General features: G+C 34.1%; 33 protein-coding genes and 1 pseudogene. 5 read left to right on the plus strand and 29 right to left on the minus strand.

Going from position 1 to position 41,344, the window contains the following annotated elements; genetic code table 11:
* Window positions 1-157: 157 nt before the first annotated feature.
* The 5 genes from NK213_RS09765 to NK213_RS09785 all read right to left on the minus strand — a co-directional run bounded on the left by NK213_RS09765 (window position 158) and on the right by NK213_RS09785 (window position 5,761).
* Complete coding sequence (locus NK213_RS09765) at window positions 158-2,560, minus strand: ATP-binding protein (protein ID WP_253348769.1); 2,403 nt, start codon at window positions 2,558-2,560, stop codon at window positions 158-160.
* A gap of 218 nt (window positions 2,561-2,778) precedes the next feature.
* The gene (locus tag NK213_RS09770) at window positions 2,779-3,798 is read right to left on the minus strand and encodes a Gfo/Idh/MocA family protein (RefSeq protein WP_253348770.1); all 1,020 of its coding nucleotides are present in this window, start codon (window positions 3,796-3,798) and stop codon (window positions 2,779-2,781) included.
* A 34-nt stretch (window positions 3,799-3,832) separates the two neighbouring features.
* Complete coding sequence (locus NK213_RS09775) at window positions 3,833-4,816, minus strand: PTS glucitol/sorbitol transporter subunit IIB (RefSeq protein WP_253348771.1); 984 nt, start codon at window positions 4,814-4,816, stop codon at window positions 3,833-3,835.
* A gap of 18 nt (window positions 4,817-4,834) precedes the next feature.
* A complete protein-coding gene (locus tag NK213_RS09780; RefSeq protein WP_253348772.1) occupies window positions 4,835-5,206 on the minus strand; it encodes a PTS glucitol/sorbitol transporter subunit IIA in 372 nt (123 codons plus the stop codon).
* An 18-nt stretch (window positions 5,207-5,224) separates the two neighbouring features.
* Window positions 5,225-5,761 (minus strand): PTS glucitol/sorbitol transporter subunit IIC, encoded by a 537-nt coding sequence (locus tag NK213_RS09785; protein WP_253348773.1) that lies wholly within the window; start codon window positions 5,759-5,761, stop codon window positions 5,225-5,227.
* Between the two features lie 269 nt (window positions 5,762-6,030).
* Between NK213_RS09785 and NK213_RS09790 the strand changes: the two genes are divergently transcribed.
* Window positions 6,031-7,140: a replication initiation protein gene (locus tag NK213_RS09790; protein ID WP_253348774.1), complete on the plus strand. Its 1,110-nt coding sequence runs from the start codon at window positions 6,031-6,033 to the stop codon at window positions 7,138-7,140.
* Between the two features lie 92 nt (window positions 7,141-7,232).
* On the opposite strand, the gene NK213_RS09795 is transcribed toward NK213_RS09790, so the two are convergent.
* From NK213_RS09795 to NK213_RS09880, 18 genes are all read right to left on the minus strand, one after another.
* Window positions 7,233-7,916: an endonuclease V gene (locus tag NK213_RS09795; protein WP_253348775.1), complete on the minus strand. Its 684-nt coding sequence runs from the start codon at window positions 7,914-7,916 to the stop codon at window positions 7,233-7,235.
* An 89-nt stretch (window positions 7,917-8,005) separates the two neighbouring features.
* The gene (locus NK213_RS09800) at window positions 8,006-9,034 is read right to left on the minus strand and encodes a prolyl oligopeptidase family serine peptidase (RefSeq protein ID WP_253348776.1); all 1,029 of its coding nucleotides are present in this window, start codon (window positions 9,032-9,034) and stop codon (window positions 8,006-8,008) included.
* A 34-nt stretch (window positions 9,035-9,068) separates the two neighbouring features.
* The gene (locus NK213_RS09805; protein WP_253348777.1) at window positions 9,069-9,404 is read right to left on the minus strand and encodes a hypothetical protein; all 336 of its coding nucleotides are present in this window, start codon (window positions 9,402-9,404) and stop codon (window positions 9,069-9,071) included.
* Between the two features lie 108 nt (window positions 9,405-9,512).
* Window positions 9,513-9,956: a Fic family protein gene (locus NK213_RS09810; RefSeq protein ID WP_253348778.1), complete on the minus strand. Its 444-nt coding sequence runs from the start codon at window positions 9,954-9,956 to the stop codon at window positions 9,513-9,515.
* Window positions 9,956-10,093 carry a hypothetical protein gene (locus NK213_RS09815; protein ID WP_253348779.1) on the minus strand — a complete coding sequence of 46 codons (138 nt, stop codon included), beginning with the start codon at window positions 10,091-10,093 and terminating at the stop codon, window positions 9,956-9,958. The genes NK213_RS09810 and NK213_RS09815 overlap by 1 nt, the downstream gene beginning before the upstream one ends.
* Window positions 10,094-10,344: 251 nt before the next feature.
* Window positions 10,345-10,752 (minus strand): type II toxin-antitoxin system HicB family antitoxin, encoded by a 408-nt coding sequence (locus tag NK213_RS09820; protein WP_253348780.1) that lies wholly within the window; start codon window positions 10,750-10,752, stop codon window positions 10,345-10,347.
* A 33-nt stretch (window positions 10,753-10,785) separates the two neighbouring features.
* On the minus strand, window positions 10,786-10,968 hold the full coding sequence (locus NK213_RS09825) for a type II toxin-antitoxin system HicA family toxin (RefSeq protein ID WP_253348781.1): 183 nt from the start codon (window positions 10,966-10,968) through the stop codon (window positions 10,786-10,788).
* A 417-nt stretch (window positions 10,969-11,385) separates the two neighbouring features.
* Window positions 11,386-12,141 (minus strand): DUF1266 domain-containing protein, encoded by a 756-nt coding sequence (locus NK213_RS09830; protein ID WP_253348782.1) that lies wholly within the window; start codon window positions 12,139-12,141, stop codon window positions 11,386-11,388.
* A 157-nt stretch (window positions 12,142-12,298) separates the two neighbouring features.
* Window positions 12,299-13,573 carry a haloacid dehalogenase-like hydrolase gene (locus NK213_RS09835; RefSeq protein ID WP_253348783.1) on the minus strand — a complete coding sequence of 425 codons (1,275 nt, stop codon included), beginning with the start codon at window positions 13,571-13,573 and terminating at the stop codon, window positions 12,299-12,301.
* Between the two features lie 235 nt (window positions 13,574-13,808).
* On the minus strand, window positions 13,809-14,348 hold the full coding sequence (locus tag NK213_RS09840; RefSeq protein WP_253348784.1) for a hypothetical protein: 540 nt from the start codon (window positions 14,346-14,348) through the stop codon (window positions 13,809-13,811).
* A gap of 45 nt (window positions 14,349-14,393) precedes the next feature.
* The gene (locus NK213_RS09845) at window positions 14,394-14,930 is read right to left on the minus strand and encodes a hypothetical protein (protein ID WP_253348785.1); all 537 of its coding nucleotides are present in this window, start codon (window positions 14,928-14,930) and stop codon (window positions 14,394-14,396) included.
* A gap of 119 nt (window positions 14,931-15,049) precedes the next feature.
* On the minus strand, window positions 15,050-15,799 hold the full coding sequence (locus NK213_RS09850) for a carbohydrate deacetylase (protein ID WP_253348786.1): 750 nt from the start codon (window positions 15,797-15,799) through the stop codon (window positions 15,050-15,052).
* 112 nt (window positions 15,800-15,911) lie between these two features.
* Entirely contained in the window at window positions 15,912-16,562 is a 651-nt protein-coding gene (locus tag NK213_RS09855) for a histidine phosphatase family protein (RefSeq protein WP_253348787.1), read from the minus strand.
* Window positions 16,563-16,661: 99 nt separating this feature from the next.
* Window positions 16,662-18,098, minus strand: coding sequence for a glycoside hydrolase family 1 protein (locus NK213_RS09860; protein ID WP_253348788.1), 1,437 nt, complete (start codon window positions 18,096-18,098; stop codon window positions 16,662-16,664).
* 90 nt (window positions 18,099-18,188) lie between these two features.
* Window positions 18,189-19,514 (minus strand): 6-phospho-beta-glucosidase, encoded by a 1,326-nt coding sequence (locus NK213_RS09865; protein ID WP_253348789.1) that lies wholly within the window; start codon window positions 19,512-19,514, stop codon window positions 18,189-18,191.
* A gap of 63 nt (window positions 19,515-19,577) precedes the next feature.
* Window positions 19,578-20,897 carry a PTS cellobiose transporter subunit IIC gene (gene celB, locus NK213_RS09870; RefSeq protein ID WP_253348790.1) on the minus strand — a complete coding sequence of 440 codons (1,320 nt, stop codon included), beginning with the start codon at window positions 20,895-20,897 and terminating at the stop codon, window positions 19,578-19,580.
* A gap of 201 nt (window positions 20,898-21,098) precedes the next feature.
* A complete protein-coding gene (locus tag NK213_RS09875; RefSeq protein ID WP_253348802.1) occupies window positions 21,099-21,422 on the minus strand; it encodes a PTS lactose/cellobiose transporter subunit IIA in 324 nt (107 codons plus the stop codon).
* A gap of 54 nt (window positions 21,423-21,476) precedes the next feature.
* Window positions 21,477-21,782 (minus strand): PTS sugar transporter subunit IIB, encoded by a 306-nt coding sequence (locus tag NK213_RS09880; RefSeq protein ID WP_253348791.1) that lies wholly within the window; start codon window positions 21,780-21,782, stop codon window positions 21,477-21,479.
* Window positions 21,783-22,202: 420 nt separating this feature from the next.
* Here NK213_RS09880 and NK213_RS09885 point away from each other — a divergent pair, with 420 nt between their 5' ends.
* Both NK213_RS09885 and NK213_RS09890 read left to right on the plus strand, forming a co-directional pair.
* Complete coding sequence (locus NK213_RS09885) at window positions 22,203-23,399, plus strand: replication initiation protein (protein WP_253348792.1); 1,197 nt, start codon at window positions 22,203-22,205, stop codon at window positions 23,397-23,399.
* 34 nt (window positions 23,400-23,433) lie between these two features.
* Window positions 23,434-24,105: an MmcQ/YjbR family DNA-binding protein gene (locus NK213_RS09890; RefSeq protein WP_253348793.1), complete on the plus strand. Its 672-nt coding sequence runs from the start codon at window positions 23,434-23,436 to the stop codon at window positions 24,103-24,105.
* Window positions 24,106-24,247: 142 nt separating this feature from the next.
* Here NK213_RS09890 and NK213_RS09895 read toward each other — a convergent pair whose 3' ends face one another.
* The 4 genes from NK213_RS09895 to NK213_RS09910 form a co-directional block, all read right to left on the minus strand.
* Window positions 24,248-24,670, minus strand: a complete 423-nt coding sequence (locus NK213_RS09895) for a hypothetical protein (RefSeq protein ID WP_253348794.1) — start codon at window positions 24,668-24,670, stop codon at window positions 24,248-24,250.
* Between the two features lie 89 nt (window positions 24,671-24,759).
* Window positions 24,760-25,392, minus strand: coding sequence for a penicillin-binding transpeptidase domain-containing protein (locus NK213_RS09900; RefSeq protein ID WP_253348795.1), 633 nt, complete (start codon window positions 25,390-25,392; stop codon window positions 24,760-24,762).
* Complete coding sequence (locus tag NK213_RS09905) at window positions 25,352-26,545, minus strand: BlaR1 family beta-lactam sensor/signal transducer (protein ID WP_253348796.1); 1,194 nt, start codon at window positions 26,543-26,545, stop codon at window positions 25,352-25,354. Before NK213_RS09905 ends, NK213_RS09900 begins: the two co-directional genes overlap by 41 nt.
* A gap of 1 nt (window position 26,546) precedes the next feature.
* Window positions 26,547-26,933, minus strand: coding sequence for a BlaI/MecI/CopY family transcriptional regulator (locus tag NK213_RS09910; protein WP_253348797.1), 387 nt, complete (start codon window positions 26,931-26,933; stop codon window positions 26,547-26,549).
* A 207-nt stretch (window positions 26,934-27,140) separates the two neighbouring features.
* Here NK213_RS09910 and blaOXA point away from each other — a divergent pair, with 207 nt between their 5' ends.
* Together blaOXA and NK213_RS09920 are read left to right on the plus strand one after the other, a co-directional pair.
* Window positions 27,141-27,977 (plus strand): class D beta-lactamase, encoded by an 837-nt coding sequence (blaOXA, locus tag NK213_RS09915; protein ID WP_253348798.1) that lies wholly within the window; start codon window positions 27,141-27,143, stop codon window positions 27,975-27,977.
* Window positions 27,978-28,187: 210 nt separating this feature from the next.
* Window positions 28,188-28,754 (plus strand): hypothetical protein, encoded by a 567-nt coding sequence (locus tag NK213_RS09920; protein WP_253348799.1) that lies wholly within the window; start codon window positions 28,188-28,190, stop codon window positions 28,752-28,754.
* Between the two features lie 135 nt (window positions 28,755-28,889).
* Here NK213_RS09920 and NK213_RS09925 read toward each other — a convergent pair whose 3' ends face one another.
* Both NK213_RS09925 and NK213_RS20645 read right to left on the minus strand, forming a co-directional pair.
* Window positions 28,890-35,546, minus strand: coding sequence for an autotransporter domain-containing protein (locus NK213_RS09925; protein ID WP_253348800.1), 6,657 nt, complete (start codon window positions 35,544-35,546; stop codon window positions 28,890-28,892).
* Between the two features lie 523 nt (window positions 35,547-36,069).
* Window positions 36,070-36,954: pseudogene (locus NK213_RS20645) on the minus strand (autotransporter outer membrane beta-barrel domain-containing protein); the annotation flags it as partial.
* Window positions 36,955-41,344 lie beyond the last annotated feature (4,390 nt).

Genomic DNA, 41,344 nt, shown 5'->3' on the forward strand with positions numbered 1-41,344 from the left:
TTTGCTGTCTATTTTGTGATACTCATTTTTTTATTTAAAAATTCTTCTTTTTTTCCTTGACATTTTATAACTGGTCTTGCTTAAAATTTTTAAATTATGTATAAAACAACAGAATGTACCTAAAAAATAATACCGGTTTTTATCAAACCAAAAGATATTACAGAAGTCTTGTCTGTTCTCCGTTTTCGTTTACAGAATAAGGAACCCATGCAATAAAAAATTTCTGTACGGTAATATCAGTTTTTCTCGGAGGAAGTGAAACTGTTTCCACTGAGAAGTTATCTACATTAAAACTATTTTGTATGTTGTCAATATCTTTCTGAAATTCTGCTTCCATCTCTTTGAGCTTATCATTTTGTATCCCGTATTCTTCCTGTGCTCTTTCCACATCTGCCTTTGCACCGCCGGTTCTGCCGAGACCTCTTAATGCTGTAGCAGCACGTCCTGTACTCACAGTTTTCTTTTTCCCTAGAAAAGCTCCAAAAAGTGTAGTTCCTATATCCACTATATTGGTCATCTTTTTTTGATTATACTGTTCTTTTTCTTTATCTATATTCTGACCCAGTTTTCTTATTTTTTCTTTCTGAGTATCCATCTTTGCCGAGTATTTTTCTCTTATTTTCTCTACTTCTGCATCTTTCTTTTCACGTACCAGATGAGATAATCTTCCTCTGAAAGTCCCTTCATCTTCTTCCGGTGCGGAATATGTCTTAAAATCCTTACTGTAAAACAAGTTCACAGGATTAGACTCGTAAAGGAACTGTTTAAATCCCTTTTCCAGCTGTGAAAATGCATTTTTCCCCGATATTGACGCCGGAATACTCTCAAATGAAAAATTACTGTCAGCTTCTGATATATAATTAGCTGTTTTCAGTTTTTCACTCTCGTTAAACACAGCCGTCTCGTCATCCATAGGAATCAGAAAACTTCCTGTGTCCCATACATCTATATCTGAAGCCTTCACATAATGAGCTTTTCCTTCTCCGTATATAAACGGCTTATATATTAGTTTTCCTCCGCTGTTATTATATTTTTGCGGCTGAAAGAATACTTCCTTTACATCCTGTGGAAGAACAGGTTTATTCCCTTGTACCGCTGACGAAACATTTTTATTTTCTGCTGTTACAGCAGCTGATATTTCTGAATGTTCCGCTTTTTTATCTTTCATCAAAATTTCTATCTGAGGCTTTGTAATCGGCCCTCTCAGATAGTTTAACGCCCATCTTGTCTGAAATATTTCTGCATTGCTGCCGTTTGCATTGCTTGCCAGAAATGTCCTGCTTTCAAGTCCTGATATTATATCTTCAAGACCTCCCTTGTCCATCTCCGAATTAATGCTTCGCAAGCCTTCTATCATACGGCTTTTATCTCTTTCAGTCTGAAGCCTTCCTATAAACCATGTTCCTATATTGGAAAGTCCTTTATAATCTATATCCACAGGATTCTGCGTAGCAAGCATAACACCAAGTCCGAATGCTCTTGCCTGTTTTAACAGTGTAAGCATAGGCTGTTTTGACGGTGGATTTGATACAGGAGGAAAGTATCCGAATATTTCATCCATATAAAAAAGCGCTCTAAGGCTGGAAGTTCCCTGCTGTGTTCTCATCCAAGCCACTAACTCGTTCAAAAGCATTGTTACAAAAAACATTCTTTCTTTATCTGATAAATGAGCTATTGAAAATATAGAAATTTTTGGTTTTCCTTCTTTGGTATAAAGAAACTTTCCTATATCAAGGCTTTCACCCTCAAGCCATACAGAAAACGAAGGTGAAGCAAGTATAGAATTTATCTTTACTGAAAGTCCCATTCTGTCCTTTTGCGGAAAAAAACTTTCCAGATCAAAAACACCTATACTGCTAAACTGCGGCTGCTGTATAAGACGTATAAGGTCTGCAAGTGTGAGTGACTTCCCCTCTGCCCAGGCATGTGACAAAATATTGGAGATAAGTATATGCTCTCTGCTTTGAAGCGGGTCTGCTTCTATTCCAATAAGGGATAATATTCCTGATACTGTTGTTTGTATTTTTTCATTTAAAGCTTCTGTATTCTCCATAACTGCCTGTGCCGGAACATCAAAAGACTTCAGCGCTGTAACAGGAATTCCTGATTTACTTCCCGGTGTGTAAATGACCACGTCTGAACTATCTTTATAAAGCTTTATTCTCTCCCCATCTTCATCCCAGCTTTGAAGTCCGTTTTTCCATAATTCGGCAGTAGATTTGGCATAATCTTCAAGTGTCATTCCCTTTTTATCTGCTTCTTCCTGACTAACCCACGGAAGAAAATCTTCCGGTTTCAAATCAGGGAAACTCAGCATAAGATTACCCAGATCACCTTTGGGATCTATTGCTATAACAGGTATACCGTCTATAGCCGCCTCTTCTATTAAAGAAAGACAAAGCTCGGTTTTCCCGCTTCCTGTCATACCCACACAAAGTCCGTGCGTGGTAAGGTCTTTAGAATCGTATAAATAATATTCATTAGTAAGTTCCTTCTTCCCGAAATTATATTTTTTCCCGAGATAAAACGAACCCAGTTTTTCATAATCCAGTTTACTCATATGCCCTCCCTTATATTTGCTCTATTTAATATATTATAAAGCTTTTTGCTTATTAAGTCTATTATTTTGCATAAAATTTTCAAAAAACAAATTTATTCTTTTTTTAATTTTTATTTGACCAAATATAAAAACCTGAGGTATCAGATTCAGAATTTTTTTGAAATGATATCTCAGGTTTATTTTTTATTTCCTACAATATATTCAGCTGTGCAAAGATTTTATCTCTCCAGTTTCACAGGTTTTCCTGTAACTATGCTTTCATGCACTGCATCTGCTATCTTCGTGGCTTCCAGCCCGTCTACAGCATTAGTCAGAAATTTTCCCCCGTTAATAATACTGTCCGCAAAATCATTTATAGGATCTATCCCGAAACCAAAGGCTTTATTATTTCTATAAGTAATAAAATAAGAGTTTGGAGTCTGTGTTTTTGTATCGCTGAAGAATTCTACCCCTCTGTTCTGCGAGTCACTTCTGAGATATTTTTTCTCAGTGACTATAAACATTCTTCCATCATTTGACTTTGGAAATTTATCCGGTAATATCCATGAATTTTCCACTGTCCATGTGCTTCCTTTGCTGAATTTCAATATCGCCTGCACATTATCATAAGTATCTATTCCCATTCCTGACAATACACCTTTCGATCCTACAGCATACACCTCAGTTACTTCATCTTCTATAAGATATCTTATCAAATCGTAACAATGTACCCCTAGAAAATATGCAGGCGAGCTGTTTCCCGACCAAGGCAGCCAGTTTACAGGAACATCTATAATATCATCCATGCTTACATAACCTCTTACTATTTTCCCTGTATCTTCTTTTTCCAGTTCCAACTTCAGATTTATAGAAGCAGGATCCCATCTTTTATGAAAATCCACACCCACCTTTACATTATGAATCTCTGCAAGCTTTATAAGTTCCTCGCACTCTTTTCTGTTTGTAGCCAGCGGTTTTTCCACTAACACATCTATATTATTTTCTATTGCAGTTTTAGCCGGCCCGAAGTGATACGGATCAGGTGTTGCAATAGAAATTATATCGGGCTTTTCTCTCTTTATCAGTTCCTCAAGGTCAGTATAAGTATTTATATTATATTCTTTCTCCACTTTAGCCAGTTTTGCCTCATCCAGATCGCACACTCCCACAAGTTCTGTTTTTTCATTATTTAAATATGCATTTATGTGGTGTGAACCGTATATCCCTGCCCCTACCACTGCTGCTTTTATTCTTTTCATTATTACCATCTTCCTTTCTCAAAAGTGTATTTTTTTAAAATAATCCCAAACCAATTAAATACGCTATAATAACTGCAAGCGGCCCTGTCAGCTGACGTGAAAGAAGAACTGCCGGGGTTCCTATTTCTATAGTTTCAGGTTTAGCTTCCTGCATAGACATTCCCACAGGGAGAAAATCCGCTCCTACCTGAACATTTATTGCGAACAGTGCCGGAAGTGCAAATACAGGACTTATTTCTCCCGCACCTATTTTCGCCCCTATAAGAACTCCTACTACTTGTGCAATTGCAGCTCCCGGCCCTAATATCGGTGACAAAAACGGTATACCGCATATAACTGCCAATACTACAAGCCCTATTATGGAACCTGAAAGCGGAGTAAGAAGTTTTGCTATTGTTGTCCCTATTGCCGTAGAATTTATTATTGCTATAAACACACTGATAAATGCCATAAAAGGAACAACAGTTTTTATCATTATATCTACAGCTTCTTTACCAGACTGAAAAAACAACGTGACTACATTTCCTATATTTAATCCGATTTTTTCAATAAGCCTCAAAAATGAAAACTTTTCTGTTTTTTCCATTCTTTCTATCTTTCTTTCCACGACTTCTTCCAGACTTTCTTTTTTCGGAGCATTGCTTTCTTTTGCTTTGGAAACCAGTTCCAGATTACCCTCACGCACATCAGAAACATATATATCCTCAAGTATAAATTCCGCCAAAGGGCCGGATTTCCCCACAGGTGTTACATTAATAGTAGGAACTCTTTTTTTAGGATATATTCCGCATCTCAGCGTTCCGCCGCAATTTATTATCACGCAGAGTATCTCACTGTCCTGAGGTGTATGCTTAAATCCGTTAATAACTTCCAGTCCCAGCATTTCCCCTATCTTTTCAGCTACAGGATCTATAAAATTTCCAGTCATTGATACTATTTTTTTTCCGGGTTCATTTTTCAGATAAAGCGGCCCGCCCCATCCGTTGGAACCTTTGGACACCTTAAGTATTTTTTCCATTTTTCCTCCTTGCTTCTTTTAGAAACTATCTTCTATTTTGAATTTTTTCAAATCTTTTACATTAATAAATTTATCAATTTTAGTTACCGCTATATCTCCGGGATTTTCAGCTTCATTGCTTCCTGAAAACTTAATAGTTACATGCCCCAGTTCCTTTAGATTTTCCAGAGCTTTACTGCCTACAGCTGTTATAGCAGCGGCTTCATTATCAAAGTAAATCACATTTCCTTTTTTTATATTTTCCGCATTGCTGCTTTTCACTTCAAGACACAGGCAGTAATCCTTAAAATCTTCCGGCCCGGTATTTATAAAAGTAATCAAATAACCTTCTTCATAGCTCTCCGCTGTGAATTTTCCCACACTTGTTATATCTGCTTCATATAAAATCATATTACACCTCTTTCGGATTTATGCAGTTTTTGTCTGTAAATTTCTTCTCTTGGATAAAAAGACGAAAATTATTTCTGTAATAAATCCTCTCATTAATCCTACAATTACTCCTGCAATAATATATCTTATTGCAAGTCCTGAAACGGGCAGTCCTACTTTCTTTATCCCTTCTGCCACACCAAGCCAGATAAACAACTCAGACGGAACTACATGGGGAAACAAGGCAGTAAGAGGATGGGCAGTGGCACCCAAAGCATCCTGATATCCCGGCTTACATTTTTCAGGAAGAAATCTCCCTACTGTAAGAGCACCGGGACTGCTGAAAAAGAACCACGCAAAACTTGGAAGTATTCCATATGTGAGTATTTTTGACTTTCCAAAAATTCTTGCCACATTATTAATTTTATCCTCACCAATGATTTTGATGATAAAATTAATTGTGGTAAGAAGGACTATAAGCATCGGGACAGAGCCTTTTACCATTCCCACGAGAGTAAGTCCTGCTTCCTGAAATAATGCTATAAAACTCTGTGCAAAATTAGTAACAAATTCCATAAAATAAACCTCCTGTTTTTATTTATAAATTTATTGAAAAATTTATTTTAAAGTTCTATAATTTAGTAATAGCACTCTAAAGTTTTTCCATACCCAATGTATACCCTGGTCTCAACCTATTGTCAAATAAGGATTCTTTACACTTTATTACATCTTTTTTTCGTCTTTCTTAAATGTTTCCATTTGATTATATGCAGTTCAGGGAAAAATTAAACAGCATTTTTTCGTCTTTACTATAAACAAAATTTTTTTTAGAAAAGGAAAAAAATATGGATAAAGATTTTTCGTTATTACCTGAAAGGCCCTGTTATATGGACATTACTCCGAGAATTACCACAAGGGAAAAGAAACTTTTACTTTTTATTTTTGAAACATATAAAAAATACAGGAAGAATCCTGTAAGACTTTCTGCTGAAAAAATTCTTCCAGTATTGGAAATAGAAAAAAAAGACCTGAACATATCTCTGGAAAAGCTCTCAAAGAAAAGAATATCCTATTGCCTTGCAGATTTACACGGATTTTCATCTTTATTTCCCAGTATCATTAATACCTCAGGAAATTATTCTTTTTATCTCTCACATGAAATTACAGAATCTTTTAATTTTGGAACAAAATTTTATAACTGTGATTTCAAATCCTTTTTTCTTTTTAATGAAAAGAGTTCACCCCTCTTTTTTCTTGAAATTTTAAAGAGAAAAAAAGATAATAAAAATGAAATTACCATATCTGTTACAGATTTAAAAAACATACTAATGATAGAAAATGCTTATGACAGATTTTATGATTTTGAGAGATATATATTGAAAAAACTTTTTTATGATATAAATTTATTTTCAAGGTTTAGTTTTTCTTATGAGAAGATAAAAAAAGAAGGGCGTATTTCCAGCTTAAAAATTTCATTTGATGACTTTGATGCTATTCAGGAAAATCCTGATATCAATCATCTTATTTCACTTGCCAAAGATCATACAGAAAATTATAAAAAGCTTCTGGAACTTATCAGTGCTGCGCTAAAAGTGAAAGATACAGAAACTGTGAAAAAAGAAGTTATTTTTTCTATAGAGAGCTATACACAGAATTTTGATAGATTTCTTGAAAAAGTTTTCAGCGGAAAGATTGATATTTACGAAGATTTGAATATTGTAAATTATTTTGAAAAAGAATATTATAATTTTTACACTTTTCAGTCTGATGTGATAAAAGAACTGAAAAACCACACAGAAAATAATTCTTTATTTGAATACCTCAGTCTGTCCTATGAATTATACGGATTTTTCTATGGAAAACATTCCTCTTATACAAAGCTTATTCATAATATTATCTTGAAAATTCTTAAGATTGATTCTGTTTTTATTGTGAAGTTTATTTACAAGATATAACATTTAATAAATTTCTGCTGTTCAAAATAAAAAATGCATTCTGCACCAATATACAGATGTATTTTTTATTTATTTTAAAATTCATGACTATTTCATATTATACTTAATTTCTCTCTCATCACGTGAGTTTCAAGATCAGCCAGCCTCACAGGAACAGGAAGTCTGCTTTCTCCGTTAATAAAACCCATTGCTATATTTGTGGCAGTATCAAGGTCTATCCAGTTTCCGCATGATACAAATACAGGCTTTACATCCTTGCGTGTTTTCAAAACCCTGCCGTATATCTCACCATTTATCACAATGTCTGTATACGACCCCGCTGTATTTTCCGGCATAATAAACTCTGTATTTTTTATTTTCAAATAACTTTTCGCTATTCCAATTGTGGGCTTCCCCAGATGAAAAGATGCATGTGTCGCTATTCCCATATGCGTATAATGAAGATATCCGTTCCCGTCAAACATATAAATATCAGGCTCATTTATCAATTTATCCTTTGCCTCTATTATCAGGGGAAGTTCCCTGAAAGCCAAAAAGCCGGGAATATAAGGAACTGTTATTTCCCCGCTGCTCCAGACCTTCTCTTTTACTTCCCTGCTGTGAAAATCCACCACTACTATACAGCAGACAGCATAATGCTTTCCGCCGTGATCCCAATAAGCAAGATCTACTCCGGCGACAAGCCTTATATCCTCTATCTCAAAACTATTTCTCAGCTCTATTTTCCCCGCAAGACTTTTTTGTATATCCATAAATTTCTTTTTTATATTATGCATAATTGATTTTATCCTCTTCCCCGGAATTTATTTCTCTCTGTATTTAAAAAAATACTATCTGCAAAACAGACAGTATTCCTCTTATACCACTATTTCAAACTGTTTTCTATTTTTGCTATATCCTCTTTTGTGAATGTAATATTAGCCTTTTCACCTGTATCATTCAGTATTTTTTCCGCTATTATCTTTGTTACCGGAGTAATTATGTTAAAATGATCTCCGCCTTTTATATCATAAATGTACAAAGGAATATTATTTTCCTTGGCTATTTTTTTCATCTCGTCAAATTCAAACCAGTAATCCTCTTCCCCTTCAAAGTAAAACGTAGGAGACTGAAGCGATTTCATATAAGTTCTCGGCGATCTTACTTTTAGTTCCTCAGGATTCTTTGTATTAAAAGGAATTGCCACACGCATTGATCCTTTTAGCCGTAATTCCAAATCAGGTATCCCGCCCAAAGAAAATGCGGCCCTGAATCCTCTTGAATATTCATTCCCCAGTAAAGCTCTTGTTCCTCCTGTACTGTGTCCTACTACATAAATTCTTTCAGGATCAACATAAGATATTTTCGAAAGATATTCTCTTGCTGATTCCAAATCCTCTATTTCACCATAAAACATATCATAAATTCCCGGATTGGCATTTTCTCCCCTGAAACTCGGTACCATCATTACTATTCCTGCATCTCTGAATGCTCTTCCTGTCTGATCATTTTCTGCAGGCTGATCTGCCCAGAAATAATCATCATTTCCGATTCCGCCATATCCACCTATAAGCCATATTACTGCGGGATGTTTCTTACCGTCTTTTGGGTCAGGTGTCAGAAATGCATCCATCTTACCATCTTTGGCTTCATAATTTACAAGCAAAAATTTATTTTTGGGAGGAGTCATTGGTTTTCCGTCTCCCTGAAAACTGTTATCCACTATTTCTGTCTGGAACTTTGAATGTGCTGTTGCCAGATCCTCATCACTCAACTCAAAGCTGTATTTTGTCTTATCTTTTTTTTCTGTTTTTGTCTCTGTTCCCTGCTTTGCTTTCTCTCCCTTTGAACCGCATGATAAAATAAGAGTTCCCAGAATAATCAACACAAATACCAGATATTTTTTATTTTTCACTTTATGCTCCTTTCGGTTTATCAAAATTGTATAATTATTTATTCTTTTTTCTTTCATAAATTTCATTTAATTCTTCCAGACGTCCTGTCAGCAAAGGCAGTCCTTTTTTCAGCCAGAAGCTGCTGTTTATTACTCCGCCGGACATTCCGCCCTTATCATATCCTGAAATATAAAATTCTTCTCCTTCTTTTATTTCATAACCAGAAGTCAGTTTATAAAAAATATGAAAGCTTTCAGTAAACTTTTCTACAGAATAAGGAAGAGGTATATTAGAAAAAAATTCCTTTAAATCCTCCCATAAATGCGGATCACCCCTTAATCCCCAGCCCTCCGGATGTATTTCAAAAATCTCCGCTACAGTACCCTTCATAATTCCTCCCAAAATAATAAGATTATTTTACCGGTTGACCTTACATAGTTACTATACCTAATATTATTAAAAACTTCCTCATATTAGCTGTTTCTTAACTTTAATTTTTTACAAAAGAATGAGTTCCTTTTTCGCCCATTCAAGAACTGTTTCAAAAGTAGATTCTTTTTCAAGCATGTATACCAGAAATGATGCAAGTCTTCCTCTGAAAAAATCATCTACAAGTTCTTCTTCGAATAAATCCTGGTTCATTTCTATGAAAAACATCACAATTGATTCTATGGTTCTTTTATTTCCGTCTATGAAAACGTGACCTTTATTAAGACTGAAAATCAAAAAAGCTATTTTTTCCTGTATTCCATTGTAATATTCTTCATCTGTGAACGGCTTATTGGAAAAAACAGTATCACATGTGTAGATCAGGGAGTTTTCATTCCTTAATTCATACTTGGGAAATGATTCCAGATCAGGATGTTCCATAATTCCTTTATTTATGGAACATATTAATTTATAAATCCCTTCTGATTCCTTGCTGAAAAATTTTTTCTCCATTATTTATCACTCAAATACTTCAAAGCCTTGAAGTTATCTCTGATTATTTTTTCTGTTGTTTTCTTTGTTATTTCTTCATTTTGAGTATATTTATCAAAGCTTATATTTATTTTTTTCTTTTGATTATTTTCTTTCATTTCATCACCTTTTTTATAACATCTTAAGAAAAATTATACCCTGATTAGACATATATGTCAATTTTATTGTTGTTCTAATTTTTTGATTTTATGGTTATTTTTTATATGATAATATAAAAAGGAACTCTCTATATTCAGTAGTTTATAGAATTTAGAAACTTCCTATTTTTTAATCTGATTTTTTAGTTTTGATTGTTATTTTTCCAGTTACACTGTATTTTTACTGCTATACCTGTGATTCTTCACAGCTTTTATCCTCTGTAACCCAATTTTTCCTTAATAGCACTTTCCAAAAGAGCCGAACAATTAAGTTTATGCTTTTTAGCCAGATCATTCACCCATTTTGATATAGTAACATTTCTTCTTACATGCCTTTTTTCCTGTTCATCTCTTACAGGCGGCATATAGGCTTCTATCAGCTGAACAAACTGACTGCTTTTTGTCTTTATCTTATTTGGCTTACTGGGTTCCGGTATATGGATCTTCCTGTCTTCCAATGAATAAAGATATATTCCCAAAGCTTCTTTAGCCATGAATAATGCTTCTTCCAAACTATTCCCATATGTAAAAGCCCCCTCCAAATCTGGAAAATATACATTATATCCTCCGCTTTCCTCTTCAAATACTGATGGATAAATATATAAATCTTTCTTTGTCATAATCAGTCTCCTAAATTCTCTGTAAGGCAGGAGTTACTTCAAGCCTGTCTGTTTTAGAACAGCATTATAAAGCCCTGTTTTCAAATCTTTTCTTGGATGAGGAATAACAATTGTCCTCTCTCCCTTTATGAATACATGATGACTTCCCCTAACCCTGTCCAATACCCAGCTCTCTTTTTTTAAAAGCTGAATGAGGTTTTTTGAATCATGTGCCATTCTTTCTCCCTTCACAGTATTAATGTGAACAAATTACCATTTTCGGAGATTTGCCATATAAGATTAATCCTAACCTCAAAAATATTATACACATTTTAAGTGTGTATGTCAAGAATTTATAATAAAATAGAGACGGCTTATTTAGCCATTTCCCCTTTATTAAATTCATTAATAGAGTCAATTTGCTCTTATATCTAAAAGAGCATCTAAAAAGATTGTAAATGTCTCACTATTTTTATATACTCTTAATTGCATTTTTGTGATATTCATTCACTAAAATAAACAATATAAAGATACTTTTTATTTATAAAATAAAAGATCGGACTAATCCAGCTCTCCAAAACACAAGATACAGTAAATACAATATCTTTATTTAGAGCCTTTATTAATCCAATCTTCTTTATATGATCATGATTTTTATTTAAACGGGTGTGTTTTATAAGCACTGTTACTATCTTTAAGTAAGATATCCGCCTGTGCCTTACTATCCGCAAACGGCTGTCCGTAAGCAAGTGTTCTTCCTAACATCACTCCTGCGAAATATTCTTCCCAGCTGTTATAATCATTTTTAGCCTGAGTAACTGCTTTATTAATGTAATCCCACATCTCCTGCTCAGTTATATAACCAGCACTGTAAGAAAATCTTGCTACGTTTACAAGTCTGTCATAATCCCATGCACTTATAGTTTTTATTCCATCTATCTGCTCTGCTGTGTAACCATAGTTATCTACCAGATTTTTCTTTACATCTTCATAAGCCTGAAATTCTGCCGAGTTCGCAGTAGCAGCTTCCGGAGTTCTTAATTCTGCTAATGCCGGATCTACCTCTGCTTTATGCCCTTCTGCCAGAAGATATTCCAATGTTTCTTTTGCAGTTGCTGTATCAGTTACATCCCATGCACTGCTCAGTACCTGAATACTTGCATCTTTATATTCTGCAGCCTGCAGATCGTCAAAAGGCATTTTATTTCTCGTAGTTAATACAGCTCCGAATACTAATGCATTTTCCTGTTCTTTTGTAAGTTTTCCTTTTGCTTCTTCCTTAGCCGGTGCTGAAGCTGTCTCAGTTTTAGCCGCTGTATCTCCTAAATTTGCTTTTTCTTCTTTTCCTTTACACGAAATTATTGTAAGTACAACAACTAAACCTATTAGTAACTTTGTTTTGTTTTTCATAAATCTCTCCTTTTTTTAGAATACTAACGATAATTGTATCATAATTTTTATATGTTTTCAAATCAAAGCTAGGAATTTACTTATTATTACATAAATATATCTTAAAATAAAAAAGACCATCACTCCGTTGTAATAGTCTCCATACCAACCCGTTTTTTTATTTAGTTAATTTTTCCTCTTTACTTCCTAAAAGTATTGTTTTTTCTGTAGGAATGAATAATCCAGTATTCTCATTACGTCCTTGTAAATAATATACTGCATTGCTTTTCCCCAGACTTTCTGCTGCCTTTTTAGAAAGTTCGCCTATAGGCCCGCCTTTAACACGGTTAATTATTAAACCAACCTGCATATCCTTATAATCAGACAGCATGTTATAATCTCCGTCACTATCTCCGGCTACAAGTATCGGCCCTTTTCCGCCATGGTTTGGTCTGATAAACTTATCAATAGTTTTTGATTTTCCTGCTCCCTGAGTCTGAAAGTAATTATTATAATCATACTGATTAATATATCTTCCTTTATCGTCAGTCTTGAGCTGCATAGCAAACACATTGCTTCTCTTTACATTTAATCCGTATTTAGGATTAGTTGCTGCTACCACTATTACATCAATAAATGAAGCAGAGCATACATACACTTCTATACCGTTATCCATAAGTGTGTTATACAGATTTATCATTTCCGGCATTACACGAAGTCCTGTTTTATATGTTACAGTTACTATCCCGGCTTTACCTGCTCTCTCCTTAGGACTTGTCCATGTTACTTTCTTGTAATCATTTCTTTTCAGCCAGTAATCTGTAGAATCCTCTGCAAGTTTCTGTACTTCTTCAGAAGTCATTCCGCTGAACAGATAAGTAACCCACGGATAACTGATATCAGCACTGAATGTTCCACCTATTGCATCATAAAGATAACGAACCTTAGTTATAAAATCCATATACTCAGGAGACTTTTTTATCTCCGCCAGAGATTTTTTCCCGTTCCCGCCAAGTTCCTTATAATTATTGTACAGCCATGTGTAGCTTTCTACACAGTCCTCTGTAACTATGTCGATATTCAGCTTTTCACCTTTTGAATTCTTAAATTCATCTGTAAAGTTTCCTTTTGGAACCTCTGTTTTCAAAGCTGCTTCGAGCTGCTGCGGTGTCATTTTGAATCTCAGATTTTCCAACTGATAGATCAAAAGTGCTTCCTGAATGTCATTCATAGCTGTGGTATTATCGAAGTCAAACACTGCATAAGGCTTACTTCTGATGTTATAATCCTGATTGTTAATACTGTTTTTCTCAATCATTCTGTTTAGAGCCTCATAAGTATTAGGTGCCCAGTTCAAAGCCTTCAATTTTGTTTCTTTTACCGGCAGTGCATAAGCAAAAACTGACATAAATACCATGAAAATCACTGCTAATGCTCTTTTTCCATTTTTCATATTCTTTCCTCCTAAAAAAATTTTTTATGTAATATATTTAAATTCCCCAAAAGAAAGGGGAGAATTACATACTGACTTTTCACCGGAAGAAAAATACTTCTTATTACAAAAAACCTCCTTAAAAAATTTCACTATTAAAAGTTTACCCTGAAAATAGAGCAGTGTCAATTTTCTATTAAAAAATAAAAATAAACAACAGTTTTGTTTCTTTATTTTTATTCATAAAAAATGTGTTCTAAGGATAACTATCCCAGTAACGACCTAGTCCTTGTGTATTTAACTCTAAAGTATGTTCATTTAATAGTTTTATTATTTTTTCCACATGAATATAGATTTTTTCCCTGTATTTCCCTATGAATTCTTTTCCTGTTTCAGCAATACACCAGTATTCATCACCTATATTATCTCCGTAATACAATATTACCCCATACTCATAACCTAATTCTCTAAAAACTTCATTTCCATTTGCCGCTAATTCGTATGCTTCCGCCAAGGCTGACTCTAATATCTCATCATCATGCATTGCTTCAGCAAACAGCTTTCTTAATCTGTAATTCTCAAATTCTATCCTGTTGATATTTCTGAATAATAACTTAGCAAATGTGTAATATTTGGCTTTTTTTCTATAATCAAAACACATAATATCCAGATAATCATCAAGCGGAAGTTCTTTTTCCAGCTCATCACAAAATAAATAAGTCCACTGTTCGAACTCTTCCCCGCTTATCTCTCTGTTCAAAAATCTAAATAACCCTGCCTTTATCTCACCTTTCAAAATTTCACCCGCCTTAATTTCTCATATCACTGAATTCCCAATAAACTACTTTTCCATATTCCACTCATAATCATAACTTATACATAATTCATCAGAATCAAATAATTCTTTTATCCGTAATATTTCTTTATGTATAGCTGCTTTCTCAACATCTGTAAAAATTCTCTTTTTAAGACTGCTCCCCCATGGCGGAGGATATCCCTGTTCACTCTCATATGCAATCAGATCTAGCCCATATCCCATACCCAATTTGGTAAACTCTTTATTACCATAGCAATACAGATCATAAGACCACACCAGCAGACACTCTAATGCCTCCTCATTTTTCAATGCATTATTCAGCAGCTTTGAAAACTTATAATCATCAAATTCCTTCGAATCAACGATTGTAAAAAACAGATCTGCCACATGAAGCTTTATTTTCGTATCATGCTTATATTTAAAACTCAAAAGATCTGTATACTCATATACTGAAAGTTCATTTTCCAGGCTTTCATCCTGATACAGCCAGTTCTCGAAATACTCTGCTGATATTTCTTTGTTCAAAAACTTAAAAAATACCTCTTTAGTCTCTTTTCTCATAAATTCACCCCGTCTTTTTAATCTCATATAAATTATCACTATTTTAGCACATAAAAAAATAAACCTGTAGAAAATTCTACAGATTTACATTAATTATTTAGGATTTATACTTAATAAAATTACAGAGCAGAATAATCAACTATTTCTATTCCTTTACTCTTAATGAATTCTTTTACCTCATCACTGGTAATAACATCCAGTTCTGTGAGTCTCGGATAACTATACGAGCTTTTCAGAGTATCTGTACACAGGAAAGCTGGATGACACATTAATTCCACTACATCGTAGATCATTGCATCCCCGACAAATCCTCTAAAGTCCTCCACTCCTACTTTATCCGCATAATATCTGTCCTCGAATAAATCTATTGTTCTGATCCAGTCAGGAACAATAATTTCTTCTCCCGCTCTGGTAGTTTTCCCGGTTCTCCCTACCCTTACAGGAAGGTTATATTCCTTAGCAACGGCAAAAACTGCTTCTGCCATCTTCAGACTGTAAAGATGGACATGATGATGCCCGTCAAGATGAGTAGGATTTATCCCCATACTTATCAGCTTATCTATCTGTGTTCTCATTTCTGCTTTTATCTCTTCAATATCAGCCTCTTCCATTAATTCGGGATATTTTTTAAACACACCGTTTTCATCAACAAGTGTTTTCCCTAAAGATAGTGATTTTTCTATAAAGGTAAGATGAACCCCTATAGAAGTAATCCCCTCTTTTTTGGCAAGATTCACTGCATGTTCCGCATAAGGCATATTCATCATAATTGTAGTAGATGAAAGCACCCCGTTTTTCATGGCTTCTACTATACCGTAATTAATTCCCCTTGTTCTTGCAAAATCATCTGCATTAATAATCAGTTTCAATTCTACACCTCCGGAAAACTTTCAGTCTTTGACAGTACCGGAATCTTTCATTTCCGTATCTGCCAAAAACCTCTCCTTATCTAAACGCCCTACCGCGGATTACAATACGGTCTCAGGCTCTGTTGCTTTCTTCCATTATTTTTCTGCCTTTTTCTATATATTTCGTTATTCCGAAATCTTCCACAGTGAATTTCCCGTCTTCCCATGTTACTATATTTGCGCTGCAGTTTGGAAGCTGTTCATTTATCTGAATATCCGGTTTCACAGTTCTCAAAAAGTTCAGTATAGATGTTCCGTGTGAAACAACAAGAATATTCCCTCCTGTTTCCCTGTTATCCTCGATTATTTCAGTGTAAGCTCTCATTTGTCTTTCCACAAGGTCATCTATATTTTCCCCGTTTGGAAATCTGAAATCTTTTCTGCTTGCATGAAGTTTCTCAATTAGTCCCGGATATTCTTTTTTCACTGTTGCTGATTTTTCACCTTCAAGGTCTCCGAAAAACATCTCTTTTAAGTCTTTCAACATTGTAAGATCCAGCTCTCTCTCCTGTAATAAAATCAAAGCTGTATCTGCTGCTCTTTCACTTGTACTTGAATATGCAGCTGAGAATTCTATGTCCTTCATACCTTCCGCAGCATATTCCGCCACTTCTATTCCTTCAGGAGTCAGCGGGGCATCACAGTAGCCCTGCATTCTCAGAAATTTGTTAAATAATGTCTGTCCGTGTCTTACTATATAAAGTACTATCTTCTTATCATTCATTTTTGAACCTGCCTTTTGCTTTTTTTGATATTTATATTATAGCACTTATATATTATTTTTTCATTTTTTACTTTAATTTTTCAAATTTCTCTCAAATGCCTATATATCCTTACCATTTGATTTTATTACATCTTTATACCAGTAGAAACTTTTTTTCTTATATCTCGCCATATCTTTTTCATCCTGCTCTTCTCTGTTTACGTATACAAAACCGTAACGTTTCTGATAGCCGTTCAGCCAGCTCAAAAGATCTGTAAAGCTCCATGTGCAGTAACCTATGAGGTCTACACCGTCTGTAATCGCTTCCTTGCAGGCTCTGAGATGTTCTTTTATATAATCAATTCTGTAGTCATCATTAATTATATTTCCTTCTTCAAGCTTATCGAATTCTCCAAGACCGTTTTCCGAAATAAGTATCGGCAGCTTATATCTGCTTGTAATTCTTCTCATTCCTATTCTAAGACCTGTCGGATCTATTTCCCAGTCCCAGTTTGTAGTTTTCAGATATTCATTTTTCTTTGTTTTATATGCTCCGGGTATTCCTTCTTCCTGTGTAGTACCTTTTTTCCCTGTTGTATTAAATACTCCCACTCCTACACCATCAAGAGGATTTGTTTCAAATGTTACTGTTTTATAATAATTTACTCCCATAAAATCAGGTTTCCCAGCTTTTAGAAGCTCTGTATCTCCTTCAAGAACTGTGGGCGCCCATCCTTTTTCTTTAAGGAATTTCATCCCTGCTACAGGATATTCACCCCATGCATAAATATCCATCCACCAGTCTGCGTTTAATTCTTCTTCATCTTGAAATGCCAGAACATCTTCCGGATTACACGTGGCAGGATATCCCGGATTCAAAGCAAAACTCGGTCCTATTTTCCCGTTCGGCACTATTTTTCTAAATGAACTTATTGCCTTTGCATTGGCAAGACTGGCTATATGATTAGCCTCATACATTCTTTTATAATCTTTTACACCCGGCGGATGTATCGCTCTGAGATAACCCAGTCCTATAAAGATATTCTGTTCATTCAGGCTTACCCAGTATTTTACCCTGTCACCGAAATTTTCAAACAAAGTAACACAGTAATCATTGAAATCTTCTATTATCTGTCTGTTTTCCCAGCCTCCGTATAAATCCTGAAGAGCCTGCGGCAAATCCCAGTGATACAATGTAACTATAGGTTCTATATTATGCTCTATTAATTCATTTATCAGATTATTATAGAAATCCAGCCCTTCCTGACATGCCTTTCCAGTTCCTTCCGGGAAAATTCTTGCCCATGCTATGGAAAATCTGTATGCTTTCAGTCCCATTTCAGCCATGAGGGCTACGTCTTCCTTATACCTGTTATAATGATCTACAGCTACATCGCCAGTTGTTTCCATGAAAGTTTTTCCGGGAATTCTTACAAAATTATCCCAGATCGACTTTCCTTTTCCGTCAGTATCCCATGCTCCTTCTACCTGATAAGCAGCTGAAGCTGATCCCCATAAAAACCCTTCAGGAAAATCATCAAGTTTTTTATGTATCATTAAATACACCTCCTGATAAAATATTTTATTTAAAATCTTTCCGTTTATTCCTGTTCATTAGAAAATCAGCCGTAACGGCTGATTTTTAATCTATTGTTTGTCAAAAAAATCTTTAAACTGAGGAAGATATTTTTTGTGAGCAATTAACAATTCATCTAACACTTTTTTACCAATAGTGCTTCCCGGTATCAAAGGATTAGTAATAAATGCTTCCAATGCTATTTTATAATCTCCTGTTACAGCCGCTTCTATTGTAAGTTCTTCCATCGCTTTCATTATCTGTATATACCCTCTTTGTGCAGTAGGGAATTTTCCGAAATTAAGCGGTTTTGGACCAGATGCAGTGATATATGCAGTAGTTTCTATTGCACAGTCATAAGGAAGATCATCTATAGTTCCGTTATTACGTGTATTTACTACCATCAATATCTTTTTGTCGTTATGTATAGAATTTATCAATTCACATGCAGCATCTGAATAATATGCCCCTCCTCTTTTTTCAAGCTGTGCCGGTTTATCTTTCAGATCTGGATTTTTATAAAGCTCAAATAATTCCTCTTCTACTCTTTTTACTACTTCACCACGTGTACCTTCATTTTTATAGCTTTCAAGTCCTTTTTGCAGCATATCGTCCTGAAGATAGTAGTATCTGTGGTAATAGCACGGTATCATACCTAAGTGGTCAAGCTGATCCTGAAGAAAATGCATTACTTCTATATTAGCCACTCCTGCTTCCTCTTCACTTATTACTTTAGTCGCTACCTCACCTGTGATATCTTTTCCTTTGTTATCATATACTTTATGCCATACAAAGTGATTCAGTCCTGCGAAGTGGAAAAATAATTCACTGGCATCTTTACCAAGAAGCTTTGCTTCGCTCATCATATGGTTTACAGGAACATTGCACAGTCCTACCACTTTTTCATACTTTCCATACTTTAATACAGCTTCTGTAACCATTCCTGCCGGATTTGTAAAGTTTACAAGCCATGCATCAGGACAAAGTCTTTTCATGTCCTCAACTATAGAAAGAATTACCGGAATTGTACGAAATGCTTTCAGCATTCCGCCGGGACCGTTTGTTTCCTGACCAAGCAGACCATTTTCAAAAGGTATTCTTTCATCTTTTATACGGGCATCAAGGAAACCAACCCTGAATTGTGTAGTTACGAAATCAGCACCTTTTAGAGCTTCTTCTCTGTCCAGAGTCAAATGTATCTGCCAGTCCAGACCGGCTTTTTCCACCATACGCTTTGCCAGACTTCCAACTATTTCAAGCTTTTCTTTCCCCTCTTCTATGTCAACAAGCCAAATTTCCCTTATTGGAAGCTCCGCACTTCTTTTAATAAATCCCTCAATCAGTTCCGGTGTATAGCTGGAACCTCCGCCAATAGTTACAATTTTAATTTTTGACATGTTACCATCATCTCCTTATATAAAAAATTTGTTAGTTAAATACCTGTCTATATTATAGCACTTTTATGCCACTGCTGCAGCCTCTTCTTTTAATTTTTGCGCATCCATTATTTTGAAGAATGGATAATATATAAAGAATGTTATTACCATACTTACTACCTGTACTACTCCTCCTGATACACTGGCTGTGGATAAGGCCCCTCCGAGAATAGGCGGTGTCGTCCATGGTATTGCTATACCTGCCAGTCTTGCTACGAATCCTAATTTCATTGACCAGTAAGTTATTGTAATTACTACTACCGGAGACAATACAAACGGAATAAGCATCAACGGGTTCATTACTATAGGAAGCCCGAAAAGTATCGGCTCGTTAATATTGAAGAATGCCGGTCCTATAGCCAATTTACCTATTTCTTTCAGCTGTTTGCTCTTTGAGAATATCAATAATATCACTGCCAGCGAGAATGTCGATCCTGATCCTCCCATTGACTGAAAGATATCAAAGAATTGTGTTGTTACTACGTTAGGTAAGTCCGCTCCTCTTGCTCCTGCCATATAAGCAGCGTTATTTTCAGCCATAAGCTTATATGTTACCGGAGATATAATTCCCATTATCAGGGCAGCTCCGTGAATACCTGTCATCCATAGTAAATGAATAAGCAGTGTTACTACAAGTGCTCCCCAGTATGTTCCTCCTATTTTTGTCAGAGGTCCTACTAATAATACTCTTACTATATTATGCATATCTTCAAACGGTGTGTACATTAATCCAAGTCTGATCAGCCATACTACTGTCAGTATTATCATACCCGGAATCAAAGCCGCGAATGATTTTGCCACTGCCGGCGGTACACCGTCAGGCATTTTTATGATAATATCTTTTTGTATAATTATTCTATATATTTCTACAGTAAATATTGCCATTAACAAACCTACGAATAATCCTCCGCTGTCAAGAAAGTTAAATGCTATTCCCCCTACAGTTCCTACCTCTTTACCATCCTGTAAAAATGGTATACTGTAAGGTGTCACAAGTACAAAGGAACACAGAGCCAAAACTGCTCCTGTAAGTGCATCTACACCATATCTTTCAGAAAGTCTGTATGCTATACCAATACAAGCTATTACTCCCATCAATCCAAATGATGCTGTTACCGGGTAGCTTAATTTTTCAGCAATTCCTGTGTCTGCCAGCCATTTTGTATACGCCGGTATTGGGAAATTCCCTATAATCAAAAATACAGATCCTATTATTGTAAGCGGCATTGTTACTATAATTCCGTCTCTTATTGCCTGAACATGTTTTTGGTTTCCTACCTTTCCTGCTATAGGCATCAAATGTTTCTCAAGAAATCCTATAACCCCATCCATAGCTCCTGCCATAATATTCCTCCTCAAATTTCTATATAGTTTATATACTAAAGTCTATTAACATCTTCATCAAAAAACAATGATAATTATGCGTAAAATTAATGTTTCAGAGAATAAAATTCCAAACTTATGGACCGGTACCCACGAATGATTACCGCCCAAGTTCTTGGAATTTACCTTATCTGCAATACTGGGTATAAGCAGAATAAGATACTAGCTTTCCAGTGCATCTATCCTTTTATATAAATCTATCATTTCTATTACCATATCTTTGAACAGAATTGATCCCATAAGGTGATCCTGTGCATGAACCATAATAAGACCAAGGTCTACTCTTTCACCGCCGGCTTCCTTAGTAATGAGATCTGTCTGTATCTCATGGGCTTTTAGCATTTCTTCATTTGCTTTCTTTATATAGTTGTCAGCTTCCTCAAAGTTACCGACTTTTGCTTCTCTCAAAGCCTGAAAAGAATAGCTTTTGCTTTCTCCCGCATGACCAATTAGGCTCATTGCTATCATTTCAATATCCATTTCCATATCCATATGTCATCTCCTAAATAATAAATTTATATTGTATGTTGTTTCTCCAAACTAACCGATTAATTTTAAAGCTTGATCCAAAACTTTCGGTCCGTTCATCATTCCATAGTCCATCATATTTATTACATCTATAGGGATACCCTTTTCATCAGCTACTTTTTTCAGATCGCTCAATGCATATTTTACCTGCGGACCTAATAAAAGTACATCAGCATTCCCCACATGATCTCTTACTTTTTCCAGTGGTTCTGCCCACACTTCTGCTTCTATTCCCTGCTCATCTGCAGCCTTTTTGATTTTTGTAACAAGCAGACTTGTAGACATTCCTGCTGCACAACATAGTAAAATTCTTTTCATAGTGAATTTCCTCCTCTAAAATGTTAATTGAATAATTTAATTGTTAATTGCATAAATTCATCTTACTTATATAATAACCTATTTTTCCTATATGTCAAATTTACTAAAAAAACTGTAGTTTTTCGTCTGATTTTTCAATAAAAAAAATTTATTTTTCCTGTTTTTAGGCACTTCATTCCATAATATCAGAAAAAAAGATCATTTTTTCGTCTATTTTGGATAAAAAAAAGTTATTATATTTTAGTTTTTTTGAAAAATTTTTCAAGATTTTTACATTTTCTATGTTCGTTTTCATATAATAGCTTTTTTTTTATATTTTTGTTATAATTCATTCAGAACACTCTGTATGCCTAAATTTCAAATGACAAACACAATATCAGAAAGCAGCAGAATGTGAAAAATTCAAATAAAGGAGTTGTAATGTTAAATATATATAATTCCCAACAGTTTAATTTTCTCAAAAAACATAATTTTTCAGTACTGACAAATAAGGCTTTGAATAAAAAGGAAAAAAAATTTTTAAAAATTCTTTACTTAAGTTGTGGTATTCTTGATAAAAATAACTCAGAAATATCCTATAAAATTGAAGAGATTTTAAATGTTTTAAACTACGACTCTATTACCCGTCTGGAGAAATTTCTTAATAACATTATCAGCAAAAGAGTTTTCTACAGAGTGGAAGAAGATAACAAACTGCTGCAAAACGGAAGCTTTGGTATTATAAACTCATATTCAGTTTATAAAGGGCGTATCTATTTTCTTCTTTCCGAAGAGATACTTTTGTCATTTATAGAAAAAACTCTCTTTTCTTATCTAAAAATAGATAAGTTTATTTTCATGGAAGAAAATTTTTCCTATAATCTTTATTTATACCTTATCCCTCTGTTTTATAACCAGAAAGAAGTAGTTATTGATCTTGATAAATTAAAAAATATACTGAATGCAGAAACCAGTTACGAAAGGTTTTATGATTTTGAAAAATATATTCTGAAAAAAGCAATTGAAGATATAGTGACCTTTAGTAAATATAATCTTTCATATTATAAGATGAAAACCGGAAAAAATGTAAATAATAAAGTTACAGCAATAAAATTTATACTTAACAATGAAAAACCTGGCAATTATTTTGATGTTAAACATGCTGCCAATGAGCTTCTGAATGTAGTCAAGACTAAAGTAGTCAATATAAATGAGATGTATGAGCTTATACTCCTTTATATCATAAAAAGAAGCTATGATTATGTACTTACCAACATAAAATATACACTTGCCAATTATACCGACAATATAGAAAAACATCTGAAAAAAGCACTGCTTTATGATCTCGGGAATACTGAAAAAATTGATAAATATGCACTTTATGTTGAAGATATAGCATACTTCAAAACACCGTTTATATTACAGATGAATCTCTGGCGGCACCTGAATAAGGTAAGTGCAGAAATTCCTGATTATGATGATGTAAACAGACTGTATTATTCGGACTTTTTCAAAAAAATTATCAAGCTCAGAGACAAGGAAGAATTTGATTTTTCCAATGATACAGTAAGAATATATATAAAATATAATGAAAAAGAAGACAGTATTATAAGAATATATATACATAAGGAAGGATAAAAATTTTTATTGTTTTCCAAAGGAGGAGAATTTTATGATAAATACAGAGTCCTTATTTAAAAATAAAAAACTAAATCCGAAACAGATTATTGCCTACGGCTTTACCAAAAGAAAAGATGACTACATTTATTCCTCAGAATTAATAAATGGTCAGCTTAAAATGACGGTTATTATCACCAAGACCGGAAAAGTATCAGCAGAAATAAAGGATATACTATCAGGGGAAGCCTATATTATTCATCAGGTTTCTGCCCTTCACGGCGGATTTGTGGGAAAAGTCAGGGAAGAATATGACAGAATTCTTAATGATATTGCCAAGAAGTGCTTTGAAAGTGATATATTTAAAAGTGAATATTCAAAACAGGTTATTCAGTATATCAGAGAAAAATACCATAATGAACCTGAGTTTCTATGGACTAAATTCCCCAATAATGCGATTTTCCGCCGTCAGGACAGTGCAAAATGGTATGCGGCATTATTAATTCTGCAAAAGCAAAAACTGGGACTGAAAGAGGACGGCATAATTGAGATAATTGATTTACGGATCAAACCCGAAAATATGGACAGTTTTATTGATAATAAAAAATATTTTCCGGGATATCATATGAATAAAAAACATTGGTTTACCATTTGCCTTGACGGCTCAGTTCCCGCAGAAGAAATTTTCAGATATATTGATATCAGCTATACACTAGCTGTGAAATAGCAATTCAGTGATAAAACATCAGTATATAAAAAGAATCCGATTACTCGGATCCTTAATATATTTATTCAGTTAATTTATATTTTCTCTATCGCTCCTGAACTAATTCACATTTATATGTGAACAGAATAATCAGGGGCTTTTTTTATCTGTCTGCTCTTTCCACCAGGCCTGCATTAGATGTCTTTGAAGGAATAAGTCCGATTCCTTTTCCATTATGTGATACTAAAAGACCTATATTTGTCTCATCCAGCTTCACTACATCATTATTTTTCAAACCATAGGTTATCAAATCCTGTTCTGAGAAAACTTCTTCTGCCAAAATTATTTCATTTTGTGCCAGTTGTTTATAATAATCATATACAGCTTCAGCTTGATTCTCATTACTTTTGGAAGATGCTGCCGATGCATTTGATGATGTTTCTGATACCTGAGCTGACGCTACTACTGGTATAATTAATCCATACCAAATTGACGCATCAGAGGAATTTTTGGGTCTGAGATCTATGTCAGCATACACTGCTCCGCACACGTAAATTACAAGTGCTGAAATAAATATTTTTTTCATCTTAATCTCCTTTTATCTTTATATTTTACAGCTAATTTATTATACGAATGATTCCGTCATAATTTTTTACCCAGTTTATAAATATGATACTAATATATATTCTTATCCCTCAAAACAGCCAGTGCTGTCTCTGCTGCGGCTTTCCCTCCTGCATTGTCCTTAGCCTGAACATTTACCGCGAATATAAACACATTATCTTCTTTCTCCACAAAGCCTACAAACCATCCGTTTACATTCTTTCCGTCCAAAGTACCTGTTCCTGTTTTCCCGAAAAGTATCTTCCCGTTATTTTCTGACAGCTTTAGTGCGTTTTTTACAGCTTTTATATTTTTATCATTAAATACCAGATTATCTGTATAAAAATCCTTCAGCAGCAAAACCTGTTCCACAGGTGATATCCGCAGAGAAGATTCCATCCAGTAATCTGATATATCACCGCTGAGATTATAATTCCCATATGAAATTTTTTTATAATATGAATAAAGCTGTTTTTTCCCGGCCTTTTTATCTATTTCCTGAAAATACCAGTTTACTGAGTCTTTCAGTGCGCTTTCCAATGTCTGATCCTGATCCCACACACTGTACGAATTAGCTTTGCCGTTCCACTTCATAGAAGTATCACCGCTCTTTATTATTCCCAGTTCCAGACCTATAAGCGCATCATATATTTTATATGTAGAATCAGGAGCTGGTGATACTCTTATCTTTATTATAAATAACATACTGATCAGTTTTCATATTATACAATACAAAACTTCCGTCATACCCTTTAAAATAAGTGCCAAGATCTTCATAAACTACATTTTTCCCCTGAAAATTATACTTTTCAGTATATGCCATCTGCGTCACCACAGATATCTGACTTAGTAAAAAAAAGCTCAATCCTGTGAAAATCAAAAAACTTTTTATTTTCATGCGTGTTGTTTCTCTTGTATAAACTGCTATTTTTTTTATACGGCTGCGAAGTTCCTTCTTAGTCCCGCCCAGACTTGCTGTCATAAATATATGAGAAGTATCAGATAACTTTGTTATAAAATTAATGATTGTATACCCGTAATCAGAAAAAAACTCTTCATCAAGCAGTTTTAGTACTGAAGCATCACATGCTATCTCCCTGTCTGTACGCATTTGCTTAAAAATCATCCATACCAGCGGATTAAACCAGTAAACGACCTGAAAACCCGTCATTATCCAGTTAATCAGTACATCTTTACTTTTATAATGATTTAATTCATGTAAAAATATATATTTTATTTCTTTCGTGCTGAATTGTTTTAATGTTGCACTCGGCAGTAAAATGTACGGTCTGAAAACTCCCGTTGTTACCGGCACACTGATAAAATCAGAAATCCCTGCCGCGGGTTTCTTCTTTATTTTCAGCATATTGCAGCATTCATCAAATAACCCTTTTATTTCATTGTCTTCCAGCAATACAACTGATTTTCTGATTCTACCGAGTCTGAAACCGCCAGCTGTTATAAAAAAAGTCAAAATGAAAATGCCTGCGATCCATAGTCCTATTAAAACTAAAATCAGATAACCGGGCATAATATGATTAGCAGACACTCCGAAATCCTGAATCCAGTCTGCTGCATGAACTAAGGCTCCGTTTCCGGCATTTTCTGCTATTCCCGCTTCTGCAACCTGTTTTGTATTTATCCTGTTAAATGTAAAATTATCCAAAGTTCTGTAATCAAAAATTCTGCTTGGTACGAAAGGTACTGCAAGGATTATTAGAAACAAAAAACCTGTATTGTTCTGCCATTTTGAAGTAATATGTTTTCCAAAAACTTTTTTTATTCCCAGAATAATAAAAATAAAAAAAGATATTGTAAAAGAATTCATCAAAAAACAGATAAAATTCGTTCTGACCATACTATTTCCCTTTCTTGGCTATCCCTTCATCCAGAATCTTTTTTAGTTCATCTATATCATTCTCTGTAAGCTTATCCTGTTCCAAAAAATTAACTACCATAGAATTCAGGGCACCATCATAAAATTTATTCAAAAAACTGCTGCTTTCCTGCTCCACATAATCTTCTTCTTTTATAAGCGGAGTATACACAAATACTCTCCCCTCTTTTTCATAACCAATAACGCCTTTTTTCACCAGCCTTGAAAGCAGTGTCTGTATCGTCTTTGGTTTCCAACGGCTTTCTTTTATGAGTATCTCGGTAACTTCTTTTGTACTCACAGGAGCCTTTGCCCAAATTAGCTTCATGACCTGATACTCTGCTTCTGAAATGGGGAATGAATTTTTCATAATTACCTCCAATTCTTACATTTGTAATAAATTTATTATAGCACAATTTTCGGGCAATTATAATATTTTTTTTTTATAAAAATTTTTCTTGACAAAAAAGTCTTACAAGTGTAAGATATAAAAAATTACATATGTAAGATTTAATTTCAAAAAGTATTTTTACAATACTTGCTTTTAACAAAAAAAAAATAATAAGGAGAACACTCTATGAAAAGAATTTTATTAGTTATTATGCTGGCTTTTTCTGCAATTATTTGTAAAGCCCAGCCGAAATCCGTGGCTATTGTCACTAAAAATGCCCCGTCAAAGTATACTCAGGAGTACTTTCAAAAATATTTTGATGATTTGAATATAGAAGGAAGTATTACTATCTATGATTACAAAAATAAAAAGTGGTTTTACAGTGATAAAAAAGATTCAGAAAAGCGTACACTTCCTGCATCTACTTTCAAAATTCCAAATTCACTGATCAGCATAGAAGAATATGCTGTAAAAGATGAAAATGAAGTTTTGAAATGGGACGGAGTGATAAGAGAAATTCCATCACACAATGCCGATACCGATTTGAAAACTGCATATAAAAATTCCACTGTATGGTTTCACCGGGAAATGTCAAGAAGAGTCGGAATAAATAAATATAAAAAATATCTGAAAGAATTTAGTTACGGCAACCAAAATTTGTCAGGGAAAGCTGACTATTTCTGGCTGGACAATACCCTTGTCATTTCGCCTGCAGAACAAATAAATTTTCTAAAAGGTCTTTATGAAGAAAAATACTCTTTTTCAAAAAGAACTTATGATATTGTAAAAAATGTCATGATTGAAAGAGAAACTGATACATATATCCTAAGAGCTAAAACAGGATATGGAATAGTAGGGACACTGGATATAGGCTGGTATGTTGGATATGTGCAAACTAAAGATAATGTTTATTTTTTTGCCACAAGATTATCACAGGATGTTCCGAATAAAAATAATGACTTTATTAACCTGAGAAAAACCGTTACTTTTAATATTTTACAGGATATGGGAATTATACAGTAATTCCTAATATAAAAGGGCTGTGTTGCTTTTTATAAACCACAGTCCTTTTTACTTTCTGAATAATCTTTAAATAATCCTGTATAGGTGAAAATTATATTTACGAAGCTTTTCCCTATTCTTCTTTCAGTAAGATTTCATTGACATTATTTAGTATATGAATTATAATTTATTAATTATTAAGTTATAAATTTTATTAAAAGGAGAGAAGATATGAAAAAAATAATTTTACTTTTTATGGTTTTTTCGCTTAGCATTTTTTCAAAGAGTTTTGATTCAATGGCTTCAAAAAAAGCATTGGATAAATTTATAGAAATAGAACGTTCCGGAGATTTAAAAAAATATGCTGGTGATAAACAGGCCGAAGCTATGTTCGGCATAAGCAAAATGTCTGAAGAAGAAATCAGTGATATGAATAAAGGAAAAAAAATAATTGGTGATAATTATAAATATAAAATAACTAATGTGAAAGAAACCGGCAATAAGAGCGAGATAACTATGAATGTTGAATATGAAGCTGTAAATTATGACAGTCCGCAGATGAAAGCAATTATTTTGGAGCTGGAATCAAAATATGGTAAACAGTGGTTTGAAAATAGTTCAAATGAAGAAATAACAGATAAGTTTATGGAAAAATATACAGATTTTTCTATTGTCAAAAAAACAATAAAAGTAAACATGGAAAAACAAAACGGATATTGGGATATTGACCTGAATGAAAATAACGACTTTATGATAAGCTTATATTCACACGGCGAGCTTTATTTCTGGCATGAATAACTGAAATTTAAATGCATACTTTGTTACTAAAAACTAAAATTAAAAAACTGGGCTTTTATACCCAGTTTTTATTTTTGATAATATATAAATGATATTCTAAATATCTGACTTATAGAATTTTTTTAATACACTTTCCTAAAATGCAGCCTTAAAAGAAACTCCTACCTTATAGTCTTCTTTATTGTCATTTCCTGCTCCGTATTCTCCTGTAAGGAATATCCCGTATCTGTCTTTTAACTCCACTCCTATTGTTCCTCCGGTTTTTATCTTACCCTTATCTTCGGCAGTTTGTGCCAGCTTGTGATACCCCTCTTCTATTACAGATAAACTTGCTTTTTCCTGTCTGTTCATATTTCCAAGTTCATATTCATAAGCTGCACCTATATTTCCTTTTATTTTCCAGTCTGAATTTGATCCAAGACTTTTTTCTGCCTCAAGTCTCAGCCCTATACTTGGCTTAATGCTGTAGCCGTCATTGCTTTCCACATTCAGACTTTCAGCCCCGCCTGTTTCCTCGAAGCTTTCATGCGCCATATATCCGAGTTCAAGCCCTGTAAACGGCACTAACTTTACATTACGTCCTATTTCAATATCTTTTCCTATTTCATTTAATGAACTTATGCCGTATACATTATAATCCGATTTCATATCTGATTTTGTCCCGTCATACCATTGTATACTTCTGTCATTATTATGAAAACTTACTCTACCTAACAGATCATTTCTAAAGTTCCATCCATTTACACTGTACTTATTATGTAATCCAAGCTGTACAGTATCTGCCTGATCTTCATTATTTGTATCTTTCATCTGAAAATCAGTTCTTGTATACCCCAGTGAGTAGCCGAATGTGTGTCTGTATGTTCTTTCTACTTCTCTAAGTGCCAATACCCCCACTGTGTTATAATCATACGATTCTACACCGCTGGTATTCTCCTTAGTGCTTCCTTTTCCTGCTATTACATTTATTTTCACATTTTCTTTTGTGTTATTTTCTGAGTTCTGCAATGTAAACAATGCATTGTTAAGTACCCCGTAAATATCCTGTTCCCTCTGATTTATATTAGCGTACACACTTCCTGAAAGCTGTTCAAAACTGTCTCTCAAAGTATTTTCATCTGTTATAAGGTCTAACTTATCATAAATTTTCAGTGCATCACCCTGGGCATTAAGATATTTATCCTCGATATTTTTAGCAAATCCGTCATACCATGCACCTTTGGTAAAGTTATCATAGTCAATTTTTTCCATCCATATATCTATTTTACCCTGATCATTAGTTACAGGTATTGCATCAAATGTAAGCGAGCTGCTTTTCACTGATACTTCTCCGGTATTTTGCCCTCCTTCTGGAGTTGTCGGATCAAATACATTTTCAAATTTATACACTCTTGCATTTGTTCCCTGTGTGAATAACGGATCTATTTTTACGTCATTATCTCCGAAATTAAAGCCTGGCGCCACTATACTTACACTGTTGCTCAAAAGAAAGCCTCCGTTTATATCATCAGGCGAATAGCCATTCAAAGAAATTTCTTCCATTGTTGGTACCCTAAAACTCGATGAATCTGGTTTTATAATAAGATTAAAACCATCCAGTTCAAATTTTTCATCAACTTTTATAATACCGGCATTTATTATACTAGGCGGCGTATAAGCTGCATCGCCGGTTACTACCTGCTCTGAACCTATTGTTCCCGAGGCGATTTCTATTAATCCGTAATTTTCAAGGATTGAACTTCCGGAAAGCTGTATTCCCGTGCTGTTATTTCCATTTATATATATTTTCCCTGTGTTTTCATTTATTACTTTTGAATTGGCATTAGCATAAATTCCCATACTGTTATTTCCATTCATTGTTATAGTACCGGCATTTGTAATCTCGGTATTTCGTGTTCCCGCTATACCTATACTTCCGTCACCTGACAGTGTGATATTACCTTCGTTTCTCACAGCTCCTTGTTCTATATATATTCCCACTGCTTTTTCCGATGCAGAAGTTATGTTGCCGGTATTCAGAGACTCATTTATATTACTTACAGAATAAAATCCTACTCCGTTTGAGCCAACTGTTATATTACCGCTGTTTTTCATATTTTGTACATTTTCTCCGTAAAGCCCCACTGAATACTTATTTGCAAATGGGTTTTCAGGATCAATTATAACAGAATCTCCGATTTTTATATCACCGCTGTTATCTATACTTCCTGCTTTATTGTATATCCCTATATTTGCAGTTCCGTTATCTCCTGTTATTACCGCTTTATTTGTTATATCCCCGCCGTTTATCAAATAAAAACCTATAGAATCAGAGCCAGCCATATTCAGATCAGCACCTGCTTCATTATTTACAGTTGTTTTTCCGTCAGAATATACCAAAACACTTTTATCTTCCAGATTGGATATATTTCTTCCCGTATAAACAGAATCTTTACTTAGAACTACACCATAACTGTCACTGCTTACACTTATTCCGGCATTATTATCAATCACAGCCCCGTTAGTCCCATATATACCTACAGTTTTTTCACCTGTTAATGTCAGGTTCCCGCCAGTAATATTCAGATTACCGGAGTTCATATAAATACCGGTACCTGACAACCCGACTTTTACATCTCCTGCTGTGTGGTTTACCTCTCCGCCCTTGCTGTAAATACCAATAGAATTTACTCCTGATATTATATCCGCAGAATTATTAACCGTTCCCTGAGTATTATTATTAAATATTCCTATAGCTGGATCAGACATACTTACTGAATTTCCTATTTCTACAGAATTTCTGTTATTAAAAGTCTTTGCACCATCTGATGTGATATAGACACCTACTGATTTATCACCTGTTAATGTTATTACACCATTATTTTCACCTGTAATATTATTGCTTCCGTCAAGATAAATACACACACTTCTTTCACCGGTACTATTTATTGTCCCGTAATTAGAAACATTGTCTCCGTCTTTTATGTAAAGCCCTGATGATCCTGCACCAATTTCTATATGTCCTGTATTTTCAATGCTTGTACCTGAACCGCTTCCGTATAATCCCACAGAAGAACCGCCCAGATAAATAGTTCCTTCATTTTTAGCACTGGCTCCATTAGTCGCATAAATTGCTGTTGATTTATCTCCGCTAAAGTTTATTACTCCCTTATTTGTGGCTTCCTGATATACGGTTTCCCCGTTTATAGTTACCGGAATGCCTCCGGAATACCCGCCTGTAAGAGCTATACCCACCATATTATTTCCTGCTGCACTGATATATGAATTATTTCCGAGCAACACTGCTGAATTAATCCCTGATATAAATGTTCCTCCGTCTCCCAATGAAGCACTTGAATCATAATACAAAGTTCTGTCTTTTATATTTTGTACTATATATTGTGAATCTGATGTAGAATTAACAGAAAAATTCTGGTTAAAAGTTCCTGAACCTGCCACATTGAAGATTACTATTCCTTTACCGTCTACATTAACCGTTCCGGAACTCATAAATGATGCAGTTCCGTCAGTATACACACCTACAGAATTATCCCCTAATAAATTCAATTCCAGATTATCCGAATATACGGAATTATCTTTGATATAAATTCCTGTTCCATTTTCTCCCACTGTTATCTTAATAGGTCCTGAACTCATAATATAAGATTTATTTGAATATATACCTACACCGCCTTTAGAAGCACTTACATCAATGTCTGTACCGCCTTCTAAAGCCAGAGTTCCGCTGCCGTAAGTTCCCCCGCTTGAATTCTCATTTACATAGATACCTATGGCTTTTTCACCAGAAGCTGCAGTTATTTTTCCTGAGTTATATACAGTAAAAGAAGAATAAGAAGTACTTCCGTCATCTGGAACCGGATAAGATTCTGCGTATATTCCCACACCATTATTTCCGATGTTTATCTCTCCGTCATTTCTCGCAGTTCCTCCGGTAGTATACATACCAATGCCGGTTTCACCATTCAGATTTAAAATACCTGTATTAGTCTGCCCTGCTCTTTTAGTATAAATACCTATTGAATTACTTCCTTCCAGATCTATTGTACCATTATTTTCACTGCTTATTCTGTTATACTCATTAGCATTATAACTCTGCCCTATACCAACCAGATTATCCTCGGTTCCTTTTATTGTGACTCCCTGACTTACAGATACTCCGGATTTCCCTATTTCAGTATTTCTGTATGTTTTATCACCTGTATTATTGTTTTTATCTATATTAGAATCTATATCTATTACTAATAATGATGAAGTTACCTTTGATCTTCCTAAACCGTTAAATTCTATTGAAGAACTTTCTGTAATATCTCTCAAATCACTTAAATTCACCTTTGTATTTTTAACAGCTATGTTAAAACTGTCTGAATCTGCATTTATAGTAAGTTTTCCGTTTGAAGTATCTGTTATACTGTTTATATATTCAGGAAGGTCAGCTTCGCTTGCTATTCCGCTGCCTTCATAATAATATCCTATTGCCCCGTTCTTCAGATTGACATTTACATCTCCGTTTATTACAGTTTTCCCAGTCAGACTGCTTCCGTTATTAGTGAATTTTTGGAAAAAGAATGCAAAACTGTCTTTACCGTTTACTGTCATTTCCATTGCCTGTCCTGAAGTCTTAGACTGCAAAGAGACATTTCCTCCCTTTGAAAATATTGCAGCTCCTCCGTCACCGTTTATTTCAAGCCGGTCTGTTGTTATATCGGTTTCTGATGAAGTATTTACATAACCGCCATTAACATATAAAGAACCCGCTCCGCTGTAAACTGCTGTCGGCTGTTTTCCGTTCACTTCTATAAAACTGTTTTCAGATGTCATATTTAACCCGTTATTATAAATAGCTGTTGCATAATCTCCGTTCATAGTAATATTACCTTTATTTAAGCCATGCTCACCTGCTACCATTCCGGTGATAACCAGACCCAGACCTCCGTAGTTATATCCCCATTCATTGGCATATGACGAAGAATTATTTATAATATCACCATAATTTTCAAAAGTTCCGTTAGTTACTATTACGCTCATTGCCTTAGCTCCGGAATTTATTGTTACAGGCATATAGTTTTTTATTACTGTGGCATATGAACCTGCTGCAATGGAATTTTGAAATCCTGCATTTATGGGTTCTATGGAGTTAACAAGACTGCTGTCTAATATTACATTACCATAACTAACTTTTACCAAAGAACTCTGCTTGGAATTCTCCCCGAATTCTACTTTCTGTATTATTGTGTCATTTAATATCATATCCATTGTTTTTAGAGTAGCAGACTGTGTTTCTCTTGATACTGCCGGTGTATTTGTTCCGTTTATTAATATATCCATATTTCTTACACTATCCAAAATATTGGTTCCAGTGGTACTCAAACCTCTTTGGACATATAATCCCACATTTTTGTCACCTTCAAGAATAATTTTCCCATTTGAACCGTCTATTTCTATTGATGAATTTACATAATCATAGCTGCCGTACACTGATGCTCCGATTTCTACTGCTCTGTTACCGTTTCCTGTGATACTTATATTACCGGACTTTATTAATATTGGTTTTGTATATGGATCAACTGCTACAAATACCCCGACTCCTCCAGTTGATCCCGATACATTTTTAGAAGTAGATTCTATTATTATATTTCCTGAATTAATTAACTCCCCTTCTTTAGAAGATGTCGCTGTTCCTCTGTCCAGCTGCATAGCGATTCCGCTCTGCCCCTGCTGTGTTCCGTCTTTTAGCGTTATAGTACCTGTATTTTCCAAAGTAGCTTTAGTTCCGAGATTTGCTGTTGAAGTTCCCAGATTCAAGCTCAATCCTACAAGAGCAGTAGAAGAAAAAGTATTTGTAGTATTATTTGCCTGTAAAGTAAGATTTCCTGAAAATACTACCTTACTGTCTGTAGTGGCATAATATGGTCTGTAGCTTAAAAATCCCCAGTTATCATAACTTTTCCCGTCAGTTATCGACATATCCCAGTTACCTTTTACTTCAAAATTTCCGCTGTTTGATATATTATGTGCCGAAAAACCCGTAGTATATCCGGTATGGGTATAAGAAGAAGCAGTTGTTCCCGTATATGATCCGTTATTGTAGGCTGCCTCACCTGTTACAGTGATGTTATTAGTTGCCCCGTTAAGCTCCAGTGATGTTCCGGCTGTTGACTCTACATTCAAATTTTCATAAATTTTATTTCCTGAAGTATTATATCGTACTAAAGTAGTTATTCCTCCTATACTTTTCCCCTGAAATGAATTCTGTACTCCGAAATACGGAATTGCCACATTTGGAACTGTAGGAAAACTAAGGTCTCCCACTGTAAAAATCGGTGCTGTTATCTGCGGTGCTGCTGCAGGCGTCATATTGACATTTACTACAGGTGCATCCACAGGACTAATATTCAGCTCCACATCTTCTCTCATAATTCCCTTTACAGGAATATACATTCCCAGATCTACTGATTTTGCTGTACCTTTTTCTATACTTACTGCTGTTTCTTTTGAACCGCCCCTGTGGTTATTATTATAAAACCCGCTAAAATATATCTGCCATTCAAGATACTCAGGTTTCACAATATAATCACTTTGCATATACAAATCTTTTAACTCTTTATTTCTTTTATTTAGTATTTTTTCTAAAAGTTTGTAATTTTCATCTGACGATTTATTCCCTATATTTTTGGTCATATTGTTGTAAATTCTGTCATACTTACCTTTAGAGATACTATTGTTATTTTCTGCATAAATATTCGCTATGGAACCCAAAGCTAAAAACATGCATACTTTCTTATTTCTTAACATTTTTCTCTCCTTCTAATATTTTGCCGCTTTAGATATTATTAGTTATTAAAAATCTTGATATTGTCTTTCGGAAAAATTTTTTTTATTTACCAATGAATTATTAACCTTTTGTTATTTAATTCAAAACGTTCTTTATTCCGAATTTTTTTTACTATGTGTACTTACTTTCATATACTATCCTTACTTGTAAAAAAAGTTTTTACTTGAGTATTCATTCTACCATTGTTCAATTTATTTGTCAACAACATTACATTTCTCTACACCAATCATAAGTATTTTTAAAGATTTTTTCTGCCATTAAACATTCATATAATTTTTATATCAAAATCAAATTATAAATATATTTTATTAATTTTTTCTTTCAAAATTACTTTAAAAAACTCATAACTAAAAGAGGTTGTATCAAAATAGAATTTTTTCTTAATATTTGAATACAGCATATTGATTTTACTTTTAAATTATTACAATATTTTGTTTTCAAATTTCTCAAAAATCTATTTTAATACAACCCTGTGTATGATTCCTAAAAAACTGCTTTTAGAGTCACACCTGCTCTATACTCATTCTCGTTGTTATTACCTGTTTTATATTCCCCTGTCAGGAATATTCCGTATCTGTCCTCTACTTCTACACCGATTGCTGCTTTGGTGCTTAATACTCCTTTTTCTTTCTCCGGCTTTGATAATTTATGATAATCTGTTTCCACATTTACCAGTTTCGCATACTCTCTTTCGTTCAAATCTCCCAGTTCATAACCATACGCTACATCCAAGGCACCTTTCAGTTTCCACTGGTTCTTTTCTCCCAGCGCCATTTCTCCTTTTAGTTCCACTCCTGCTTTTGGTTTTACGCTCCACGCATCATTTCCCTGTACTTCCAAAGCTTCTAACCCGTCTTCACTGAATGTCGGTCTTGTCATATATGTTACATCAAGACCGCTGTATGGTGTGATACTTGCATTCTTTCCTAATGATAATTCTTTACCAAGCTTATTGTTGCTTGATATGCTGTATGTTTCATATGTCCCGTTCAGCTCTGATCTTCCTGCATTTGTCCAGTCTATATTTCTGTCTGTATTATGAAAGCTTACTCTTCCAAGAACGTCATTTCTTAATACCCAGTCATTTGAATTATATTTATTATGCAGTCCCAGCTGTAATGTATCTGCATCTTCCTCACTGCTGTTTCCGTCATTCATTTCATAGTTTGTATGTAAATATCCTGCTGAATAACCAAATGTATGCTTATATGTTCGCTCGACTTCCCTTAAGGCAAGGACTCCTACTGACTCATAATTATATCCTAATACTCCGCCTGTATTTTCTGTTAACTTTCCTTTCCCTGCTATTACATTTACTTTTACATTTTCTTTTGTGTTATTTTTTGAATCCTGAAGAAGATTTAATGATGTATCAAAAACATCTATTACTGTTGCTTCTCTTTGATTCATATTGGCATACATATTTCCTGCTAATTTATCAAAAGTATTTCTTAATGTGTCTACATCAGTTATCAAATCTATCTTATCGTATAATTTCAAGGCATTTCCTGTGGCATTCAGATAGTTTCCTTCGATATTCTTGGCAAACTGATCATACCATGCACCTTGAGTAAAATTATCATAATTTATTTTTTCCATCCAGATATCTATCTTGCCACTTTTATTCGCTACTGGTATCGCATCAAATGTAAGTGATCCGCTTTTTACAGATATTTCCCCCGTGTTTGGTCCTCCTCCCGGAGTTGTTGGATCGAATACATCTTCAAACTTATAAACTCTTGCATTAGTTCCCTGAGTAAAATTAGGATCAATCCCTATTGGATTAGAACCAAAATTAAAGCTTGGTGCTACCACATTAACAGTATTTGTTAGAAAAAATCCTGCATTTATATCTTCCAAAGCGTATCCCTCTAATTTTATTTCCTCTATTGTAGAGGCTCTCAAACTCGATGGATCTACTTTTATTATCAGATTTACTCCGCTTAAGTCGAATTTTTCGCTTACCTTTACTACACCTGCATTTATTATACTTGGAGGTGTATAGTCAGAAGCTCCCGAAACCGTTTGTGCTGAATTTATTGCACCTGAAGCCACTTGAATCACTCCATAATTTTCTAATGTTGAACCTCCTGATAACTGCACTCCTATACTGTCATTTCCATTTATATAAATCTTTCCAGAACTTTCATTTACTACTTTTGAATTTAAATTTGCATAAATACCTATACTATCATTTCCATTTATTGTTATTATTCCTTCATTTTTAACTGTAGAATTTCTTTCAGCTGCTATACCCATACTGTGATCACCTGACAGTGTGATATTACCCGTATTTCTTACTGCCGAACCTTCTAAGTATATTCCTATTGCATTATTCGAATTTGATGTTATATTTCCTGTATTCAAAGTTTCTGTCTGTGCATTTTTAGCATAAAAACCTACTGCATCTGTTCCTATCTCTATATTTCCTGTATTTTTCATACTTTGCACATTTTCTCCATAAATACCTACTGCATAATTATTTGCAAATGGATTCAACGGATCAACTATCACGGAATTTCCTATTTTAATGTCTCCATTATTTACTATATTTCCTGATTGATTATATATCCCTATATTTGCACTTCCTGTATTTCCTGTTATTGAGGCTTTATTTATCAGGTCTCCCCCATTTATCATATAAAATCCTATTGAATCAGATCCCGTTATTGTCAAATCTGCATTAAGTTCGTTTGTTATGCTTTTTGCATTATCTGAGTAAACTAAAGAACTTAGCTCTCCAATAACAGAACTCTTTCTATTGATTAAAGAAGCTTCTGAATTTAATACTACTCCATAATTTCCACTTCCTATATTCAATTGAGTGTCATTATCTATTACAGCATTATTAGTCCCAATTATCCCTACAGCATTTGTACCAAGGAATTCTAAAGTTCCGCCTGATAAATTTACATTACTGGAATTTGCATATATTCCCGCTCCGCTGTCATCAATAGATATTTTTCCTGAATTTTGGTTTACTTGCCCGCCGTTATTATAAATTCCAATTGAATTTTTTCCTGAAATTATATTTCCTGTATTATGCACTTCATCAAGGCTGTTATTACTATATATGGCTATACTCGGATCATTTTTATTGCTAGAATCGCCTACTTGAACTGTACCTGTATTATTTATTATCTGTTTACCTGTTCCGGTTGTGTAAATCCCTATATTTTTATCACCTGTCAGGGCAATGTTTCCGGAATTTAAAACTGATGAATTATTTGCATTCACAGAATAAAGACCTATCGTTTCTTTTCCTGAACTTGTTATATCGCCGCTGTTCATTGCAGACTTTCCATTTTCTAAGAAAACTCCCGCAGACTTTTCTCCAACGGATATTTTATTTGTATTACTTACTCCTGTTCCAATACCTTTACCGTATATCCCTACTGAACTATCTCCAAGCTTAATTGACCCCTCATTTTTAGCACTTGCACCATTTACTGCATATATCCCTGTTGAATTATTACCAAATGACATTATTCCTTGGTTTGTAGCCTCTTGATCTAAAATCTGTCCGTCTATCATTACAGACAGCCCGCCTGTATACGCTCCATTCAAAGCAAGTCCTGTTATATTTGAGTCAGTTGAATTTAAATTCGAGTTACTTCCTAATAATACCGCTGAGTTTTCACCATTTATAAAAACTCCGCCCTCTGATAAATTCGTGCTGCTGTTGGAATAAAAAGCATTATCCTTGATATTTGCAAGTGTATAAGACGATCCTGGTGCACTTATAATATTAAAGTTTTGATTAAAACTACCGCTTCCAAATAAATTATATACTACTATCCCTTTACCATTTATATTTATTGTTCCGTTACCTGTAAAGATATTAGTTCCATCTGTATATATTCCTGTTGCGTTGTCTCCATACAGATTCAAAGTTAGATTGTTTAATGTAGTTACCCCGTTTTTGCTGTAAATACCTATTCCATTTTCTCCTACAGTTATTGTACCTGAATCTGTTCCATCTACATTTATCGTATCAGTATATATTCCTATTCCATTTTTAGAATTCTTCAAATCTATATTTGAAGTGGAAGTCAATGATAATTTAGCAGCTGAATTTGTTGAATTATCTAAGTAAATACCCGTTGCATGCTCACCGGATCCTGTTATATTTCCTGAATTTGTTACTTCTAAAGTTCGATTGTAAGAAGGTGGCGAATCCTTATGCTTTTTAGTATTTGCATAAATTCCTATTCCGTTCTCCCCTGTCTTTATATCTCCTAAATTAAATACTTGAGTATCCCCAGGGACATTAGTAAAAGTTTCTCCTTGGTGTTTATATAAATCACCATAAATTCCAGTACCATTTTGGGAATTTTCTAAATTTATTAATCCATTATTTGTAATTTTAGAATTTCTCACGTAAATTCCTATTGATTTATCACCGCTTAAATCAATTATTCCGTTATTTTCCCCTGCTTGAGCATTCTTATCTCCCCCTAATTTCATAGCTGCCTGCTTTTCTTCTGTTCCGCTGACAGTTATTCCTGAATTTAGAACTATATTGGCCGCATAATAATCTATGTCTCTGTATTCTTTTTTTCCTGTACTATTTTGGTAATCTAGATTTGAGTCACTATCTATATATATTGTTGAATCACTTAATCTTACTTTTTTTGATCCTGTTAAAATTATATCTGAAATTTGTATATTTTCTAAATCACTTACTTTTAGACCTACAGAATTAAGCCCCAATAAATAACTACCCTCTTTTACATCTATAGTTAAAGTTCCATTATTTGTTACAAATAAGTTTGATAAGTCACTTAAAAAATTATTTGGTGGAAGATATGTTGCTGGTCTATAGCTTTTATCTGTATAATAAAAAGCACTCGCTTTTCCGTCCACAGTGGATTTTACATCTCCGTTTATGTGAAATTTTCCTGAAAAATATTGTTCTGCACTATATGATTTTGAGAAAAGATAAGAGTTTTCACCACTTATCGAAGCATTTATCGTATTTCCCGCTGAACCTAACCCTATTATTCCTTCTCTCAAGTAGAATAAATTGCTGTAGGCACCATTTAAAGATATATTTCCACTTTCTAAATTAATAACAGGTTGTATTTTCGGTCCGGCATAATTATAAAAAGCCAATAAACCAATTACCTGATCTCCGGTTAATGAAATATCTCCATCATTCAAAGTTATTGTTCCGCTGTTTGCAGTAATTCCATAAGTATAACTTCCATTTATAGTTATATTGGCAAAGTTTTTTAATGAACCTCCGGCATTTACCAGCCCTGCTAGTAGAGGAATATCATACCCTAAAGGAGGAGCGTGGTTAATTATAACATCTGCATAATTTTCTAATGTTGTGTCGGCATTTGCCCCATAGTTATTTATTGCAATTACACCCACATATTCACTGCTTATTTCTGTAATAGGCATATAATTCTTTAAATTTTTTCCTGCATTTACAATTATCTCTTTCGTCTTTCCTTTAGTATAATCCGCTACATTCACTAAACTGCTGTCAAGTATAACATTATTGTTCGCTGAATTATTAAAGAACATAGTTGAATTAGTAGAGGCACTTCCAAATGCTATACTTTGTATAACTTTATCATCTAAAATAATGTCATTATTGCCGGATACTGGCAGATTTCCCAATTGTATTCCTTGAGAACCATATCCATTTATAGCTATATTTAGATTTTTAATACCTCCTTGTATAATATGTTTGTAGTTAAAAAAGCTAAATTAACTACTTAAAATCTTTGTTACTTTATGTAATAAT

The sequence above is a fragment of the Sebaldella sp. S0638 genome (genome assembly GCF_024158605.1).
Taxonomy (GTDB): Bacteria; Fusobacteriota; Fusobacteriia; order Fusobacteriales; family Leptotrichiaceae; genus Sebaldella.

Bases quoted from the DNA above. Each gene is read 5' to 3' on its own strand.
- NK213_RS09785 (WP_253348773.1), bottom strand. From the start codon at position 5,761: ATGGAATTTGTTACTAATTTTGCACAGAGTTTTATAGCATTATTTCAG.
- NK213_RS09890 (WP_253348793.1), top strand. From the start codon at position 23,434: ATGATAAATACAGAGTCCTTATTTAAAAATAAAAAACTAAATCCGAAA.
- NK213_RS09920 (WP_253348799.1), top strand. From the start codon at position 28,188: ATGAAAAAAATAATTTTACTTTTTATGGTTTTTTCGCTTAGCATTTTT.
- NK213_RS09855 (WP_253348787.1), bottom strand. From the start codon at position 16,562: ATGAATGATAAGAAGATAGTACTTTATATAGTAAGACACGGACAGACA.
- NK213_RS09780 (WP_253348772.1), bottom strand. From the start codon at position 5,206: ATGATTTTATATGAAGCAGATATAACAAGTGTGGGAAAATTCACAGCG.
- NK213_RS09795 (WP_253348775.1), bottom strand. From the start codon at position 7,916: ATGCATAATATAAAAAAGAAATTTATGGATATACAAAAAAGTCTTGCG.
- NK213_RS09825 (WP_253348781.1), bottom strand. From the start codon at position 10,968: ATGGCACATGATTCAAAAAACCTCATTCAGCTTTTAAAAAAAGAGAGC.
- NK213_RS09865 (WP_253348789.1), bottom strand. From the start codon at position 19,514: ATGTCAAAAATTAAAATTGTAACTATTGGCGGAGGTTCCAGCTATACA.
- NK213_RS09790 (WP_253348774.1), top strand. From the start codon at position 6,031: ATGGATAAAGATTTTTCGTTATTACCTGAAAGGCCCTGTTATATGGAC.
- NK213_RS09910 (WP_253348797.1), bottom strand. From the start codon at position 26,933: ATGAAAAATTCATTCCCCATTTCAGAAGCAGAGTATCAGGTCATGAAG.
- NK213_RS09845 (WP_253348785.1), bottom strand. From the start codon at position 14,930: ATGAGAAAAGAGACTAAAGAGGTATTTTTTAAGTTTTTGAACAAAGAA.
- NK213_RS09895 (WP_253348794.1), bottom strand. From the start codon at position 24,670: ATGAAAAAAATATTTATTTCAGCACTTGTAATTTACGTGTGCGGAGCA.
- NK213_RS09875 (WP_253348802.1), bottom strand. From the start codon at position 21,422: ATGGAAATGGATATTGAAATGATAGCAATGAGCCTAATTGGTCATGCG.
- NK213_RS09770 (WP_253348770.1), bottom strand. From the start codon at position 3,798: ATGAAAAGAATAAAAGCAGCAGTGGTAGGGGCAGGGATATACGGTTCA.
- NK213_RS09860 (WP_253348788.1), bottom strand. From the start codon at position 18,098: ATGATACATAAAAAACTTGATGATTTTCCTGAAGGGTTTTTATGGGGA.
- NK213_RS09805 (WP_253348777.1), bottom strand. From the start codon at position 9,404: ATGAAGGGTACTGTAGCGGAGATTTTTGAAATACATCCGGAGGGCTGG.
- NK213_RS09830 (WP_253348782.1), bottom strand. From the start codon at position 12,141: ATGAAAAACAAAACAAAGTTACTAATAGGTTTAGTTGTTGTACTTACA.
- blaOXA (WP_253348798.1), top strand. From the start codon at position 27,141: ATGAAAAGAATTTTATTAGTTATTATGCTGGCTTTTTCTGCAATTATT.
- NK213_RS09775 (WP_253348771.1), bottom strand. From the start codon at position 4,816: ATGGAAAAAATACTTAAGGTGTCCAAAGGTTCCAACGGATGGGGCGGG.
- NK213_RS09815 (WP_253348779.1), bottom strand. From the start codon at position 10,093: ATGAAAGAAAATAATCAAAAGAAAAAAATAAATATAAGCTTTGATAAA.
- NK213_RS09925 (WP_253348800.1), bottom strand. From the start codon at position 35,546: ATGTTAAGAAATAAGAAAGTATGCATGTTTTTAGCTTTGGGTTCCATA.
- NK213_RS09880 (WP_253348791.1), bottom strand. From the start codon at position 21,782: ATGAAAAGAATTTTACTATGTTGTGCAGCAGGAATGTCTACAAGTCTG.
- NK213_RS09820 (WP_253348780.1), bottom strand. From the start codon at position 10,752: ATGACAAAGAAAGATTTATATATTTATCCATCAGTATTTGAAGAGGAA.
- NK213_RS09835 (WP_253348783.1), bottom strand. From the start codon at position 13,573: ATGAAAAATGGAAAAAGAGCATTAGCAGTGATTTTCATGGTATTTATG.
- NK213_RS09900 (WP_253348795.1), bottom strand. From the start codon at position 25,392: ATGTTATTTATAATAAAGATAAGAGTATCACCAGCTCCTGATTCTACA.
- celB (WP_253348790.1), bottom strand. From the start codon at position 20,897: ATGGCAGGAGCTATGGATGGGGTTATAGGATTTCTTGAGAAACATTTG.
- NK213_RS09905 (WP_253348796.1), bottom strand. From the start codon at position 26,545: ATGGTCAGAACGAATTTTATCTGTTTTTTGATGAATTCTTTTACAATA.
- NK213_RS09885 (WP_253348792.1), top strand. From the start codon at position 22,203: ATGTTAAATATATATAATTCCCAACAGTTTAATTTTCTCAAAAAACAT.
- NK213_RS09810 (WP_253348778.1), bottom strand. From the start codon at position 9,956: ATGGAGAAAAAATTTTTCAGCAAGGAATCAGAAGGGATTTATAAATTA.
- NK213_RS09765 (WP_253348769.1), bottom strand. From the start codon at position 2,560: ATGAGTAAACTGGATTATGAAAAACTGGGTTCGTTTTATCTCGGGAAA.